The organism is Halorubrum lipolyticum DSM 21995, from assembly GCF_000337375.1.
Taxonomy (GTDB): Archaea; Halobacteriota; Halobacteria; order Halobacteriales; family Haloferacaceae; genus Halorubrum; species Halorubrum lipolyticum.
This window is the reverse complement of record NZ_AOJG01000007.1, coordinates 1-56,186: the sequence shown is the minus strand read 5'-3', so window position 1 is coordinate 56,186 and position 56,186 is coordinate 1. Positions and strand designations below refer to the sequence as shown.

General features: G+C 69.7%; 53 protein-coding genes (1 of these 53 running past the window's edge). 24 read left to right on the top strand and 29 right to left on the bottom strand.

What is annotated here, in order from left to right; translation table 11 throughout:
• Together C469_RS02535 and C469_RS02530 are read left to right on the top strand one after the other, a co-directional pair.
• Positions 1-1,669: the 3' portion of a hypothetical protein gene (locus tag C469_RS02535; protein WP_008003588.1), read on the top strand. 353 nt of this gene lie to the left of the window's left edge; 1,669 of the gene's 2,022 nt are visible here — the last part of the coding sequence; its start codon lies off the left edge, out of view; its stop codon occupies positions 1,667-1,669.
• A 76-nt stretch (positions 1,670-1,745) separates the two neighbouring features.
• Positions 1,746-2,618: a sulfatase-like hydrolase/transferase gene (locus C469_RS02530; RefSeq protein ID WP_206536626.1), complete on the top strand. Its 873-nt coding sequence runs from the start codon at positions 1,746-1,748 to the stop codon at positions 2,616-2,618.
• A gap of 13 nt (positions 2,619-2,631) precedes the next feature.
• On the opposite strand, the gene C469_RS02525 is transcribed toward C469_RS02530, so the two are convergent.
• The gene (locus tag C469_RS02525) at positions 2,632-4,026 is read right to left on the bottom strand and encodes a sulfatase (RefSeq protein WP_008003584.1); all 1,395 of its coding nucleotides are present in this window, start codon (positions 4,024-4,026) and stop codon (positions 2,632-2,634) included.
• 280 nt (positions 4,027-4,306) lie between these two features.
• On the opposite strand from C469_RS02525, the gene C469_RS02520 reads away from it, so the two are divergent.
• The 4 genes from C469_RS02520 to C469_RS17000 all read left to right on the top strand — a co-directional run bounded on the left by C469_RS02520 (position 4,307) and on the right by C469_RS17000 (position 10,597).
• Entirely contained in the window at positions 4,307-5,569 is a 1,263-nt protein-coding gene (locus C469_RS02520) for a WD40/YVTN/BNR-like repeat-containing protein (protein WP_008003582.1), read from the top strand.
• Positions 5,566-6,411: an AAC(3) family N-acetyltransferase gene (locus C469_RS02515; RefSeq protein ID WP_008003581.1), complete on the top strand. Its 846-nt coding sequence runs from the start codon at positions 5,566-5,568 to the stop codon at positions 6,409-6,411. The genes C469_RS02520 and C469_RS02515 overlap by 4 nt, the downstream gene beginning before the upstream one ends.
• 50 nt (positions 6,412-6,461) lie before the next feature.
• Entirely contained in the window at positions 6,462-7,943 is a 1,482-nt protein-coding gene (locus tag C469_RS02510) for a hypothetical protein (RefSeq protein ID WP_008003579.1), read from the top strand.
• 326 nt (positions 7,944-8,269) lie between these two features.
• Positions 8,270-10,597 (top strand): hypothetical protein, encoded by a 2,328-nt coding sequence (locus C469_RS17000; protein WP_049910940.1) that lies wholly within the window; start codon positions 8,270-8,272, stop codon positions 10,595-10,597.
• Between the two features lie 54 nt (positions 10,598-10,651).
• On the opposite strand, the gene C469_RS02500 is transcribed toward C469_RS17000, so the two are convergent.
• From C469_RS02500 to purS, 4 genes are all read right to left on the bottom strand, one after another.
• Entirely contained in the window at positions 10,652-11,614 is a 963-nt protein-coding gene (locus tag C469_RS02500; RefSeq protein ID WP_008003575.1) for a glycosyltransferase family 2 protein, read from the bottom strand.
• Between the two features lie 148 nt (positions 11,615-11,762).
• Complete coding sequence (locus C469_RS02495) at positions 11,763-13,262, bottom strand: lipopolysaccharide biosynthesis protein (protein ID WP_008003572.1); 1,500 nt, start codon at positions 13,260-13,262, stop codon at positions 11,763-11,765.
• A gap of 205 nt (positions 13,263-13,467) precedes the next feature.
• Entirely contained in the window at positions 13,468-14,145 is a 678-nt protein-coding gene (gene purQ / locus C469_RS02490) for a phosphoribosylformylglycinamidine synthase I (protein WP_008003570.1), read from the bottom strand.
• On the bottom strand, positions 14,142-14,393 hold the full coding sequence (gene purS / locus C469_RS02485; RefSeq protein ID WP_004045690.1) for a phosphoribosylformylglycinamidine synthase subunit PurS: 252 nt from the start codon (positions 14,391-14,393) through the stop codon (positions 14,142-14,144). Before purS ends, purQ begins: the two co-directional genes overlap by 4 nt.
• A gap of 180 nt (positions 14,394-14,573) precedes the next feature.
• Between purS and C469_RS02480 the strand changes: the two genes are divergently transcribed.
• Entirely contained in the window at positions 14,574-15,557 is a 984-nt protein-coding gene (locus tag C469_RS02480) for a formyltetrahydrofolate deformylase (protein ID WP_008003565.1), read from the top strand.
• A 126-nt stretch (positions 15,558-15,683) separates the two neighbouring features.
• Complete coding sequence (locus tag C469_RS02475; RefSeq protein WP_008003563.1) at positions 15,684-15,935, top strand: hypothetical protein; 252 nt, start codon at positions 15,684-15,686, stop codon at positions 15,933-15,935.
• A 575-nt stretch (positions 15,936-16,510) separates the two neighbouring features.
• On the opposite strand, the gene C469_RS02470 is transcribed toward C469_RS02475, so the two are convergent.
• On the bottom strand, positions 16,511-19,348 hold the full coding sequence (locus C469_RS02470; RefSeq protein WP_008003561.1) for an ATP-dependent helicase: 2,838 nt from the start codon (positions 19,346-19,348) through the stop codon (positions 16,511-16,513).
• 114 nt (positions 19,349-19,462) lie between these two features.
• On the opposite strand from C469_RS02470, the gene cmk reads away from it, so the two are divergent.
• Positions 19,463-20,077: a (d)CMP kinase gene (gene cmk, locus C469_RS02465; protein ID WP_008003558.1), complete on the top strand. Its 615-nt coding sequence runs from the start codon at positions 19,463-19,465 to the stop codon at positions 20,075-20,077.
• Between the two features lie 21 nt (positions 20,078-20,098).
• On the opposite strand, the gene C469_RS02460 is transcribed toward cmk, so the two are convergent.
• The 6 genes from C469_RS02460 to C469_RS02435 all read right to left on the bottom strand — a co-directional run bounded on the left by C469_RS02460 (position 20,099) and on the right by C469_RS02435 (position 27,527).
• The gene (locus tag C469_RS02460; RefSeq protein WP_008003556.1) at positions 20,099-20,455 is read right to left on the bottom strand and encodes a DsrE family protein; all 357 of its coding nucleotides are present in this window, start codon (positions 20,453-20,455) and stop codon (positions 20,099-20,101) included.
• Between the two features lie 237 nt (positions 20,456-20,692).
• Positions 20,693-22,321, bottom strand: a complete 1,629-nt coding sequence (locus C469_RS02455; RefSeq protein ID WP_008003553.1) for a hypothetical protein — start codon at positions 22,319-22,321, stop codon at positions 20,693-20,695.
• A 107-nt stretch (positions 22,322-22,428) separates the two neighbouring features.
• Entirely contained in the window at positions 22,429-23,892 is a 1,464-nt protein-coding gene (locus C469_RS02450) for a dihydrolipoyl dehydrogenase (RefSeq protein WP_049910938.1), read from the bottom strand.
• Positions 23,893-24,012: 120 nt separating this feature from the next.
• Positions 24,013-25,056 (bottom strand): YncE family protein, encoded by a 1,044-nt coding sequence (locus C469_RS02445; RefSeq protein ID WP_008003548.1) that lies wholly within the window; start codon positions 25,054-25,056, stop codon positions 24,013-24,015.
• The gene (locus C469_RS02440; protein WP_008003546.1) at positions 25,053-26,120 is read right to left on the bottom strand and encodes a sulfurtransferase; all 1,068 of its coding nucleotides are present in this window, start codon (positions 26,118-26,120) and stop codon (positions 25,053-25,055) included. The genes C469_RS02445 and C469_RS02440 overlap by 4 nt, the downstream gene beginning before the upstream one ends.
• On the bottom strand, positions 26,121-27,527 hold the full coding sequence (locus C469_RS02435; protein ID WP_008003545.1) for a twin-arginine translocation signal domain-containing protein: 1,407 nt from the start codon (positions 27,525-27,527) through the stop codon (positions 26,121-26,123).
• Positions 27,528-27,682: 155 nt separating this feature from the next.
• Between C469_RS02435 and C469_RS02430 the strand changes: the two genes are divergently transcribed.
• Entirely contained in the window at positions 27,683-28,891 is a 1,209-nt protein-coding gene (locus C469_RS02430; RefSeq protein ID WP_008003544.1) for a YeeE/YedE family protein, read from the top strand.
• A 75-nt stretch (positions 28,892-28,966) separates the two neighbouring features.
• On the opposite strand, the gene C469_RS02425 is transcribed toward C469_RS02430, so the two are convergent.
• The 4 genes from C469_RS02425 to C469_RS02410 form a co-directional block, all read right to left on the bottom strand.
• Positions 28,967-31,546: a hybrid sensor histidine kinase/response regulator gene (locus tag C469_RS02425; RefSeq protein ID WP_008003543.1), complete on the bottom strand. Its 2,580-nt coding sequence runs from the start codon at positions 31,544-31,546 to the stop codon at positions 28,967-28,969.
• Positions 31,543-31,734, bottom strand: a complete 192-nt coding sequence (locus tag C469_RS02420; protein WP_008003542.1) for a hypothetical protein — start codon at positions 31,732-31,734, stop codon at positions 31,543-31,545. The genes C469_RS02425 and C469_RS02420 overlap by 4 nt, the downstream gene beginning before the upstream one ends.
• 296 nt (positions 31,735-32,030) lie before the next feature.
• The gene (locus C469_RS02415; RefSeq protein ID WP_008003541.1) at positions 32,031-32,360 is read right to left on the bottom strand and encodes a rhodanese-like domain-containing protein; all 330 of its coding nucleotides are present in this window, start codon (positions 32,358-32,360) and stop codon (positions 32,031-32,033) included.
• Between the two features lie 2 nt (positions 32,361-32,362).
• Positions 32,363-32,662: a sulfurtransferase TusA family protein gene (locus C469_RS02410; protein ID WP_008003540.1), complete on the bottom strand. Its 300-nt coding sequence runs from the start codon at positions 32,660-32,662 to the stop codon at positions 32,363-32,365.
• A gap of 150 nt (positions 32,663-32,812) precedes the next feature.
• On the opposite strand from C469_RS02410, the gene C469_RS02405 reads away from it, so the two are divergent.
• Positions 32,813-33,832, top strand: a complete 1,020-nt coding sequence (locus C469_RS02405; RefSeq protein ID WP_008003539.1) for a PLP-dependent cysteine synthase family protein — start codon at positions 32,813-32,815, stop codon at positions 33,830-33,832.
• A 39-nt stretch (positions 33,833-33,871) separates the two neighbouring features.
• Here C469_RS02405 and C469_RS02400 read toward each other — a convergent pair whose 3' ends face one another.
• Positions 33,872-34,135, bottom strand: coding sequence for a MoaD/ThiS family protein (locus C469_RS02400; RefSeq protein WP_008003538.1), 264 nt, complete (start codon positions 34,133-34,135; stop codon positions 33,872-33,874).
• A 227-nt stretch (positions 34,136-34,362) separates the two neighbouring features.
• Between C469_RS02400 and ubaA the strand changes: the two genes are divergently transcribed.
• Positions 34,363-35,226 (top strand): SAMP-activating enzyme E1, encoded by an 864-nt coding sequence (ubaA, locus tag C469_RS02395; RefSeq protein ID WP_008003536.1) that lies wholly within the window; start codon positions 34,363-34,365, stop codon positions 35,224-35,226.
• A gap of 78 nt (positions 35,227-35,304) precedes the next feature.
• Here the strand turns inward: ubaA and C469_RS16995 are convergent, their stop codons facing one another.
• Both C469_RS16995 and C469_RS02385 read right to left on the bottom strand, forming a co-directional pair.
• Positions 35,305-35,748 (bottom strand): VOC family protein, encoded by a 444-nt coding sequence (locus C469_RS16995; protein ID WP_049910936.1) that lies wholly within the window; start codon positions 35,746-35,748, stop codon positions 35,305-35,307.
• Positions 35,749-35,879: 131 nt separating this feature from the next.
• Positions 35,880-36,305, bottom strand: coding sequence for a desampylase (locus C469_RS02385; RefSeq protein WP_008003533.1), 426 nt, complete (start codon positions 36,303-36,305; stop codon positions 35,880-35,882).
• A 127-nt stretch (positions 36,306-36,432) separates the two neighbouring features.
• Here C469_RS02385 and C469_RS02380 point away from each other — a divergent pair, with 127 nt between their 5' ends.
• Positions 36,433-36,897: a DUF302 domain-containing protein gene (locus C469_RS02380; protein WP_008003530.1), complete on the top strand. Its 465-nt coding sequence runs from the start codon at positions 36,433-36,435 to the stop codon at positions 36,895-36,897.
• 44 nt (positions 36,898-36,941) lie between these two features.
• Here C469_RS02380 and C469_RS02375 read toward each other — a convergent pair whose 3' ends face one another.
• On the bottom strand, positions 36,942-37,406 hold the full coding sequence (locus tag C469_RS02375) for an MGMT family protein (protein WP_008003528.1): 465 nt from the start codon (positions 37,404-37,406) through the stop codon (positions 36,942-36,944).
• 127 nt (positions 37,407-37,533) lie between these two features.
• Between C469_RS02375 and C469_RS17665 the strand changes: the two genes are divergently transcribed.
• The 5 genes from C469_RS17665 to C469_RS02350 all read left to right on the top strand — a co-directional run bounded on the left by C469_RS17665 (position 37,534) and on the right by C469_RS02350 (position 41,963).
• The gene (locus C469_RS17665) at positions 37,534-37,923 is read left to right on the top strand and encodes a hypothetical protein (protein WP_321163681.1); all 390 of its coding nucleotides are present in this window, start codon (positions 37,534-37,536) and stop codon (positions 37,921-37,923) included.
• Positions 37,924-38,015: 92 nt separating this feature from the next.
• Positions 38,016-38,855 carry an indole-3-glycerol phosphate synthase gene (trpC, locus tag C469_RS02365; protein WP_008003523.1) on the top strand — a complete coding sequence of 280 codons (840 nt, stop codon included), beginning with the start codon at positions 38,016-38,018 and terminating at the stop codon, positions 38,853-38,855.
• Entirely contained in the window at positions 38,852-40,183 is a 1,332-nt protein-coding gene (gene trpB, locus C469_RS02360; RefSeq protein WP_008003521.1) for a tryptophan synthase subunit beta, read from the top strand. The genes trpC and trpB overlap by 4 nt, the downstream gene beginning before the upstream one ends.
• A complete protein-coding gene (gene trpA / locus C469_RS02355; RefSeq protein ID WP_008003519.1) occupies positions 40,184-41,089 on the top strand; it encodes a tryptophan synthase subunit alpha in 906 nt (301 codons plus the stop codon). It abuts the gene before it with no gap.
• An 82-nt stretch (positions 41,090-41,171) separates the two neighbouring features.
• Positions 41,172-41,963, top strand: coding sequence for a 2-amino-3,7-dideoxy-D-threo-hept-6-ulosonate synthase (locus tag C469_RS02350; protein WP_008003517.1), 792 nt, complete (start codon positions 41,172-41,174; stop codon positions 41,961-41,963).
• A 31-nt stretch (positions 41,964-41,994) separates the two neighbouring features.
• On the opposite strand, the gene C469_RS02345 is transcribed toward C469_RS02350, so the two are convergent.
• Positions 41,995-43,650 carry an HTTM domain-containing protein gene (locus C469_RS02345; protein WP_049910935.1) on the bottom strand — a complete coding sequence of 552 codons (1,656 nt, stop codon included), beginning with the start codon at positions 43,648-43,650 and terminating at the stop codon, positions 41,995-41,997.
• A 120-nt stretch (positions 43,651-43,770) separates the two neighbouring features.
• Here C469_RS02345 and C469_RS02340 point away from each other — a divergent pair, with 120 nt between their 5' ends.
• Positions 43,771-44,943, top strand: coding sequence for a 3-dehydroquinate synthase II (locus C469_RS02340; protein WP_008003514.1), 1,173 nt, complete (start codon positions 43,771-43,773; stop codon positions 44,941-44,943).
• A gap of 130 nt (positions 44,944-45,073) precedes the next feature.
• Here the strand turns inward: C469_RS02340 and C469_RS02335 are convergent, their stop codons facing one another.
• On the bottom strand, positions 45,074-45,466 hold the full coding sequence (locus C469_RS02335) for a winged helix-turn-helix domain-containing protein (RefSeq protein ID WP_008003512.1): 393 nt from the start codon (positions 45,464-45,466) through the stop codon (positions 45,074-45,076).
• A gap of 108 nt (positions 45,467-45,574) precedes the next feature.
• On the opposite strand from C469_RS02335, the gene C469_RS02330 reads away from it, so the two are divergent.
• Positions 45,575-46,243, top strand: a complete 669-nt coding sequence (locus C469_RS02330) for a DUF7509 family protein (protein ID WP_008003509.1) — start codon at positions 45,575-45,577, stop codon at positions 46,241-46,243.
• A 61-nt stretch (positions 46,244-46,304) separates the two neighbouring features.
• Complete coding sequence (locus C469_RS02325) at positions 46,305-46,919, top strand: hypothetical protein (RefSeq protein WP_008003507.1); 615 nt, start codon at positions 46,305-46,307, stop codon at positions 46,917-46,919.
• Positions 46,920-47,068: 149 nt separating this feature from the next.
• Here C469_RS02325 and C469_RS02320 read toward each other — a convergent pair whose 3' ends face one another.
• A complete protein-coding gene (locus C469_RS02320) occupies positions 47,069-47,962 on the bottom strand; it encodes a hypothetical protein (protein ID WP_241429977.1) in 894 nt (297 codons plus the stop codon).
• A gap of 215 nt (positions 47,963-48,177) precedes the next feature.
• Positions 48,178-49,704, bottom strand: a complete 1,527-nt coding sequence (locus C469_RS02315) for a carboxypeptidase M32 (protein WP_008003503.1) — start codon at positions 49,702-49,704, stop codon at positions 48,178-48,180.
• Positions 49,705-49,866: 162 nt separating this feature from the next.
• On the opposite strand from C469_RS02315, the gene C469_RS02310 reads away from it, so the two are divergent.
• On the top strand, positions 49,867-50,913 hold the full coding sequence (locus C469_RS02310) for a threonine aldolase family protein (protein ID WP_008003501.1): 1,047 nt from the start codon (positions 49,867-49,869) through the stop codon (positions 50,911-50,913).
• A 263-nt stretch (positions 50,914-51,176) separates the two neighbouring features.
• Here the strand turns inward: C469_RS02310 and C469_RS02305 are convergent, their stop codons facing one another.
• The 3 genes from C469_RS02305 to pyrB all read right to left on the bottom strand — a co-directional run bounded on the left by C469_RS02305 (position 51,177) and on the right by pyrB (position 53,716).
• The gene (locus tag C469_RS02305) at positions 51,177-52,037 is read right to left on the bottom strand and encodes a hypothetical protein (protein ID WP_008003499.1); all 861 of its coding nucleotides are present in this window, start codon (positions 52,035-52,037) and stop codon (positions 51,177-51,179) included.
• A gap of 282 nt (positions 52,038-52,319) precedes the next feature.
• A complete protein-coding gene (gene pyrI / locus C469_RS02300; protein ID WP_008003493.1) occupies positions 52,320-52,778 on the bottom strand; it encodes an aspartate carbamoyltransferase regulatory subunit in 459 nt (152 codons plus the stop codon).
• A complete protein-coding gene (gene pyrB, locus C469_RS02295) occupies positions 52,775-53,716 on the bottom strand; it encodes an aspartate carbamoyltransferase (RefSeq protein WP_008003492.1) in 942 nt (313 codons plus the stop codon). The genes pyrI and pyrB overlap by 4 nt, the downstream gene beginning before the upstream one ends.
• A 188-nt stretch (positions 53,717-53,904) precedes the next feature.
• Between pyrB and C469_RS02290 the strand changes: the two genes are divergently transcribed.
• On the top strand, positions 53,905-54,222 hold the full coding sequence (locus C469_RS02290) for an ASCH domain-containing protein (protein ID WP_008003491.1): 318 nt from the start codon (positions 53,905-53,907) through the stop codon (positions 54,220-54,222).
• 21 nt (positions 54,223-54,243) lie between these two features.
• Here C469_RS02290 and C469_RS02285 read toward each other — a convergent pair whose 3' ends face one another.
• Positions 54,244-54,996 carry a DUF2797 domain-containing protein gene (locus C469_RS02285; protein ID WP_008003490.1) on the bottom strand — a complete coding sequence of 251 codons (753 nt, stop codon included), beginning with the start codon at positions 54,994-54,996 and terminating at the stop codon, positions 54,244-54,246.
• A gap of 108 nt (positions 54,997-55,104) precedes the next feature.
• Here C469_RS02285 and C469_RS02280 point away from each other — a divergent pair, with 108 nt between their 5' ends.
• Positions 55,105-55,503 carry a BsuPI-related putative proteinase inhibitor gene (locus C469_RS02280; RefSeq protein ID WP_008003489.1) on the top strand — a complete coding sequence of 133 codons (399 nt, stop codon included), beginning with the start codon at positions 55,105-55,107 and terminating at the stop codon, positions 55,501-55,503.
• An 11-nt stretch (positions 55,504-55,514) separates the two neighbouring features.
• Here C469_RS02280 and C469_RS02275 read toward each other — a convergent pair.
• Positions 55,515-56,186: thiamine pyrophosphate-binding protein (locus C469_RS02275; RefSeq protein ID WP_008003488.1), on the bottom strand; the 672-nt coding region annotated here is incomplete at its 5' end.

Below are 56,186 nucleotides of genomic sequence, written 5' to 3'. Positions count from 1 at the left end.
ATGGGCCGTGGACCTGCGGACGGGTCGGCTGTCGTTCGGGGACCTGTTCTACCCCGGCGGTCACGGGTCGGCGGGGCTGCTCGCCGAGGCCGCGGGGTTGGAGACGGCCCGCGCCATGCTGCTGTTCGTCGCGGTGCTCGTCGGGGTGTACGTGCTGTTCGTGCCGCTGACGGTGCGGGCGCTTGTCGACACCCCCGGAGCGGCCGTGATCGCGGCCTTCTCCGGGTTCATGCTGCTGGCGTTCAACAACGTCAGCACGCGCCTGATGTTCCACACCTACTCGCTCGGCGTGATGTTCCTACCGGTGGTGCTCTACCTGTTGGTGCGGTTCCTGCGGAGCGACCGGGAGGGGCTCTCGACGGTCGACCGGCTCGGCGGGCTGAACGGCACCCTCCTCTGCGTCTGTCTCGCGTCGCTGCTGATCCACCCGCAGGTGAACCTGAACGTCGTGATCCTGATCGGGACGATCGCCGTCGTCCACCGCTTGTACACGCGCCGGGCCCCGGACCACCCGATGGCCGCGGTCCGCCCGCTGACCGGCGTCGTCGCCGTGACGGCGGTCTGTTGGGCCGTCTGGTCGCTCGGCCACTGGCAGGTGTTCGTCGCCGGCAGCAACGTCCTCGACTCGGCGTACGGGACGGTTTTCGGCACGCAGGTGGCGGGACAGGCCGTCGCGGAGACGGGCGACTCCGCCGAGGGGGTCGGCGCCGGGCTCCCGGAGCTGTTCGCCAAGCTGTTCCTCGTCCCGGCTGTCTACTCGGCCGCCGCGCTCGGGGCCGTGGCGTACTCGTTCCTGACCCTGCGGGACGGCTCCCCGGACGGCGGGCGGTCGGTCGTGACCTACTTCGGCTACGCGGGGCTCGTGTTGGGGCCGTTCTTCCTGCTGCACTTCCTCGGCGACGTCTCGGAGTACTTCTTCAGACACCTCGGGTTCGCGGTGACGCTCGTGACGGTGATCGGGGCGGTCGGGCTCCACGCGGCGGGCGACCTCCTGCCGCGCGACTGGCGGTCGATCGCGCGCCCGATCGCCGTCGTCGTGCTCGTGGTCGCGCTCGTCGTCTCGCTCGTCGCGGTGTTCCCGTCGCCGTACATCTACCTCCCGTCCTCGCACGTCTCCGACCAGGAGGTCAACGGGTACCAAAACGCGATCGAATATCGGGACGGAGCGGTGCAGTGGAGCGGGATCCGGTCCGGACCGGGCCGGCAGTTCGACGCCCTTTCGCCCGGGGAACGACCGCCCGCCGCGAACGGGAACTCCACGTACACGGACGCGGAGCTCCGCTTGCAGCTGGACTCGCCCCCCGGCGATCTGTACTTCGGAGTGACCGCCCGGGACGTGCAACGGGAGACGATCGCCTACCGCGAGTTCCGCTACTCGCGGGCGTCCCTCGAAGCGCTCGGTTCGGAGCCCGGGCTCCACCACGTCCGGGACAACGGCGGGTTCGACCTCTACTACCTCGAGAGCGGGATAGCGACCGACGGCAATGGCAGTGAGGACGGCGAAGGCGGGGACACGGGCCTCGATAGCGGGGGCACTGAGGCGGGCGGCGGAGACGCGGAGACGGGCGGAAACGTGAGTGACGCGGCGGGAGACGCGGCCGGGATCACCGGCGTCTCGTCCGGCAGCTCGCGATTATCCGGCGCATATACATTACGTCGAGGGCGGTAGCGCCGGACACCGACTCCCCCGGCCACCACCAATGTACTCCGTCGATCAACTGACGCGGGGCGTCCGAAACCCGCGAATGGCGCTGAACGAACTCCAGCGGCACTACTACGCACGAACGACCCGGAACGCCACGGACGGCGTCGACATCCCCGCCGAGGACTGGGACGCCCTCGTCATCCTCGACGCGTGCCGATTCGACGCCTTCGAGCGGCTCAGCGACCTCCCCGGCTCCCTCTCGAAGCGGCGGTCGAAGGCGCCGACGACCGTCGAGTTCCTCCGGGCGAACCTCGCCGGCGTCGACATGACCGACACGGTGTACGTCACCGCGAACCCGCAGTTCTACCGGATCGAACACGGCGTGTACGACGTCGAGCCCATCGGCTGTCGGTTCCACGAGGTCGTCGACGTCTGGCAGGACGGATGGGACGACGAGACCGGGACCGTTCACCCGGACCGAGTCACCCGCGCCGCGCTCGAAGCGGCGGAGGAGCACCCGAACAAGCGGCTGCTGGTCCACTACATGCAGCCGCACGCTCCGTACATCGGTCCCACGGGCCGCGACAGGCTGCCGTCGCGGCAGCTGAACTTCTGGGAGTCGTACAAGCGCGGCGACCTCGACGTCGACCTCGACGTCGTCCGCCGGGCGTACGACGAGAACCTCGAGCTCGTGCTCGACGAGGTCGACGAGCTGCTCGACGGGCTCTCGGGACGGGTCGTCGTCACCGCCGACCACGGCGAGCTGCTCGGCGACCGGAGCGGACCGATCCCCTATCGGAAGTACGGCCACCTCCGCGGGCTCCACGTCCCCGAACTCGTCGAGGTTCCGTGGCTCGTGTACGAGGACGGTCCCCGGCCGCGGATCTCCGCCGAGACGTCGACGACGGAGGACGCCGAAGTCGCTGACGACGTGGTCGTCGACCGGCTGCGAGACCTCGGCTACGCGGACTGAGGTTCGGCTCGATTTATAAGTAGCCGAGGTCTTCCAGCCGACGTTCCATCTCCGATGAGAACGTCGCCTCTCCGTCGTGCCCCGCGCTCGGCTGTCCCCGCTCGCGGAGCCACTCGTCGGCGGCGTCGCTCAGTTCCGCCGCGAGCGCCGGTTCCGTCTCCCGGATGTCGGTCGTCTCGTCCCGGAGGTCGAACAGCGCGTCGCCGTCGGCGTCGCGCCGGAGTCGGTGAGACTCGGTCCGGAGGGAGGTCACCGGGCCGCGACCGTACCGGTCGCCGTCGAACGAGGGGTTGTGGGCGGCGATCGTCTCGACCTTCTTCGCGGCCCGCTCGCCGCCCCGCTGGGTGACGGCGAACGACGGCGACTCCGAGACGAGGTCGCGGCCGATCGGGACGTCGACGGCGGGTATCGATCGCCCCGAGAGCGTCGCCCACACGTCGGCGTGCTGGACGGGGCCGTTCGCCGCCGCCCGCTCGTCGAGTCCGCGGACGACGAGCGGCACGTCGGTCACGGCCGTGTGCGTCGACAGCATGTGCGCGAGCAGGTCGTCCTCGCCGAAGAACTCGCCGTGGTCGGCGGTGACGACGATCACCGGGTCGTCGAGCCGGGACGACGCGGCGTCGACGATGGACCCGGCGAGCGCGTCGACGTACGCCAGGCAGGTGTCGTACAGGACCGACAGCGCGTTCCACCGCTCCTCGTCGAACGGCACGCCCTCGGCGATGTGCTCGTGGAGGCGAGCGGAGGCGTCGAGGACTGTCTCGAGCGCGTCCGCCGGCGAGAGCGCGAGCTCGTCCGCAAACCGGTCCCGGAACCCCTTCGGCGGGCAGTACGGGTGGTGGCTGTCGCCGAGGTGGACGTACAGGAACAGCGGCCGGTCGTCGTCGGCCGCCCGGCCGATGTGACGACGGGCGATCGAGTCGTGGAGGAACCCGAGGCAGTGCTGTCGCGTGTCCGTCGTGAGGCCGGCGGAGTGGCGCCGGACGTTGAGCAGGTACCGGCACATCGTTCCGAACCCCGCCTCGCGGACGAGCGATCCCCGCTCGAGGTAGTGGAACCGTTCGAATCCGCGGTCGAGCCCGGTCGCCGGACTGAACTGCGGGTTCGCCGAGACGCCGACGGTCCGGTAGCCGGCGTCGCGGAGCTGCTCGGGAACCGTGCGCATCCCGTCGGGCAGGGCCGCCTCGGCCGACCAGACGCGGTGGTCGGACGGCGCGCGGCCCGTGAGGATCGACGCCGTGGAGGGGCGGGTCCAGATGGAGTGCGCCACGGCGTTCCCGAACCCGACCGCGTCCTCGCGGGACGCGAGGCGGGCGAGGTTCGGCGTCGTCCGCCGCTCGGACGCGCCCTCCGAGGTCCTGTCGCGGCGAACGCTTTCGAGCGTCACCCAGACGATGTCGCGGTTCACGTCTCGAGTGCGCGACTCACAATCGCATAGTTATGACCGGCGTAAGCGCGGCCCGACGGAAACCGGCGTCGCGGGAGTCGAAGCGGCGTCGGACGGCGTCGCGAGGAGTCGGACCGACGGAAGCCGGGGCCTCCCGGTTCGGACCGGGAGCGAACCGGGAGCGAACCAGGAGCGAGCCGCGGTCCGCGCATCGCCCGAAACGCCGCTCGGCGGTCGAGCTCGCGACGCGGGCGTTACCCGGAGTATTACTTATCTCTCGCGGGCGGTGGTCTCCGATCACATGAAACTCGGGGGCGCCGACGGCGACCGCGTGTACGCGACCGTCGGCCGAGCGGTCGGTCGATGTCGTCTCGACGCCTTCGAACCGCGCGGAGCGCTGCCGCGCCCCCCGGCCCGGGAGGCGTGGATGGACCGGCGGTCCGCCCGGTGGCTGCTCGGTCGCCTCACCGGACGCGTCACGAGGGCGAACGTGTGGCCGATCGCCGAGGGGCGGCTGCTCGCCACGCTCGGGAACCGGGTGTACCGCTCCGCGGACGACGGGCGGTCGTGGAGGCGCGTTCGCGACCTGCCGGACTCGTCGGGACCGATGGGGGTGTTGCCGACCTCGGTGGCCGTCCACGAGGGACGGACGTACCTCGCCGAGTACCCGCTCGGCGACGAGCCGGCGACCGTGCTCGTCAGCGACGACGGCCGGACGTGGCGCGAGTTCGCGACCCGGGACGACGTGCGCCACTTTCACGGGGTGTTCTCGGACCCGTACGGCGGGTCGCTCTGGGCGACGACGGGAGACGCGGACGGCGAGTGCGCGATCGGGACCCTCGACGGCGGCGACTTCCGCCCGGTCGGCCGCGGGAGCCAGCGCTGGCGCGCGGTCGGGCTCGCGTTCACCCCCGACGCGGTGGTGTGGGGGATGGACTGTTCGTTCGCCCCCTCGATCGAGATCCTCCGGCTCTCGCGGCGCTCGATCCCCGCCGGGGACCCGGAACCGGAGGCGGTGGGCACCGTCGACAACCCCGTCTTTTACGCCGAGACGATCGAGGACGACGGCGAGGTCTGGGCGGTGCTGTCGACGGCGTCGACGACGGGGACCGACGCCGTCGCCCCCGCCGACCGCCTCGGGAACACGGGGTCGAGACGGGTCTCCGTCGTCGCCGCGTCGAGCCGGACCGACTTCGAGCGGTGGCACGCGGTCGCCGACTTCGAGCGCGCCGACACCCTCGGAGAACGCGTCCCCGGCCTCCCGGCGTCGAACGCGTACGCGTTCCTCGCGACGCACCCCGAACGCGGGCTCCTCGTCAACCCGTTCAACACGCGGACGCGACACGGCGAGGTGATCGCGTTCGACCCCGCGACGTTCGACTCGGGAGCGGTGGTCGGCGGCTTGCGGGGGGAGGAATCGGTCGGCGACGCGCGAGACGCGGAGTCGGTCGGCGACGCGCGGGACGCGGAGTCGGTCGGCGGCGGGCCGCGAAAAGGGGTGGCCGACGGGGAGCGAGGGACGGATGGCCGGCGGGGAGCGAGGAGAAGGGGTGGGCGACGGTGAGCGGTGAGTCGGCCGCGCGCGCCGCCGTTCGGGACCCCGCGACGCAGGCGAGCCGCGCCGGCAACCTGGTCAAACACCAGCTGCTCAAGCGCGCGCACGGGCGCCGTCAGGTGGGCCGGGCGTCGCGGTCGCGGTTCGAGCGGATCCTCGACCGCCACGCCGCGGGCGAGGACGCCGTGTTCCTCCACGTCGGGCTGAGCGACCTCGCGAGCGCGTTCGACGGGAACCCGTACGAGCTGCTCCGCTCCGCGGTCGACTCCCGGTTCGAGAGCGTCCTCGCGCCGGGGTTCACCGACTACTTCAAGACCTCCGGCGTGTACCACAAGGCGTACTCGCGCCCGAAACACGGCACCTTCGGCGCGCTGTTCCTCGAAGACGCCGACTACCGCACCGACGACGCGATCAAGTCGATCCTCGTGCGGGGACCGTACCGCTTCGACGACTGCCGGCACGACGACTCGTATCACCCCGACGGCTGCTTCGCGAAGCTCGTCGACGACGACGTGCTCGTCATGAACGTCGGGGTGCCGTGGATCACCTGCTCGCACCTCCACTACCTCGAGAGCCGGTACGACGCGCCGTACGTCGCCGACGAGACGTTCGAGGGCGTGCTGTACGAGACGGAGACGCGCCACAGACGCGTCGCACAGACCTGCGGGCAGTACGCCTCGCCGTTCTACTCGTGGAACAAACCGAAGATCCACCGGGCCCTGGCGGCCGCTGACGCGATCGACGCCTACGACCTGAACGGGCTCAGGCTGTTCTTCTTCAGTCTCGGCGACGTCGCGCGCGTCGTCGGCTCGGCGCTCTCCGAGGACCCGAACTACCTCGTCACGCTCTGACCACGGGCTCAGACCCGGTAAGTGGGCGTTAACAAAGCCGCCGACTGCAGATGTCCGAACACATGGATCGCCGCTCGTTTCTGCGGGTCGCCGCTACGGGGTCCCTCCTGCTCTCCGGCTGTCTCGGTCGCGCATCGACTGACGACGATTCAGGCCAGCCGGAAACGGGGAGCTCGGACGACGGCTCCGACGCCGACGGCGGCGAGCCGTTCCCGCTGACCAGACACGGGATCGAGTTCGATCGGGGCCTCGACGCCGTCGAGGACATCGGGCTGGACCCCGGCGGTACCGTCACCAACGACCTCATCGCCGGGATCGACGACGGGACACTCCTCCGGTTCCCCGCCGGACGGTTCCGGTGGGACCCCGGCGCGCGCGTCGAGAACTGCGACCGGATCGGCTTCCTCGGATCGCCGCTCGGCACGGCGATCGAGGTACCGACCGGCGCGAACGACCAGCTCCTCCGGATCGAGGACGCGGCCGAGATCACCTTCGAGAACTTCACCGTGGACCAGACGAACGACGGCGCCGTCGGGACGTTTCTCCTCTGGGCGCGCGACGCCCTCCACGTCGAGAACGTGCGGTTCCGCGGGCGGGCCAACCGCGAGGACGGCATCGAGCCGTCGGCGTTCAACATCAAGCTCTTAGAGCCCGACGGCGTCGGGACCGTCCGCAACTGGGTCGACCGGGAGGGGTCAGGGTGGGCCAGCTACAACGGGTCGAGCGGGCGGATCGGCGCGCTCGTGCGGGACGGACACCGGGGGACGCTTCGGTTCGTCGACTGCGACCTCCGCGAGTTCGGCAACAACGCGCTCTACGCGAGTCGCTGTCAGGGGGACGTGCAGGTGTCAGACAGCTACTTCGAGAACAACAACGTCGCCTCGGTCCGGATCGGCGGCGAGGGGAGCTTCGTCGAGAACACCCGGATCGTCGTCAGCGAGGACCGGTACGAGGGCCCCCGCGAGAACGAGGACGAGGCGTTCCACATGCGCGGGGTCCTCGTCGAGGACAGCCACGCGGACCTCGGACAGAAGACCGCCGGCGCCGCGGTCCGGGACTGCGAGTTCCGCTTCGAGGAGAACCCGACGGGCGCGCCGGCCATCGAGGTGTGGTCGAACGGCCGCTCCCTGTCGGTCGAGGACACGAGCATCCGGTACGACGCGACGGGGCCCTCGGTGATCAGGCGGGAGAACTACGGGTCGAAAGGCCGCCACCCGCCGGGGGAACCCCCCCGCTGGCTGCGGCTCGACGGCGTCGAGGTCGACGGCGACGGCGAGACCCGTCGCGTCGTGGACCTGCGGGACGCCGACGGGTCGCGGATCCGAGACTGCTGTCTGCGACTCCCCCGCTCGGAGGGGAACGGCATCAACGTGGTCCGGTCCGCGGACGTGGTCATCGAGGACACCGCCATCGACGTCGCGGGGACCGCCGTGATCGAGCGGGAGTCGGATCCCGCCGTCGACCTCCGAACCGACTGCGACGGGGAGGGGGTCGACGACGAGTCGGACTCGGCGTCCGACCGATCCAGCTGATCCCCGGAAAGAGAACGATACGGGTGCGTTAACGAATCAGTACGGGTGCGTTAACGGAGCAATACGGGTGTATTAACGGGAAGTGTGGCGGATGCATTAACGAACGTACGTAGTAATAACGGACCGATATTAGCGCGTTAACAAGCCAATACACCGCGTTAAGGGCAAACTAATCAGATTAACACTGTCGTAACGGCATCGGCGATCTGAGCGTCAATCAGCCGGAATTTCACGAGCGTTCCGGTATCCGTTCAGGTATTTCATTATTCTTCTCACATATAAGAAACAAAACACTTAACAGGGTTATGAGCATCTTAACGGTTGCAATGGCACACAAGCTGGGTAGCGACCCGGGGTCACCCCGGGGTAAACCGGAGAGCGACAGCGATAGCGAGGACGAACGAGACGTGGACCGCGGGAACGACCCGGATTCGTCGAGGTTCGGCCGGCGGACGTACCTGAAAGCGGGCGCCGCGGCGGCGACCGTGGCGGGGCTCGGGACGGGGCTCGGGACCGCGGCGGCCGCGGCCGAGCGCGAGGGGATCGCGTTCGAGCGCGTCGTCGACGCCGTCGACGACCTCGGCATGGACCCGACCGGAGGCCAATCGGTCACCGATCAGATCGCCGACGTACCGGCGAACACGCTGGTCCAGTTCCCGGACGGCGACTACCTGATCGACGAGCGGCTCGACCTCCCGCGGCTCGGGAACGTCGGGTTCGAGGCGATCGGCGACGCGACGATCGTCGGCGCCGCGGGGTTCACGAACACGTCTTGGAACGTCCGAGACAGCGCTGCCGTCTACTACGCCGGATTCACCCACGACCAGTCGGACGGGGCCGTCGGCCACTTCTGGCGGGTCAGCGACCGGATCGAGATCCACGACATCGACGTCGTCGGGCGCGGCGGCGACTGGGGCGTCGAGATGTCCCCGTCGATCACCGACTCCGACGGCGTCGCGCGGATCGTCAACTACACGAACAAGAAGGGCTCCTCGTGGGCGAGCTACTCCGGGTCCGGCGGTCGGATGGGGTTCTACCTCGGTCCGGACCACAGCGGCACGGCGAAGTTCGTCGACTGCGACCTCCGCGAGTACGGGAACAACGCGCTGTACACGAGCCGGTGCCCGGGGAACGTGCAGGTGTTCGACAGCTACTTCGAGAACAACAACGTCGCCTCGGTCCGCATCGGCGGCGAGGGAAGCTTCGTCGAGAACACCCGGATCGTCGTCAGCGAGGACCGCTACACCGGCCCGCGGCGCGACGAGGACAAGGCGTTCAACATGCGCGGCGTGCTGCTCGAGGAGAACCACAAGAATCACGGACAGAAGGCGGCCGGCGCGGCGGTTCGGGGCTGTGAGATCCTCGTCGAGGAGAACCCCACATGGGCGCCGGCGATCATGTCGTGGTCGAACGGTCGCTCGATCGAGGTGACCGACACGACCATCACCTACGAGAACACCGGCGGCTACGTGATCTGCAAGGAGGACTACAGCAACAAGGCGAGCCACCCGGCGGGCGAGGACCCGCGCTGGCTCCGGATGGACAACGTCACCATCACCGGGTCGGGCGACGTGCCGGTCGTCGTCGAGGTCGAGGACGCCGACGGCACGGAGATCCGGAACTGCTCGATCCACATGACCGACAACGACGCGGACGGGATCCGTCTCATGAACTCGGACGACTGCGTCGTCGCGGACACGAACGTGGTCGTTCCCGGAAGCGCGACCGACTTCCAGAACTCGCAGGTCGAGACCCGGAACGTCACCCACGAGGTGCCCGAGGACGACGGGTCCACCGACGACGGAACGAGCGATGACGGAACGAGCGATGACGGAACGAGCGACGACGGGTCCACCGACGACGGAACCTCCGACGGCGACACGGACGGCGGGTTCCGCTACGACGAGGCCGAGGGGGTCCACACGGACCTCCCCAAGGAGCTCGTCATCGAACAGGTCGAGTCCGGCGCGCGCGTGAGCTACGAGGTCGAGGTCGACGGCGCGCTCGAGGCCGGCGAGTGGGAGTACCCCCCGACGGTCGACGGGACGACCGCGACCGGCGGCATGGGGCCCTCTTACGGGCTCGATAATCTCTACTACGACGGCGAGGTGACGCGGTTCGAGGGCGAGAACCTCGATCTGGTCCGCGTGTTCGTCGCCGACGCGCAGACGCGAACGATCGTCCGCGAGGTCGATCCCCTGTCGTTCCCAGCGGGCGACGGGTCTACCGACGACGGGTCTACCGACGACGGGTCTACCGACGACGGCTCCACCGACGACGGATCCACCGACGACGGATCCACCGACGACGGATCCACCGACGACGGATCCACCGACGACGGCTCTACCGACGACGGCTCTACCGACGACGGCTCTACCGACGACGACACCGCGCTCGACAGCGTCGTCGCCTTCGACGGCTCGCGCTCGGACGAGATCTGCTCCTACCGGTTCTCGGTCACCGGCGAGGTCGTCGCCGACCAAGAGAGCGACGCCGGGGAGACCGGCGACTGGGACCGTATCGAGGACACCGTCGGGGACGGCGCCGTGGTCGGCGTCGTCCACACGGGCGTCGACACCTACCGCTTCTCCGGGGACCTCGTCGACCTCGAACTCCGGGGATCGGCGGCCGTGACGTTCGACGACCAGGCGTAGGCGGGTCCGCCGCCACGCTCGGTCGGAGGCACGAGCGGAGCGCGTCGGCCTCGGTCAGCGGCGATACCTGACTGACGCCCGTTTGAGGAACTTCGCGGGGCGGTACGTGAACTCGCCGCCGGCGGCCACCAGGAGGTAGAGGTACCCGGAGCGCGCTCGGGGGGCCGCGCGGATCGCCCTCGCGGCGAAGCGGACGGCGTCGCGGTGGTAGCCGTTCGCGAGCGCGGCGTCGGCGAGCTTCACCGAGAGGTTGGCGACGAACCGCCGCTCGGTCCCGGGGCCGTACGTCGCGGCGCGTTCGCGGTGTTTCTCCAGCATGAGCGGGTAGCTCACGTCTCGCTTGCCCTCGAAGTCGTCGCTGATCTGGTCGTGGGCTTCCATCCGGCGGACCACGAGCGGCTCGCGGACGGGAGCGATCCGATACCGGCTCGCTATCCGGATCACCCAGTCGCGGTCCTGCCAGCTGGGGAGGCGCTCGTCCGGGCGCCCGACGGCGTCGATCGTGTCGGCGCGCGCCATCAGCGTGGAGAACGGCCCGACCCCCGCCCCGCGGAGGATCGCCTCGGCGGCGTCGCCGGCGGTCCCGGGCGTCTTCAACTCCGTCGTTCGACCCTCGCCGTTCACGTACTCTTGGCCCGTGTAGACGAGCCCGAGGGCCTCGTCGTCGCCGAACCGCTCGACCTGCCGTTCGACCTTGGGCGGGCGCCACCGGTCGTCGTCGTCGAGGAACGCGACGAACTCCCCGGCGGCGGCGTCGATCCCGGTGTTCCGAGCGGCGTTCGCGCCCCGGTTCGACTCGTGGCGGCGGCACGTGACCGCGAGCGCCCCGGTGTCGATCCGGTCGAGCGTCCGGGCCGCGGGCGTCGGCGAGCAGTCGTCGACGACGACGAGCTCGATCGGGTCGTACGTCTGCTCGCGGACGCTCTCGACCGCCTCGCGGAGGTACTCGGGGCGGTCGTACGTCGGTAACACGACGCTCACCAGCGGTCGCTCCTCGTCGTCCGCGTCGCGGTCCATCGTCGACGACAACGGCGACGGCGTATATTGTTATCCGGTGGTTGTCCGCCCGTGTCGGAGACGTCGGCTCCGTCGAGGCCGCGCGGTTCGCGGGGGACGCGCGGTTCGCGAGGGACGCGCAGTTCGCGAGGGACGCGGTTCGGAACCGTCACCCTAACGCGCCGAGCATCGAGCGGAGGTTCCGCTGGATCCCCCATCCCAACTGCCGGTCAAGCACGTAGCTGACGGCGAGGTAAATCGCGGCGCCCGCGGGGACGGTGAGGGCGAGCTCGACGACCGGCGAGAGGTCGGTCAGGCGCTGGGCGTAGCGGAGGAGCCCGAACATGGTGCCGGCGGCGATCAGCGGGTACGCCCACTCGCGGTAGAACGCCCTCGCGCGGACGGCCGTGACCCTCGAGATGACGTAGACGTCGAGCGGGATCATCGGGAACACGTACACCAACACGACGGTGAGCGCCGTCCCCTCGATGCCGAACCGGGCGGTCAGCGGCCAGATGAGGGCGGCGATACAGACGACTCGGACGGCGCCGAGTTTCGCATTGAGGTCCGGGCGGTCGATGGCCTTGAACACCGAGCCGAAGTTCCGGGTGATCGAGTGAAACATCCCGAAGAGCGCGAGCAGCTGCATCGCCGCGATCATCGGCGTCCAGTCGCTGCCGAGCACGACCGGGACGAAGCTCGGCGCGACGGCCGCGATGCCGAACGCCATGGGGATGGTCAGGAACGCGGTGACCCGCGTCGTCGCCAACAGCGCGCGCCGCATCTCGTCGGGGTCGTCTTGGAGCTTCGCGTACGCGGGGAAGCTCACGCTGGCGATGATCTCAGACACCTCCGAGGAGGGGGTGTCGGCGAGCCGGTAGGCGTACTGGTAGAACCCGAGGGAGGTCGCGGAGAGGAACCACCCGACGAAGGCGTCGTCGCCCTCGCTGTAGATGAAGTAGACCATCGACGAGGCGGTGATCCACTTCCCGTAATCGATCAGTTCCTTGGCGGCGCCGACGTCGAACGACGGCCAGGGTCGGTAGTCGTGGATGACGTACGAGAGCAGCGACCGGAACGCGTCCGCGGCGACGAACGCGAACACGAGCGCCCACACGGTCGGCGAGTACAGCGCGTAGCCGACGCCGACGAAGAACTGGACGAACCCCCCGCTGACCTGATAGAGGAACTCCTTGTGGAACTCCAGGTCCTTCTTGAAGTAGACGATTCCGGGGTTCCGGAGCCCGACGAGCAGCGGGCCGAGTCCGATCACGCGGATCAGCGGCGTCGCCCGCGGCTCCGAGAAGAACGAGGCGATGACCGGCGCGAGCAGGAAGAGGATCCCGGCGATGAGCAGGCCCCGAGCCGCCTCGAGACACCACGTCGTGTCGAGGTAGTCGTCGACGTCCTCCGTCTTCCGCTGGATGAGCGCCGCGTTGAGCCCGACCTTGGTGAAGTTCCGGGTCGCGCTCACCGAGAGCAGCGCGAGGCCCATGAGCCCGAAGTCACGCGGCGCGAGCAGTCGGGCGAGCACGATCAGCATCAGGATCTGCATGAGCCGGCTCGCCGCCTTGATCCCGCCGACCCAGATCCCGCTTTTGATCGTGCGGTCGAAGACCGACCCGGTCGGCACGATTCGGTCGAGGAGCGCCCGAAGCCGGTCCCTCATAGAGGACCTGTCGTTCCGTTCGCGGTGCCGTCGTTCATCTCTCTGTCGCACCGGTTAGCCGCAGTCTCGCAATGTAAGAGGGAAAATAACCGGCGGATGGAGGTGCATACCGGCCCGACGAGACGGACAGTTCGGCGGAGACGCAGAGCCGAGCGAGGCGACTCGCCGGTGGTTCGGTCGGAGCGGGGCGACTCGACGGACCCGCCTACGCGAACGCCTCGAGGATCCCCGCGCCGTCCGTGCTCCGGCCGAGGTCGGGGAGCGTGGCGCGCTCGGGGTGCGGCATCAGCACGGCGACCGAGTCGCGCTCGCCGAGGACGCCGGCGACGTTGTCGGTCGAGCCGTTGGGGTTGGCCGCGTCGGTGACCTCGCCGTCGGCGTCGCAGTAGCGGAAGAGCACGCGGTCGTCGGCGACGAGGTCGGCGTGGGCCGCCTCGCCGATCTCGAAGCGCCCCTCGCCGTGCGCGATGGGGACCTCGATCACGTCGCCCGCGTCGTAGGCGGCGGTCCAGGGCGTGTCCGCGCGCTCGACGCGCAGGTGGACGGGCTCACACTGGAAGCGCGCGGAGGCGTTGGTGGTGAACGCGCCGGGGGTGAGCCCGGACTCGGAGCCGATCTGGGCGCCGTTGCAGACGCCGATGACGGGGACGCCGTCGGCGGCGGCCTCGCGGACCTCGGCCATGATCGGGGCGCGGGCGGCCATCGCGCCGGCGCGGAGGTAGTCGCCGTAGGAGAAGCCGCCGGGGAGCACGATCCCGTCGGTGTCGGCGGGAAGGCCGTCCTCGTGCCAGACGCGCTCGGCGTCGATCCCGAGGTGCGCCAGCGCGCGCACCGCGTCGCGGTCGCAGTTCGAGCCGCCGAACTGAACCACTGAGACCGTCATCGCTCCGCGACCGCGACCTCGTAGTCGTGGATCGTCGGGTTCGCGAGCAGCCGCTCGGCCATCTCGTCGGCGCGGTCGGCCGCCTCGTCGGCGTCGGCGGCGTCGAGGTCGACCTCGAACCGGTCGGCCGACCGGAGGTCCGACAGCTCGAACCCGAGGCGCTCGAGGGCCTGCTGGGTCGTCTCGGCCTCCGGGTCGAGGACGCCCCGCTTCAGGCGGACCGTCACCGTCGCGGTGTATGCCGTCATATCCGGTAGTGCGGAGTCGTGTGTAAAAACCGTTTTGGAACGTCTTTTATATCCACGTTCGTGGATATATCTCGGTCGATCGTGCGGGCGGCAGGGTCGGCACGGAGCGAAAGGGGCAAACCCTTCCACGTTCTCGATGGGGTGTATGCAGCCGCTCGAACCATCGGAGGTGATCGTCGCATGACCCGCGAACTGACCGAGATCACGGTCGTCGGAGGAGACAAGACCGGACTCATCGCGCGGGTCACCTCCCTGTTGTTCGAGCGGGGAATCAACATCGAGGACCTCGACCAGGCGGTCCGCGAGGGCGTCTTCCGGATGACGACCCGCGTGGACGCCTCGGAGCTGGAGACCTCCCGGGGCGAGCTCCGTCGGGCGCTCGCCGAGCTCGGCCGCGAGCTCGACGTGGACATCCAGGTCCGCTTCCCGAGCGACCGCGACGCGCGCCGGATCGCGCTGCTCGTCACCAAGGAGACCCACGCGCCCGAGGCGCTGCTGGAGGCGGAGGCCAACGGCGACCTCGCCGACGACGGCGAGGAGGCCGAGATCCCGGTGGTGATCGGGAACCGCGGCGACCTCCGGTCGCTCGCGGAGCGGTACGACAAGCCCTTCTACGACGTGGGCGACGGCAACGGCAACACCGACGAGGAGCGCCTGCTCGACCTGCTGGCCGAGTACGACGTGGACCTGATCGCGCTGGCCCGCTACATGCGCATCCTCTCGCCGGAGGTCGTCTTCCGCTACGAGGGCCGGATCATCAACGTCCACCCCTCCCTCCTACCGGCGTTCCCCGGCGCGGAGGCGTACCGGCAGGCGAAGGACGCCGGCGTCCGCATCGCGGGCGTCACCGCCCACTACGTCACGACCGACCTCGACCAGGGGCCGGTCATCGCCCAGCGCGCCTTCGACATCCCCGCGGGCGCCGACGTCGCCGAGATCAAGCGGCGCGGGCAGCCCCTCGAGGCCGACGTGCTGCTCGACGCGGTCCGGCTCCACCTCGCCGACGCGATCGCGATCCACCGCGGCACGGTCCACGTGCGCGAGGACGCCGACGTCGACGCCCAACTCGGGCTCAGCGAGGCCGCGATCGACGCCAACCCGGACGAACCGGTCGACGGCGAGCCGCTGTCGCGGTCGGGGACGCCGACCGCCGAGAGCGACTGAGCCGGGTCGGTTCGGTCGGTTCGGTCGGTTCGATGACGTTGGTCGGTTCGGTCGGTTCGATCGGTACGGCCGTCCCCGACCGCCAGCGCCGGCCTTTTTAAGCGCCCGCGAGACGTATCACCGGCTATGGAGTCGCACGGGCCCGTCCGGCGGTTCGCCGCCGACGCCAGCGCGGTCGTGCGCAGCGACGAGCGGCTGATCCTCCTCTTCTTACTGCTGCTGTCGGTCGTCGCGCTCGCCGTGTTCCTCCACTACACCGTGTCGCTCTTGGACGCGCTCCCGGACGCGATTCCCCCGGAACTGGCGCGGCCGGAGGGCTCGACGCTGTCGGGATTTCCCTCTTTAGATACCGCTTTGAGTGACGCGCTCGGTCGCTGAAACGGGCTTCTCGATCGAGAGCGAGAGTACGTGAATCGGGTTGTCTGAGTGGTCATTTATAAAGGAACGAGTAGCGTTGCCGGCGGCTATTTATAAAGGATCGACGGCCCAGCGGTGACGACTTCCAAAGCCCCAGCCGCTCGGCTAGACGCAGCTGCCACCTCCCAGAACACTTCCAAAGCTCCAGCCCCTTTGAGTCCCGCCCCGCACGGCACCGCACAGCACCTCACGCCTCCCCAGCCTCGCGGTTCGCGCTCTCCGAGCGCTCACCGCGTCCCTCGNCCTTTGAGTCCCACCCGCCCCGCACAGCACCGCGCCTCACACCTCCCCAGCCTCGCGGTTCGCGCTCTCCGAGCGCTCACCGCGTCCCTCGCACCGTCGTCGCCGGCGGCTGCCAGAGGGACCTCCGGTCCCTCGCGGTTCGCGCCCAAGGGGCGCTCACCGGGGCGCGCAGGGCGAGAGCGAAGCTCTCGCTTGCAGCCGGCGCGTAGCGCCGGCGACGCCACCGCACTGCCGTGTTCATTTATAAACGATCGTCGCAGTAGGCGGAGGTTATTTATAAAGGACCAGCAGCGCTAGGGTCCTTGCGAGTCGTCGATCGCGGTCTGTACCCGCTCGTGGAACTCCCGAAGCGTCGCCGACTCGTCGCCGGCGAGCACCGCGTCGGAGTCGACGAGCGTCGCGAGCCCGAACGCGAGCGGGGTCGGCGAGTCGACCGTTCGGTCGACGACTGCGAGGTCGCCGGCGTCGATCCGCTCGGCCGCCGCGCGGATCCGGGGGGCGTCGAGCCGGTCGTCCAGCAGTTCGCGGTACGTCTCCTCGATCACCGCGAAGTCGTCGAGCCCCGCCGCGAGCGAGAGCAGCGTCTCGGCGGACACCTGCTGTTCGGCGGCCGACTTCTCGTGTCCCTTGTACCGCTTGAGAATCATGAGCGAGCGCGTCGCGTTGATCCGGAAGTAGCGCTGGAGGAGGTCGGTCCCCCCCAGCGCGGCCCGGAGGTCGTCGCGGACCGTCTCGGGGTCCAACTCGCGGAGGATCCCCGCCACGTCGACCTTGCGGTTCAGCGGGAGCGCGAGGCTGAACCCGCGGTCGGCGACCGCGACCGTCGGCTCGGCGTCGGTGCGGGCCGCGCACTCGGCGGCGACCAGCCGCGAGAGCCCCTCGTTGAACCGCCGGCCGTGCGTCGCGTGGACGTGGAACCGGCGCTTGTACGCGTCGCGGTCGAGCACCTCCTCGACGGCGAGCCGCGAGGGCGTCGACACGCTCTCGACGCCCGCGTACGCGACCTGCTCGTCGTACGTGCGGGTGATCGCTCGCACCGAGTTGCCGTCGATCGGGAGCTCCCGGAGCCACGCGCGGACCGCGGGCGGGCCGCCGCGCTCCAGCCGGTCGAGGAGGTCGGCCTGAAACGCGAGCACCTCCGCCGCGAGGTCGGCCGACAGCGGGAGTCGCTCGGCGTACCACGTGGGGACGGTCGGCCGCTCGTCGGTCCGGTCGACGTACACCTTCGAGCCGCGGCGGTAGCGGAACGCGAACCGCTCGCCGCCCAGCGCGAACACGTCGCCCGGCGCGAGGGTGTCGAGGAACCCCTCGTCGAGCGTCCCGGCCGGCTCGCCGTCGCGGGTGACCACGTCGCAGCCGAACGAGTCGGGGATCGTCCCGACGTTCGTCATGTAGATGACCCGCGCGAGCCGTCCGCGCTTCCCGACGAGCGTCTCGCCGACCGGGTGCTCCTCGTGGTGGTGTTCACCGTCCGGCGGGTCGTTCGCGTCGCGCCACACCTTCGGGTAGACGTTCCGCTCCGCCAGCCCCTCGTAGTCGCCGGTGAGATAGCGCATCAGTCGCTCGTACTCGTCGTCTCCGAACGCGCGGTAGGGGTGCGCGCGCCGGAGGACCTCGCGGACCTCCCGGTCGGGGCGGACTCGGTTGATCGCCATCCCGTAGACGTGTTGGGCGGCCACGTCCGCGGCGCCCTCGGGGATCGACACGCCGTCGACGAACCCCGCCTCGGCGCGCGCGAGCATCGCCGCGCACTCGACGAGCTCGTCGCGGTCGAGCGCGAACACGCGCCCCTCGACGGTCTCGCCGGGGCTGTGGCCCGCCCGCCCGACCCGCTGGAGCAGCGCCGCGACCGACTTCGGCGACCCGATCTGCACGACCAGGTCGAGGTGGGGCATGTCGATGCCGAGTTCGAGGCTCGTCGAGGTGGTTACTACATCTAGGGTGCCCGCCTTCAGCCCCTCCTCGATCCGGGCGCGCTGGGTCTCGCCGAGGCTCCCGTGATGACAGCCCGAGTCCGACTCGTCGTAGTCGAACCGCTCGCGAAGCTCTCGCAGGGTGCGCTCGGCGCCCGACCGCGAGTTGGCGAACACCAGCGTGTTCTCGTGGTCCCCGATGAGCTCGTGGAGCGCGTCGTAAAAGCGGTCGGTGACGACCGACTCGTCCGTGTGGATGAGGTCCGCGGCCGGCGTCCGGAGTTGCAGATCGAACTCCCGACCGAACCGGGCGTCGACGACCTCGCAGTCGCGGGGAGCGAACCCCTCGGCGTCGCCGACCGCGCCGGCGACGCGCTCGCGACCGACGAGGAAGTCGGCGACCTCGTCGAGCGGCTCGACCGTCGCGGAGCAGCCGATCCGGGTCGGAGAGCCGTCGGCCATCTCGGTCAGTCGCTCCAGCGACGCCGAGAGGTGGGTCCCGCGCTTGTTCCCCGCCAGCGCGTGGATCTCGTCGACGACGACGTACTCGACGGTGCGGAGCTTCTCCCTGAACCGCGGGGCGTTGAGCAGGATCGCGAGCGTCTCCGGCGTGGTGTTGAGCACGTGCGGCGTCTCCTCTAGCATCGCCCGCCGGTCCGCCTCGCTCGTGTCGCCGTGGCGGATCGCCTGTCGGACGCCGGGGTCGGGAGCGACGCCTTCGTCCGTCGCTTCTCCCGTTTTCATCTCCGCCGCGATCCCGTCGAGCGGCGCTTCCAGGTTGCGCTCGATGTCGTTCGCGAGCGACTTCAGCGGGGAGACGTACAGGCAGTAGACGGAGTTTTCTAACTCGCCGGCCCGCTCGCGCGCGAAGAGGTCGTCGAGCACCGCGGTGAAGGCGGCGAGCGTCTTCCCGCTGCCCGTCGGCGCGGCGACGAGGCAGTTCTCCCCGTCGTCGACGCGGGGGATCGCCCCGCGCTGCGGCGGCGTGAACAGGCCGCCGTTCTCGCCGACGTACGCCGCGAACTGCGAGACCCACCAGCGGCGGACCGGCGGCGAGAGCCGTGCGAGCACGTCGGCGTCGGGGAGCGGGACCGTCTCCGGATCGAACTCGACGGCGGGCGCGTCTTTTCCCGCGAGCGCCTCGCGGAGGAGCGTTCGCGCCGACGGCTCGGCCGCGTCGTCGCCCGCGCCCGAGTCGCCGCCCGTGAGTTCGCTCACGGTCCCTTGCTGGGCGCGACGCCGGAAAGCGGTTACGTCGGGATCGGCCCGTCGTCCGTCCGCGTTCGCGCGAACCGGCCCGTTTATCCGAGGTCCGCCCGTGGCGCCGCACGTATGAGTGGAACCTCGGGGACGGCGGAACGGGAGATCGACCGGAACCTCTTCGTCACCGTCTCGGGGCCGCCGGGCTGCGGCGCGACGACGCTGGTGGAGGGGATCGCGGCCGCGCTCGACTGCGGCTACGTCTCCGGCGGCGAGCTGTTCCGCGAGATCGCCGCCGAGCGCGACATGAGCCTCTCGCAGCTGATCGCGAAGACGGGCGAGTCCGAGGAGATCGACCGCGCGCTCGACAGGCGGCTCCGCCGGATCGCCGAGAAGTGGGGAGCCGCGAACAAGGCGTTCGTCCTCGAGTCGCGGCTCGCCGGCTGGATCGCCGGCAACCGCGCCGACATCCGGATATGGCTCGACGCGCCCGACGAGGTGCGCGCCGACCGGACCCTCGACCGCGAGGAGATGACCTCCGAGATGCAGGTCCGCGAGGTGATCGAAGAGCAGCGCTACCAGTCGTACTACGGGATCGACCTGTCCGACCGCTCCATCTACGACCTCGCGATCAACACCGGGCGCTGGGACCCCGAGGCGACGCTCGACCTCGCGCTCACGGCGATCGAGGGGTACGACATCGAGTCCGACGAGGGGGCGTTCGACACGCCCGACTTCGAGATCTAGTCGGGGCGGCCGCGGGCCGAGTTAGAACGTGATGATCTCGTAGTCGTCGTCGACGAGCGAGCGGATGCTCGGGTGCCCGTCGTACTCGTCGAGCGTGACGAGCCCGGCGTCGGCGACGGCGTCCTCGACGCCGAACGCGCCGGAACAGAAGTCACAGACCGCGGCGTCGTCGCGGACCGCCTGATACAGCTCGTGGTAGTCGCTCTCCTCGTCTTCGAGCTCCGGGATCCACTGCGTCCCGGCGCCGTCGAAGATGAGTTCGAGCTCGTCGTCGTCGTTCTCGGCGAACTCCTTGGCGGCCTCTAAGGCGTTCGCGAGGCGGCCGTAGTCGGAGTGCGATTCGTTGCCGGCGAGAATCACGATTGCTGCTTTTGCCATCGCGTTCATTTATAAATGCCACACCGTCAAAAGCCACCCGCGGGTGTGTGTTCGGCGCGCCGACTCGACAGGTGATAGCGTGGAACGGACGGGGGAGCGTCACGGACAGTCGTCCGCGTCAAACGAGCGCGAGGCCGCCGGCGTGCGCCGTCAGGAACCGGCGACGGGAGAGAGTCGGTGGCCGGGCCATGCGTCCGGTTCGGCGGCGGAGTCGCAATACGTCTTCGGCCGCTTCGGTTACGATCCGCCCGACCCGCCCGAACCGTCTGGCCCGACCGACCCGGCGATCGCGTTCCTGAGGGCGCGCTGCGCCCGGTAGAGGGTGTACGCGACGGAGACGCCGACCAGGACGACGGCCGCCCCAGCGGCGGCGAGCGCCGGCCCGGACGCGGGGGGCTTCAGGTCGTCGTCGGTCCCGCAGTTCCCGCAGCCGTCGTCGCCGCAGTTCCCGCAGCCGGGGGCGTCCGAGTCGTCGGTCGCGGCTCGGTCGGGCGAGTCGGCGGCGGCGGTCGCCGCTTGTCCCGGCGGGTCGGCGGTTTCGTCGACCGAGTCGACGCCGCCCGCGTGGGGCGCGTCGAGCGGGTCGCCCGTGCGCTCTCCGGCGGCGTCGCCCGTGCGCTCTCCGGCAGCCCCGTCGTCGAACTCGTCGAACAGGTGCGGCGCGTGCGAGCGGAGCGCCTCCAGCCCCGCTTCGATCTCCTCGCGGTCCTCGTGGCCGACCGCGAACTCGGACAGGTCGTCGACCATGGCCCGCGCGCGCTCCGAGTGGTCCGTCTCCACGTAGCTGCGGGCGGCGTCGAACATCGCCCGGGCGAGCCAGTGCGCGAAGACGGGGTTGTCGTACCGCCCTTCGAGCGCCTCGAGGCGTTCGAGCTTCGCCTCCCCCGCCTCCACGTCGCCGTCGAAGAACGAGGCCCGCGCCGAGAAGAACGTCGCGACCGCGGCCCACGTCGCGCTCGACGGGGTCGAGAGCCGCTCGTGGTGGTCGGCCGTCTCGCTCGCCCAGTGTTCGACCCGGGCCACGTCGGCCGCCTCGAAGCTCGCGCGAGCGGCGTTCGCCGTCGCGACCGGGAGCCAGCGGAGGATCGACTCCTCCTGTGCCGGGTACCGGTCGGCGAGCGCCTCGATCCGGCCGATCCGCCCCTCGATCGCCTCCACGTCGGTGCGCTCGGCGTCCGCGTTCGTGCGCCCGGCGAGGACGCCGGCCAGCCCCGCGGCGACCTCACCGTCCGGGTGGGCTCGGAACAGCTCCTCGGCGCGGGCGACGCGGTCGCGTCCCGCGTCGCTTTCGAGGGGGGCGTCGGTCGCGTCGTCGCGTTCGTCGAGGTACAGCTCCGCGCGGGCGTACGCCCGGAGCAGCGAGGCGGCGATGTCCGGCTCCGGATGCGCGTCGTACACCGCTTCGAGCCGGTCCAGCAGCGGTCCGACCCGGTCGCGGCGGTCCGCCTTCCCGTTCGCGTGGATCGTCTCGGCCGTCGCGCGGGCCAGCGGCGCCGCGACCGACGCCTCGGGGCGGCGGCCGTACAGCTCCTCGATCCGTTCCCGGTACTCCTCGATCCGGTCGGGGTCGATCGCGGTCTCGTAGAGGTCGTCGCGGCCTCGCACGCTCGTCGCGTTCGCGAGGGCGTTGGCGAGGTGGACGTCGACGTCGCCGTCGTCCCCGGCGCGGCGCAGCCGGTCCAGCCGCGCGATCATCTCGGCCTCCGCGTCGAACTCGCCCCGGTCGCCGTACGCGTCGGCGAGCGCGACGAGGGCGTCGGTCAGCCGCGCCCGGTCGTCCGCGTCCATCTCGGTCGGCGCCGTCGCGTCGAACGCCTCGACGCGCCGTTCGAGCTCGCCGACGGAGCGGGTGTCGCTGGATACCATGTTACTGGTTCGAGGTTGGGGCGGACGGACGTAAACGCTCGCCTTCGAACGCTCTCGCCGCCCGTCGTCGGGACGAGACCGACGGACGCCTCGGGGGCGGCGACCGCTCAGTGCTGATGCCCGTGGCCGTGTCCGCCGCCGCCCCGCGAGAACTGCCCCGAGAAGGCCCGGTCGACGACCTCGGAGAGCGCGGGATGGACGTGGACCGCGTCGCGGATGTCTTGGACGGTCCCCGAGCCCGCCGTCATCGCGACGACGACCTCCTCGATCAGGTTCGACGCCTCGGGCCCGACGATGTGACAGCCCTCGATGTTGCCGTCGAGGTCGATGAGGACCTTCACGAACCCGTCGGCGCGCATCGCGCTCCCGCGGGCCGTCTCGTCGTACGCGTAGGTGCGGGTGGCGTAGTCGGCGTCGGCCGCCCGGAGGTCCTGCTCGCGCGCGCCGACGCCGGCGACCTCGGGGGAGGCGAACACCGCGAACGGCATCGCCGAGTAGTCGACCGGCTCCGGCTCGTCGCCGAGCAGGTTCCGGATGACCGCCTTCGCCTCGTGGTTCGCGCTGTGTTTCAGCAGGTACTCGCCGACCACGTCGCCGAGCGCCCACACGCCCTCGGCGTCCGTCCGGAGGTACTCGTCGGTCTCGACGAACCCGCGCTCGTCCGTCTCCACGCCGGTCGCGTCGAGGTTCAGCGCGTCCGTGTTCGGCCGGCGGCCCGCGGCGACCAGGAGCGCGTCGCCCGTGACGGTCACGTCCTCGGCCTCCTCGGGGGCGCCGACTGCCTCGCCGCCCGCTCGGACCGCGTCGGCCTCGGGGTACGGTCGCGCCTCGACCGTCACCTCGCCGTCGGCCTCGTCGGCCGCGACGGCCTCGTAGCCGGCGTACACGTCGAACCGGTCGGCGTAGCGGTCGGTGAACGCCTCGCCGACCTCCTCGTCCGCCTCGGGGGGGAGGCGCTCGCGTCGACCGACGATCGTCACGTCGCTGCCGAACGTCCCGAAGAAGTGGCCCAGCTCGGCCGCGATGTACCCGCCGCCGACGATCACCAGGTGGTCCGGCGGCGATTCGAGGCGCAGCGCCTCCGTGCTCGTGAGGTAGTCCACGTCCTCGATCCCGTCGATCGGCGGGACCGAGGGCCGGGTGCCGGTGGCGACGAGGGCGGTGTCGGCCCGCAGCGTCGCGCCCTCGTCGCCGCCGTCGACGATCTCGACCGTGCGGTCGTCGACGAACCGTCCGGTCCCCGAGAACAGGTCGTGGCTGTCGGAGGACTCGAGCCCCCGGCGGATCGACTCGGAGCTACCCGAGACGTCGTCGTTGACCTTGCGGACGATCTCCGTGAAGTCGACCCCGTTCACCTCGGCGTCGATCTCGAAGGCGCCCGCGCCCTCGATCGTCTCCATCACGTCTGCGTGGTAGAGGAGTTGTTTCGAGGGGATACAGCCGCGGTTGAGACACGTGCCGCCGAGCCGCCCCTCCTCGACGACCGCGACCGAGTTCCCTCGCCCGGCCATCGCGTTCGCGACGTCCAGTCCCGATCCCGACCCGATAACGAGAAAGTCGAACTCCTGCATGTCCCGGGTGACGCGTCCCGCCGTCATCAACCTCCGTACTGACGGGCGAGACGCACGACCGCGCGGGAGCGGCGGAACCCGTCGTCCGCCTCTGGCGGCGGGGAGCGCCGTCGGTGACGCTCAGACCACGACCGAGCCGAACGGGTACGCCGGCGAGTCCGCCGTCCAGACGGGTCCCGACTCGACGTCGACGAGGGACACGCTGTCGTCGTCGTAGTGCGAGACGGCGACTCGCCCCTCGCCCGCGGGGGTCGCGACCAGCCCGGGCGCCGGCGTCTCGACGACCGCGCCGTCGAGCGAGCGGAGTCGGGGGGCGCCCGCGTCGAGCACCCACCGCTCACCGGCGACTTCGAGAACGTCGACCGGTCGGGAGAACCCCTCGCGGACCGCGATCGGCTCCAGATTTCGGTCGAACTCGTGGACGACGCCGTCGCCGCGGCCGGGGACAAACACCCGGTCAGCGGTCGCGACGAGGTCGTACGGGTCGGCGCCGACCGCGGCCTCGCCGCGGACCGGTGCGGCGGAGGCGGCGTCTCCCGCGACGTCACCGCCGGGATCGAAGGCGACCACGCGGGCGCCGCGCTGGTCGACGGCGTACCCGCGGCCCCCGTCCGGCGAGAGCGCGACGCCCTGTACCCTGGCGTCCGGCCCGGCGTCGATCGCGCCGATCCGCTCGCGTGTCTCGGTGTCGACGACGTCGACGACGCCCTCGCGGCGGCTCCCGGCGTAGAGCCGGTCGGCGCCCGGGGCGACCGCGAGCTCGTGCGGCTCCGCGCCGACCGCGACGCGGTCGACGAGCGTCAGGGCCTCGGGGTCGACGACGGCGAGGGCGTCCCCGGCGGAACAGGAGACGTACAGCTCGCCGTTCGCGGTCGCGAAGTGCGACGGTCCCAACACGCCGGTCTCGACTCTGGTCACCTCGCCGCTCGGGCCGACCGCGGTGATCGACCGCTCGCCCATGGTCGCCACGACGGTCCGCCCGCGACACGTCGTCGCGTGGACCGGGTGGCTCCCGACCGGAATCTCGCCGAGTCGCTCCCCCGTCTCGAGCGCGAACAGCGCGAGGAGGTCGTCGCCCTCGCAGGGGACCGCGAGGACGCGGTCGGCGGGGGAGGGGGCGTCGCCCTGCCCGGCGCGGGTCGGTGCGTCGTCGCCCCCGGTCATCCCGTACAGGAGAAGTCGCCGCCGCCGTCGCCGCCGCCGACGCTCCCCTCGGTCTCGACCACGACGTTCGTCGCCGTCTCGACCGGGTAGCGTCCGCGGTCGCCGTCGACGTTCGCCCACTCGCCGAAGCCGCCGTCGTACAGCCGCACGTCCTCGAAGCCGATCGCCTTCAGCGTCAGCCACGTCGAGGTCGGGTCCACGTTGTCGTCGCCGTAGACGACGACGGTCTCGTCGCGGTCCAACTCGGCCTCCACCTCGTAGAGCCTGACGAGCCGGCCGGGATCGGTCATCCGCCGACCCGAGACGTTGCCGACCCAGTGCACGTCCACCGCGCCCGGGAGGTGACCGTGCCGGTCGTGGTCGTCGTTCAGGGCGTCGGAGCCCGCGGCGGCGAGGTACGCCTCCGGAACGCGGGTGTCCACGAGCCCCGGGCCGTCCCCGTTGAACGTCCCGACGCGCTCGGCGAGCCACTCGCGGTCGACCCACGTCGAGGGCGCGGGGTCCGGGTCGTAGTCGGTCGCCGCGACGCGGTCGCGAGAGCCGGTTCCGAGGCGGCCGTTCCACCCCGACACGCCGCCGTTGAGGACGTTGACGGCCCCCTCGTGTCCAACGGCGGCGAGGGCGAACGCGACCCGCGTGACGCGGGAGCCGACGCTCGCGCCGTAGACGAGCACGTCGTCGTCCGGGGCCACGCCGATCTCGCCGAACGCGGCCGCGATCGCGTCGGCGTCGGGGACGGCGCCCCCGTCGGTCGACTCGCGGGCCGCGATCGCGTCGAACGGGACGTGACGGGCGCCGTAGATCCGCTCTCTGCGGAACTGCTCCGCGCCGCGGGCGTCGAGGACGACCACGTCGTCGCGGTTGTCGGCGAGCCAGCCCGGACCGACGAAGTGCGCGACGTTACCCGACACCTCGTACTGCGCCGACACGCTGGCGGGGGTCGAGACCGCCAGGCAGCCGGCCGTGCTCGCCGCGCCCGCGACGGTCGCCCCCGCGGCGGCGCGGAGGAGCCCCCGGCGAGTCTCGGTATTGGCGTCGTCGTCGTGCGAACGCTTCCCCGTCATCTACCCGCAGTAGCAGTGGTCGTCCATGCACCACGACGCCTCCATCTCGCCGAACGCGATCCCGAGCGAGGCGAGCGACGCCTGCACGCTCGACACCGCGTCGTCCTCGGGGCGCACGGTGCCGGCGACGGCGCCGGTCGGCGCCTGATTGACGTCGACCGTGGCGACCACCTCGCGGCTCGCGTGTTCGATCACCGCGACCTGGTTCGCGTCCTGCACGGGGACGTACAGCTTCTCGCGGTTCGGCCCCCACGCGCCCGAGATGCTGCTGCCGCCGACGTCGAGCGTCGTCTCGTACTCGTTCGATTCGAGGTCGATCACGCCGACGCCCTCGCCGGGGACGAAGAGGTACGCCGCGGTGTTGTCAGGGGCGACCTCGCTCGTGATCGGCGCGCCCGGGAGCCCGTCGTCACCGGTGATCTTCGCGATCTCCGCCGGGTTCTCCGGGTCGGAGATGTCCCAGACGCTCTCGGAGCCCACGCGGGGCACCTCGGGCTCGCCGCCGAGCGTCCCCTCGCCGTTCTCCACGAGGAGGAGCTCGCCGTCGAAGGAGGCGGTACACATGAACGGGAGGACGTTTCCCTCGGTGATCGGCTCGCCCGCGTCGACCCGGTTCACCACCTCGAACGGGTCGACGCTCACCACGCGGATCGCCTCGTCGGCGACGTCGACGACGAACGCGTAATCGCCGTTCGGCCCGAGCGTCATGTCGCAGGGGCCGACGTAGCCGGTCTCGATCTCCGCGGTCACCTCCCCGAAGGTGTCGCTGTCGCGGTCGGCGTCGACGCGGAAGAGCGCGTGGCTCTCGTCGCCCTCGGGGTCCATCCCCGTCGTCCCGCCGGAGGCGATGAGCAGGTGATCGCCGTCGGGGGTCACGTTCGGGTAGTTCGGTCCGTAGCCGGTCTCGACGTACGCGACCTCCTCTAAGGTGCGCTGGTCGAACGCGCGGACGCCGCCGGAGACGTTGAGCCAGAGCACGTCGTGGTCGTCGTCGATCCCGGTTGAGTACTGGTTCGCCGGGAAGGAGGCGGTCGTGTCGATGTACGCCGAGGTGACGAGCTCGTCCGACGCGGCGTCGATGACGCTCACCGTCCGGTCGCCGTTGTTGAACACGAACATCGTCGGGACGGGGTCGTCGCCCCCGTCGTCTCCCCCGCCGGAACAGCCGGCGAGGGCCGCGGTCGCGCCGACCGCGCCGGAGCCCTTCAGGAGGCGCCGCCGGTCGATCCCCTCCGCGAAGGGGTTCAGACGGTCGTCGTTCGCCAGGTCGCTTCCCTTCGCGGGGCGCGCGGTCGCGTTCCCCTCCGATGGAGTCGGCTCCGCGGTCCCCCTTGGAGTCGGCTCCGCGGTCCCCTCCGAGGGCCGCGAAGCCGCGTCGGTCGTTCCGCAGCCGCAGTCGTCGCTCATACCCGCACGACGCGTCACACGGCTAAAGGACCCCCGGACCCACCGTTCGTTGCCCCGTGTGCCGCGTAGCGGCGAGTGTTGCGTCTTCCTCCGACTCGAGGGAGCCGTTACCGTCTCCAGCGACGCTTTACGTGCGGGCAGGGTGTGTTCCGGTAATGCTGCTGTCTCCCGCCGCCTACGTCGGTGTCTCCATCGCGGTCGGACTGTCGTTCGGGGTCCTGCTACAGAAGGCTCGGTTCTGCTTCGTCAGCGCCTTCCGCGACTTCGTCGCGTTCAAAGACACCCGGGTGCTGAAGGGACTGCTCGTCGGCATCGCGGTGATGACCGTGTTCTGGAGCGTGCAGGCCACGTTCGGCTACTTCCGCGGCTTCTGGACGCCCGCGTGGGGGCTCGGGTCGCTGTTCGGCGGCTTCGTCTTCGGGCTCGGGATGACCCTGGCCGGCGGCTGCGCCTCCGGGACGCTCTACCGCGCCGGACAGGGCTACCTCCAGTTCTGGCTCGTCCTCCTCTTCATGTTCGTCGGCTACGTCCTCTTCGCGTTCGCGTTCCCCGTCGCCGAGACCTACTACTTCGCGACGCTGAACCCGTTCGAGGGGCGGACGCTGTACCTCTCGCTCCCGTTCTCGCCCGCGGTGACGGGGGCCGGCGCCGTCGCGCTCGGCACCCTCGCGTACGCGTTCGTGAAGGGGAAGAGCCGGCTCCCGGACGACCCCTCCGGTGGAGCCGGCGTCGGGGCCGACACCCGCGCGCAGGCGGCGATCGGCGCCTCCCGAACGCTCTCGGCCGTCTCGGTGGGGCTGCGCGGCATCGCCGACGGCACCGTGGAGTACGTCCGCGGGATCCGCGACGACGACCGGCCGCTGACGGTCCGGCTCCGCGACTCGTGGGACGCGCGGACGGCCGGCGTCGCGATGGCGCTCGTAGCGAGCCTCTGGTTCTACGTGCACGGCCACTGGGCGATCACCGGCAGCGAGGCGCGCTGGGCCGGCTACCTGCTCGCACAGACGGGGTACGACGTCGCGAGCGTCGACTACTGGGGCTCGATCCTCTTCCGCGACGGCAACATCTCGCTGACCATCGACATGGTGATGATCGCGTCGCTCGTCGTCGGCTCGTTCATCGCCGCGTACGCCTCCGGCGACTTCCGGATCCGGAAGCCGAAGCTGAACCGCGTCCCGAACTACGCGGTCGGCGGGCTCCTGATGGGCGTCGGCTCGCGGCTCGCGGCCGGCTGCAACATCGCGAACCTCTTCTCCGGCGTCGCGCTGCTCTCCGTGCATTCGTTCTTGGCCGGCGCGGGGATCATCGTCGGCGTCTACGTGATGACCCACTACATGTACCGCGAGGTCGGCTGCGCGATCTGAGGCGCGGACGACGAGGCGAACCGGGCTCACGCGGAAACGGACCGCTTCGCTGGCTCTCGACCGGGGTGACAGAACTCAGGCCCGGTCGACGCCGGTGAACTCGAACCTCGTTCCGCCGCCTGTTCCATCCGTCACCGCGACGTGCCAGCCGTGGGCTTCGGCGATCTGTTCGACGATCGTGAGGCCGAACCCGGTGCCGTCTGCGGACGTGGAGTACCCGGCCGCGAACACGTCGTCGCGCTCCCCGGCCGGAATGCCGTCGCCGTCGTCCTCGACGAAGAAGCCGCCCGGCAGAGAGCCGACCGTCACCGTCACGTCCCCCTCGCCGTCGCCGTGTTCGATCGCGTTTCGGAACAGGTTCTCGAACGCCTGCTGGAGCCGAGACCTGTCGGCGAGGATGCTACCGTTCCCGTCTTCCACCGCGACCGCGAGGGTCGCCCGTTCGTGGGTCGTCCCCGTTATCGCCCACGCGTCGGTCGCCGTCGCTCGCAGATCGACGGCCGCTACCTCACCGACGTCGCGGCCGGTCCGCGCGAGCCACAGCACGTTCTGGATGATTTGTTCCGCCCGTTTGAGCGCCGTTCCGATCGGATCGAGGTGAACGCTTTCACACTCCTCTCGGGCCAGTTCCAGTCGTCCCTCGGCCACCTGGAGCGGGTTGCGCAGGTCGTGAGAGACGACGCTCGCGAACTCCTCGAGGCGCGCGTTCTGCCGTTCCAAGTTCTGTTGGGAGGACTTGTGATCCGTAATATCCTGTACCGCCCCTCGGAGCGTCACGACCGCGCCGTCGCGCACGGTCGGGACGCCCTGAATCCGAAGCCACCGGGTCTCGCCGTCGGGACGGCGGAACCGAGCTTCGACATCGAACGACTCGCCCGTCTCCAGCGCCGCCTCGACCGCTTTCTCCACGGCGGGCCGGTCCTCCTCGTGGTAGACGTCGAGCGCCTCGTCCAACGGGGGTACCTCCCCGTCGCGGTCGAGGATCTCGAAGAGGTTGTCGCTCCAGAACACCTCCGTCGTGTTCACGTCGATCTCCCAGCTGCCGACGTCGGCGATCTGCTCGGCTCGCTCCATCAGTTCGAGCACCCGCTCGAGGTCCGCCTGGTAGCGGGTTCGTTCGGTGATGTCCTGTGCGATCGTCATCCCGGCGAGGACGGCGCCGTCATCGTCGGTGATCGGGACCGCGTGGACGATCCACTCGCGGCCCTCGTAGGAGAGTTCGACGGAGCCGGGCGTGCCGTCGAGCGCGGCTCGGAAGCGCTCTTCGAGCGTCGCGCCGACCGCCGGCCCCCAGACGTCGGCGGGGCGGTTCCCCTCCACCTCGGCCGCGGTGACTGGGAGCGTTCGGAACCCCTGTCCCGCCGCGAGCGTGTACGTCAGGTCGCGGTCGAACATGGTGACGATGCCGTTCGGGAAGTGCTCGGCGAGCGCGCGGTAGCGTCGCTCCGACTCCGCGAGCCGGCGTTCCTTCTCCCTGCGCTCGGTGACGTCGCGGTCCGAGACGACGATGTCGGTGACGACGCCGTCCGCGTCCGTCACCGGTCGGAACACCCCCTCCACGGTTCGGTGCCCGTCCTCGCCGGTGATCTCCGCCTCGAACGGGACGTACTCGCCGTCGGCGGCGGCGGCGATCCAGCCGTCGATGTCGCGTTTGAGCGCCGGGTCGTCGCCGAACCACGGCGTCTCCCGGAACGGCGTCCCCCGGACGTCGTCGAGCGTCGTGTCGATGTACTCCATCGCGGTCCGGTTGATTTCCCGGACGGTCCCGTCGGGTTCGAGGACCGCGACGAGGATGTTCGGGTCCTCGAACATCGCCTCGTACCTGCGCTGCGTGTGGAGAAGCTCCGCCTCCCGGTCTTTCGGCTCGGAGATGTCCCGGGTGAAGCCGCCGACGTGGGTCACCCGCCCGGCCGCGTCCGTGATCGGGTCGGCCTTGATCCAGACCCACCGGGCCTCCCCGTGGTCGCCGACGATCCGGGCCTCGATGTCGACGCTCTCCCCGTCGGTGAGCCGCGCCATCGCGTCCTCGAAACGGGGCCTGTCGTCCGGATGCGTCACGTCGAGGAACGCCGTCGGATTCTCCTTGAGGAGCGCCCTGGGCTGTCCGAAGATCTCTTCGTAGGACTTGGTGAGGAACAGCACCTCGTCCCAGTTCCGGGTGAAAAGCCAGAGGACGTCGTTCGCGCGGTCGGCGAGCGCCGAGAACAGGTGTTGGACCTCGTCCATCTTCGCCTGCGCCCGCACGCGTTCGACGACCGTGACGATCCGGTTCGCGAGCACGGCGTAGTGGTCAGTGCCCGGCTCCTTCTGAAGGTAGTCGGTCGCGCCGGCGGTGAGCGCCTTGCTGGCGACCTCTTCCGACCCCTTGCCCGTGTAGAGGACGAACGGGAGCGTCGGCCGGGAGGATCGGAGGGTCTCGAGGAACTCGACGCCGTTCTCCCCGGGCATGTCGTAATCGGAGACGACACAGTCGAAGTCCTCCGCGGCGAGTCGGTCCAGCGCATCGTGGGCGCTCGCCTCGGTCTCGACGCGGAGGCGGTCGTTCGCCTTTCGCAGAAACGCCGCGACCAGCTCGCCGAAGTCCGGCTCGTCGTCGACGTGGAGGACGCGTATCTCGTCGGTGAGCCGCTGCGGCACCGGGATCGAGTCCGTCATTCGCGCTCCGGGTCGGCGGGCGGCGCCGCGGGCGAGACCCTGAGAGAGTTCCCCTCGATCGTTACCTGAATCGTCTCGTCGGCCTCGAAGGGGAACTGCGAGTCCGAGACGACCGCGGCCGGCAGCGTGAGAGACAGCGTGTTCGCGTCGGCGGAGGCGAATACTCGGCTGGGTTTGGTGAGTGTCATCGTGGATCTGGTTTGTGGGCGACCGACCGTCGTCGGGGTCCGCTGGCCGACGTCACGGTCGATCGTCGAGGGAGATACCGCACGACAGAATCGGCCGTCGAATTACCCGCTGATATGCGTCGTATCGTACGGAGGCGACTACTGAGTAAATACCCGTCGGCGGCGTGGGCCGTAATCGCCACGGTCCATGGCGGGACCGGGCCGGCGTCGCGGGCGCTTCCGAGACCGAAACGCCGCCGATAAGCGAACGGAAGAGTGTACGCGACCGAAAACGAGCCGCCGAAAATACGCCGTTTCTACGCGTCCGCGCCTGTCTCCAGATCGAAGTCCCACTCCTCGTAGCCGCCGGCCATGCTGGCGACGAGCACGTCCTCTTCGACGCCCTCGTAGCTGCTGATCAGCATCGCGGCCTGCTTCGACGACTGGCCGACCGGGCAGGCGCAGACGACGTCGGTGTCGTCCCAGTCGATGTCGGGGACCTGCGAGGGGAGGTCGCCGAGCGGGACGTTGATCGCGCCCGGGATGTGTCCCTGCTCGTACTGCGCGGGCGGTCGGGTGTCGATGACGCGGATGTTGCCCTGCTGAACGCGCTCGTTGACTTCCTCGGGGGTGAGTTCCTCGACCATGATTACTCCTTCCGCAGGAAGATGCGGTAGCGACCGTCGCCCGACTTCCACACCTTCGCGGTCGCGTCGTCGCCGACCGCCTTCGGCACGTTCTCCGTGCTCGGGACGTGGTCCGTCTTCTGGACCAGCACGTCGCCGGGCGAGAGCCCCGCGACCGCCTTCTTCGCCTCGACCTGCGGGTACGGACAGACCTCGCCGGTCATGTCCTGCACTTCGGTCGCGTCTTCCAAGAGCGCCTCGGCGGTCTCGTCGTCGAGCTCGTCGGGCATCTCGACGACGTCGTCCCACGATGGTTGACTCATGCGGACGGGTACGGCCGTGACGGGGTAACGGCTTTCGTGACCGGCAGGGTTCTCCCGTATCTCTGACGGGCGATCGTCGCGCACAACCGCGACAGCCGTCGAGAACGCCGTTTCCGCCGGACTCTTATCGGGGAGCGATCTACGGGGCCTATGAGCGAGTACGTCGTCGACGAGTCGACGATCTTCGAGACGCCCCTCGTGGAGCTCGACCTCGACCTCGAGGCCGACGCGGACGTGTACGCCAAAGCCGAGTGGTTCAACCTCTGCGACGCCCCGCACGGCGGCGGGTCGATCAAGTCGCGGATCGCGAAGGGGATGCTGGACGGCGCCGAGGAGCGCGGCGCCCTCGAGCCCGGCGTCACCGTGATCGAGCCGACCTCCGGCAACACGGGCAGCGAGGTCGCGCGGCTCGCGAGCGCTCGCGGGTACGACGTGGAGATCGTCATGCCGGACAACGCCGCTGGCGGGAAGGTCGACGCCGTCCGCGACGCCGGCGCGGAGATCCGCTTCGTCGACGCCAACCTCGGCTACGACGCCGTCATCGAGCGCTGCGAGGAGGTCATCGCCGCCGACCCCGAGGCGTACTTCCGCCCGAACCAGTACGAGAACCCCGACAACCCCGGCACCCACGAGCGCACGACCGCCCGGGAGATCTACGAGGCGACCGACGGCGAGGTGACCCACTTCGTCGCGGGCGTCGGGACGGGCGGGACGATCACCGGGACCGGCCGCGGGCTGACCGACCTGAGCGACGGCGCGGTGGAGGTCGTCGGCTTCGAGCCCGACGAGCGGCTCCACGCCATCGACGGCCTGAAATACCTCAAGACGGGCGACCACTACCACCCCGACACGTACGACGAGTCGGTCCTCGACCGGACGGAGTACGTCACCACCTCGGACGCCTACGATCAGGCGCGGGCGCTCCGCGAGCGCTACCTCGACGACCCCGTGCCGATCGCGGACCCCGGCCAGCACGACGAAGAGACGGTCCGGGAACACCTCCGGGTCGACGACCAGTTCGTCGTGGGCACGTCCGCCGGCGGGGGCGCGGCGGTGGTCGCGAACCTCGACGCCGCCGGCGAACTCGCTGACGACGACGTGGTCGTGTTCATGCTGTGCGACCGCGGGGACAAGTACGCGGACATCCCGCTCTGGGAAGAATACTTATAAAGAAACGGACCGCGAAAAATCGGCGAGAAAACGGTCGCCTTACCGGCCGCCGCTGGCGGCGGGAATGACCCGGACCTGCGCGTCCTCGGGCACCTCGGCGTCGATACCGTCAACGGGCGTTCCCTCGACGTAGACGTTGATGAACTCCTTGATCTCGCCGTCTTCGATCACGCTGTCCCGGAGCTCCGAGCCGTGTTCGTCCGCGTGGTTGTCGAACAGCTCGCGAACGGTGTCGCCCGCGACCTCGACCTCGGAGGTCGAGGAGCCGCCGACCAGCACCGCCGGTAGTTTGATCGTTGCCATACGTCGGGTTCGCGGTCCACCTCAAAAAGGAGTCCGTCGACGGCAAGCACCACCCCCGTCTAACACGCGTCACGGGTGGATCGATCGGGGTCGGGCGGGGATCCCGTCGGCCAGGCGACGGCGGTCGGGGCACCCGGCCGGTCGTGCGTCGCGATCGCACCTCCGAGAAGGCGGCAGTACCTCCGGTTGGCGCCCGGCTTATGCGTTCCCGGCGCGAAGGGACGTCAATGAGCGATCTCGACCTCGATCCCACCCAGCTCGACCGGTACTCCAGACACATCATCATGGACGACGTGGGGCCCGACGGGCAGAAGGCCCTGCTCGACGCCGAGGTGCTCGTGCTCGGCGCGGGCGGGCTCGGCGCGCCGATCATCCAGTACCTCGCGGCCGCCGGCGTGGGCACGCTCGGCGTCGCCGACGACGACGAGGTCGAGCTGTCGAACCTCCAGCGCCAGGTCATCCACGGGAACGACGACGTGGGGCACAAGAAGGTCGACTCCGCCGCCGACTTCGTCGAACAGCTCAACCCCGACATCGACGTGCGGAAACACGAGCTCCGCGTCCGCCCCGACAACATCGAGGAGCTCATCGACGGCTACGACTTCGTCGTCGACGGGACGGACAACTTCGCCACGCGGTACCTCGTCAACGACGCCTGCACGCTCGCCGGCATCCCCTTCTCGCACGGCTCCATCTTCAAGTTCGAGGGACAGGTGACGACGTTCGCGGGCGACGACGACTCCCCGTGTTACCGCTGTCTGTTCCCCGAGGCGCCGCCGGCCGGGATGGTCCCGAACTGCGCGACCGCCGGCGTCCTCGGCGTCCTCCCCGGGACCGTCGGCTGCCTGCAGGCGACGGAGACGGTCAAACACATTATCGGCGAGGGCGAGTCGCTCGACGGCTCGATGCTGTTCTTCGACGCGCTCGACATGGAGTTCGACAAGGTGGAGATCCCCAAGCGCGACGACTGCCCCGTCTGCGGCGACGACCCCGCCATCGAGTCGGTCCACGACGTGGAGTACACCGCCTCCTGCGCCATCGACGTCGGCGGCGACGACGAGGCCGAGCCGGAGATCGAAGCGAGTGACTGAGCGGACGAAAGGCGGTCGGTGGTCGGCGAGCGTGGGCGACGGGGACGCGCTTGGTTGCGGAGCGGTTCTCTGACGGTCTCAGCCGAGACGGGTCGCAACTTCGTCGTAGTCGTTCGTCGTGAGTTCCAACCAGTTCCCGTCGGGATCCGTGAAATATATCGAGTATGATAGCTCGTGATCGACCACGTCGTCGGGAGTGACGGGGTCGCCGTCGCGGTCGGTCAGCTCCAGCGTTTCGAGTCGGTCAATAAACGAGAGGAACCCGTCGACATCCGTTTGAAAGGCGATCCGATGTGGGCTCACCTCCTGTCCGCGCACTGCCGACTCACGTTCGAACAGCGCCAATTTGGTGGTCTCGTCGACGGACAGCATCAGCGGTCCCACTTCAGTCTGCCACCACTCCTCGAACGTCGTCTCCGGCGTGACCCCCAGCACTCGCTCGTACCAGCTCGCAGCGTCGTCCCAGTCGGTGACGTACAGTTCCACGTGATCCACCCCTGTGATGATGCTATCCTGTGTCACGGTTTGCGCTACAGGTCGGACCGTTACAAAGCTACTGGCCGACCGCGGGACGGGTCTGGAGGGCGGCCCAATCTCGTAATTGGTCGGACGCGCACTCGCCGAGTCCTTTCGGCCGGGGGCTAGTGGAGCTCTCAGCGCTCGCTCCGCACCGAGACGGTCTCCTGCTCGAACCCGTCGTCGTCGCGCCAGCGCCACGAGCCGACGAACGGGTAGCCGTCGAGCGCGCAGATGACGTACGAGTGGTCCGGCCACGTCGCCCGCGCCGCGTCCGTCTCGCTCGGGTGGGTCGGCCCGGTCGGGTGCGAGTGGTAGAACCCGACCACGTCGAGCCCGTCGCCCTCGATCGTCTCGATGAGCTCGAACTGCTCCTCGGGGTCGATCAGGTACCGGATCTGGGGCGTCTCGGCCACGTTCTCGGCCTGATACGCCTCGGTGACGACGCTCGGCTCCCCGTCGTCGCCGTGGGTGCCGGCGAGGACGCCGCAGATCTCGGCCTCGCCGCCGCCGTACGCGTGGTACACGATGTCGTCGTACACGGCCCGTGAGAGTTCGATCATGGGTTGAGTGAGGCGGGTGCGCCCGATAAGTCCGTCCCGTCCGGCAAGCGACGCGGACCGTCCGAGGTAGCGGCAGGGGTTGGGCGGCGCGGAGCCTTTTTGTCGGCGCCCCTCCGGAAACGGCCGTATGAGCGACACAGCGGCCGAATCGTCCGCGCCGACCGCCGACGAGGCGCTCCACACGACCCTCGACGTGCCCTTCGACGACGCGGTCCCGTTCGTGCAGATCGAACACGAGCTCGCCGACTTCGAGACGGTCCGCGTCACCCGGCTCGACGAGATGATCGAGGGGATGCTCGGCCACGACGACGTGGAGCGGACGGCCCTGATCGTCGTCTGCCACCCGGAGATCGCGCACGACGCGCTCTCGATCGACCCGACGCTCGCGGGGATGTTACCGTGCACGACGCTCGTGTACGAGCGCGAGGGCGACGACCTCGTCCACGTCCACCACGTGTCGGCGGCGAAGGCGATCCGGGACCTCGGCTGCGCGCCGGGCGGCTGCGACGACGCCGTCGAGGAGCTGGTCGAGAAGACCGGCGAGCTGATGACCGTCGTCTGGGAGAACATCGAGAAGCACGGTCGGGCGTAGCGGGTCGGCGACCGTCAGAACCGACCGCGATCCCCGCCGTTGAACTACAGCCCTTCGGCGCGCCGTAGTTCCGCCCGGACCTCCCCGGGCGTGGCGTACGGTCCGCCCTGCACGCGGTGGTCCGGAAAGAGGATCGGGATCGGGTTCTCGCGGAGCGCGCCGGTCACCAGCTCCAGATCCCCCGGGTCGTCGGCGTCGAGCGCGGCCAGCCGCGTCAGGCGGCTGACCGAGACCTCCTCGCCGTAGGGGATCGTCCCGAGCGCTTCGAGGACCGCCCGGCGGTCGGTCGGCACCGTGAGCCCGGTCGCGACGTCCTCGAACGCGTCGCGCTCGCCGCCGAGGAACGCCTCGATCCGGTCGAGCAGGTCGTGGTCCGCGCTCGCGTCCGCCGGCGCCGTCTCCGGGAACGACACCGAGATGACGCGCCCCCCGGCGAAGCCGACCTCGACCGCCCGTCCGATCTCGTCGAACTCGCGGGCGAAGACGCCCGACGCTCCCGTCGTGTCCATACCCACGATCCGTGACCGCGACGGTTAAACACACGGACGTCGCCGACCGGGCGGCGCTCCTGCTAGCCGTGTGGGACCGACACACGTCCTAGAAACATTTATTGCCGGTTTTTGAGAATGCTAACATATGACAAGTACGGAAGGGAGATACGTCGTTGTCAGGGTGAAAAACGACCACGACGCGATGACGGTCGTGGATCCCGCCCGGAACAGCACGTTCCACGTGGTCGAGTGCGACGACGAACGCCTCGACCGGCTGATCGACTCGGTCGACCGCGGCGAGGAGGTCAGCCTCGAGCTTCGGCGAGTCGGCCGCCGCGGGAACGCGTGGTGCGTGACGGGCGCCGGGGGGACCGGAGCGGAATCGGGTCGCTCCGGCACCGGTACCGGGGGAGGTACGGATCAAAGAGAGACGGACGGAAACGCGCCCGTCGGAGGCGGAGCCGAGAGCGTTCGGTCCGGAGACGGGAACCCGTCGAGCGAAGGCGAAGAGGCGGACCCGGTCGTCGGCCACTGAGCGGTCTCGGACCGACGGTGGATGATTCAGCCGGCCTGAGCGCCGCCGTGCCCGCAAGTCTTATGAACAGATACGTGCATTAGTGTACACTAATGGAGGATCAATCCGAGCTGGCCCCCGCGGTCAGATCGATCCTGTCGGCGGCCCGCGACCGGGCGTCCGAGGGCCGATCGGGCGGGGTCGCCGTCGAGCCGCGCGACCTGCGGGCGGCGTTCGACCGCGCCGAGGCGGACGGGCGCGTGCCCGTGATCGCCGAGGTGAAGCCCACGAGCCCGACGACCGAAGGCACCCGCGAGGACGACCCGGTCGCGCTCGCGGAGGGGATGGTCGCCGGCGGCGCGGCCGCGCTGAGCGTGCTCACCGAGCCGGAGCACTTCGGCGGGAGCACCGACACCCTCGAACGCGTGCGCGAGGCGGTCGACGTGCCCGTTCTCCGGAAGGACTTCCTCGTCGCCGAGTCGCAGCTCGACGCCGTCGAGAGCGACGTGGTCCTGCTGATCGCTCGCTTCGTCGGCGACGATCTCCCCGACCTGCTGGCCGCCGCGCGCGACCGCGGCTTTCAGGTCCTCGTCGAGGTCCACGACCGCGAGGAGCTCGAGCGCGCGCTCGACGCGGGCGCGACGACGATAGGGGTGAACAACCGCGACCTCGCCGAGCTCGTCGTCGACCTCGGAACCTTCGAGTCCGTGGCGCCCGAAGTCCCCGACGACGTGACGCTGATCGCCGAGAGCGGGATCGGATCGCCGGCCGACGTTCGGCGGATGCGCGCGGCGGGTGCCGACGCCCTCCTCGTCGGAAGCGCGATCATGGACGGCGACGTGGCGGCGAACACGCGCGAGCTGGTGCGGACAGAGGCCGGCGAGGGCGCGGACGACGAGAGCGACGCGGACGACGAGAGCGACACCCGAGACACCACGGAGACACCCACATGAGCGAGACGGAACCCACGACGAGCGAGGCGACGAGCGCGACAGACGGAGCCGACGCGGCGACGCCGTCGCGGCGACCCGGTCGCGAGCGCGGCCGCGACGACGGGAAGTTCGGTCGCTACGGCGGTCAGTACGTCCCCGAGGCGCTGATGCCCGCGATCGAGGAGCTGACGGACGCCTACCGGCGCTACGTGCTCGGCAACGAGGACGGCTTCATGGACGAGTTCCGCGAGCGGCTGGCCGACTTCGGCGGCCGACCGACGCCGCTCCAGCGCGCCGACCGGCTCTCCGAGCGGTACGACCTCGAGGTGTACCTCAAGCGCGAGGACCTCCTCCACGGCGGCGCGCACAAGCTGAACAACGCCCTCGGGCAGGTGCTCCTGGCGAAGTACATGGGCAAAGAGCGGATCGTGGCGGAGACGGGCGCCGGCCAGCACGGCACCGCGACCGCGATGGCGGCCGCGCACCTCGACATGCCCTGCGAGATCTACATGGGCGAGCGCGACATCAACCGCCAGCGCCCGAACGTCTTCCGGATGAAGCTCAACGGCGCCGAGGTGAACCCCGTCACTGCGGGCCGAGGCACGCTGAAGGAGGCCATCTCGGAGACGATGCGCGACTGGGCGACGACCGTCGAGAACACCCACTACGTCATCGGCTCGGTCGTCGGCCCGCACCCCTTCCCGGTGATGGTCCGGGACTTCCAGGCGGTCATCTCCGAGGAGGCGCGCGAGCAGTCGATCGAGAAGGCCGGCGGCCTCCCGACCGACGTGGTCGCCTGCGCGGGCGGCGGCTCGAACACGATGGGCGCGTTCGCGGGGTTCGTCGACGACGAGGCAGTCGCCCTGCACGCGGTCGAAGCCGGCGGCTCGACGCTCGAGGTCGACGAGGAGGCGGGCGTCGCCCCGAACTCGGCGTCGCTGTACGCGGGCGACGAGGGCGTGCTCCACGGCGCGCGGACGAAGCTCCTGCAGGACTCCGACGGCCAGATCATGGAGAGCCACTCGATCTCGTCCGGGCTCGACTACGCCGGCGTCGGCCCCGAGCTCGCGTACCTCGTCGACGAGGGGCGCGTGAACCCGGTCGCCGTCGACGACGACGCGGCCTTGGAGGGGTTTCACCGGCTCTCGCGCACGGAGGGGATCATCCCCGCCTTAGAGACGGCCCACGCCTTCGGCTTCCTCGAGGAGCACCACGAGGAGCTGGGCGAGCGCGTCGTCGTGAACGTCTCCGGGCGCGGCGACAAGGACCTCGACGCCGCCATCGAGGAGACGGACAAACGGGACATCGCCGAGGCGCCCGACATGTCGATGTTCACGGGGGGGATCTGAATGGCGAGAGTCCCGGAAACGGGCAACTCGGAGGCCATCGCGGCCGCCTTCGCCGACGGCCCCGCCTACATCCCGTACCTCGCCGTCGGCGACCCGGACGAGGAGTCCTCGAAGGCGTACGTCGAGGCGCTCGACCGCGGCGGCGCCGACGTGATCGAACTCGGGCTCCCCTTCTCCGAGCCGATCGCGGAGGGGTCGACCATTCAGGGTGCCTTAGTCCGCGCGCTCGACGCCGGGATGACGCCGGACCGGTTCTTCGCGTTCGCGGAGGAGGTGGAGGTCGAGGCGCCCTTGGTTTGCATGACGTACTACAACCTCATTTATCAGTACGGCTCCGGCGAGGCGCGGAGCGCCTCGGACGCGAGCGGTGAAACCGCGAGCACCGGTCCCCGCCCCTTCGTCGAGCGCGCCGCCGCGGCCGGCATCCAGGGGCTCGTCGTCCCCGACCTCCCGGCGGAGGAGGCCGACCCGCTCCGGGAGGCGTGCGACGAGTTCGGGCTCGACCTCGTCTTCATCGTCGCGCCGACCACGGTCGACGACCGGCTCGATCGGATCATGAGTCAGGTGTCGGGGTACGTCTACGTGCAGGCGCGGCTCGGGACCACCGGCGCGCGCAGCGACGTGTCCGACCAGACCACGGAGAGCCTGGACCGGCTCCGCGAGTACGACGTGCCGAAGGCCGTCGGGTTCGGGATCTCGGCGGGCGAGCACGCGGAGCGCATCGTCGCCGGCGGCGCCGACGGGATCATCGTCGGCTCGGCGCTCGTCGACATCGTCGCCGAGGGCGTCGAGGACGACCTGTCGACCGCCGAGGTCGCCGACCGGCTGGAGGCGCTCTCGCGCGAGCTGAAGGCGGGCGCGGAGCGGGGCTACGCCGCGCGCGTCGAGGCGGCGGAGTCGCGGTGACCGCGACTTCGAGCCAATACGTCCCCGAACGAAACCCACTTACCTCCGATTGCCACACTCTCACACAACGACCGACACCATCATGACAGCAGGACTCTCGGCACGACTCGAGCGCATCTCCACGAACGACCGATACCTCGTCGTCCCCATGGACCACGGGCTCACGATGGGCGCCGTCGACGGCCTCGTCGACATCGAGTCGACGATCGACGGCGTGACGCGCGGCGGCGCGGACGCGGTGCTCACCCAGAAGGGGATCGCGCCGCGCGTCCACGAGAACAAGAACGGCGCGGGCTACATCGTCCACGTCAACGGGTCGACGACGATCGGCCCCGACGAGAGCGACAAGCGCGTCACCGCCACCGCCGAGGACGCGGTGCGCGCGGGCGCCGACGCGGTCTCGTTCCACATCAACGTCGGCTCCGACCACGAGCCGGAGCAGATCGAGGAGCTCGCGGAGCTGACCGCCGACGCCTCGCGCCTCGGGCTCCCCGTCCTCGCGATGGCGTACGCGCGCGGGCCGGGCGTCGACGAGACCGACCCCGAGGCGCTCGGGCACGCGGTCCGGCTCGCCGAGGAGCTCGGCGCCGACGTGGTGAAGACCGGCTACTCCGGCGACGGCGACTCGTTCGAACGCGTCACGGAGTCGACCCGGCTCCCGGTCGTCATCGCCGGCGGCTCGAAGGGGACCGACCGCGACACCGTCGAGATGGTACGCGGCGCGATGGACGGAAACGCCGCGGGGGTATCGATGGGACGGTCGATCTTCCAGCACGAGGACCCCGAGGGGATCGCTCGCGCGGTGTCGGCGGTCGTCCACGACGACGCCGAGGTCGACGAGGCGCTCGCCGCGGGCGGGTTCGTCGAGGCGTAACGGCTCGTCCCACCCGACTCGGACGTTCGGGTCAGCAGGCGACGCGCGTCCGCTCTTCCGCCTCCGGCTCACCCACGGGCCCGTTCGGCCCGACCGGCTGTTCGACGTGGAAGACGGTCACGGAGGCCACGCTGCGGTCCGAACGCTCGCAGACGTACGCCGCCAGCGGCCGATACTGCGACTCCCCGGCGTTCTTCATTCTGAATCCGAACTGATGCCAGAGGGTCGTCGGATACGTCTCCGCCGCGTCCGGCGGTCGGTCGTACGTGGCGGCCCGTCCGTCGCGCACGTCGATCGCGTCGCCCGATTCGAGCGTCCCTCGGAGGACGTACCAGCCGGAGGCGTCCGGCGGGTTCGGCGCGAAGAACGACCAGCTCACCTCCGACAGCTCGCCGCCCGACTCCGACGCCGGGAGGTCGACGAGCCCGACTCCCGCGGCCTGCCACCACACGAGCGCGAGGAAGAAGCCCACGAGCAGCAGGGTCGCTCCCGCTCGGACCCCGCGGCGAGCCCGCGACGGGGTCGGAGACGCGGACTCAGTCGCGAGTTCGCCGTCACCTCGGTCGGGCCCGGTCGCGAGTTCGCCGTCACCTCGGTCGGGCCCGGTCGCGCTTCCGCCGTCGCTTCGGTACGTGGGATCCGCCTCCGCGCGGTGAGAGGGGCCGCGGAGCGTCGGCGTGGCGGCCTCGACGAGGGTCCAGACTCCGGGCGGGAGAAACAGGAGGAGGACCGCGATCATGACGAACGGGAACACGCCGAGCCGCATCGTCGCGGCCATTCCGAGGTGTGCGGAGACGAACGCGAGGGCGCCTGCGGCTCTGAGCCGCCCGGTGGCGACGACCAGCAGAACGGACGCCGACAGGAGCGCGATCCAGAGCCAGTTGATCGCCTCGAGAACCACGGTGTGTTCCGAGACGAACGGCCCCAGTCGTACGACGAACTCCTCCAACTGGAAGATCTGCGGGACCGCGCCGCCCGACATCCACGTGTCACTCCGGTATTTGGAGACCGCGTTCGCCGTGTAGATCGACACGAGCGTCAGGAGCGTGACGGCCGTTCCGACCGAACAGAGCCGCGGGTCCGCGCCGCCGTCCGGCTCGTCGGCCTCGCTCCCCTCGGCGTCGCTCCGATCGGTATCGTCGGCTTCTCGCTCGGCGTCGCCCCGATCGGTATCGCCGCCCCGGCGGCCCGCGCCGAGCGACCAGCGAGCGTCGAGCGGGAGAGAGAGACTTAAAAGGAGGAGCACGACCAGAATCGTGTTCCCGCCGTTGAGCACGTACGGGTTCCGAGCGTACAGCGACGCGAGCAGGACGAGAGAGACGCCCGTCGCCGCCCGCGTTCGGTAGCCGACGAGCAGGCAGACGGCGGCGCACGCCGCGATCGCGAGCAGTCCCGTTTGTACCCGCGCCGACCCGGACAGCGCGTGGATCGAGACGGTCTCTAACAGCGGATACGCCTCGGCGAGCGTCGAGCGCGGGAGGACGCCGTCGTCCGTGTAGAACGCGCTCACGCCCGGAAGCCGGTAGACCAGCAGGTCCCAGAGGAGGACGAGCGCCACCGCGATCCGGAACGCGCCGAGCGCTCGCGGGTCGACCCCGAGAAACGGTGCGGCGCGGTCGCGAAGCGACTCGCGCACTCCGGCGTATCGAGATCCCGCTTTCGAGAGCCGCTGGCGTGGTGGCGTCATTCGGTGGTGTGAGTCGAACGATGTGATCTCAGTAATAAGTGCTTTGTCGTCTCCGCGCCGGCGCCCGCAACGCACGACCCTTCCGCAGTTTTCAAGCCCGCCCGCCGTGAGGTTCCGACAATGACACGCACGGTCTGGGTGAAGGCCGACGGGGACGTCGGCGACTGGGAGGCGCGCAAGCGACGGATCACGGCCGCCATCGAGGCCGGCGCGGACTGGGTGCTCGTCGACGAGGCCGACGTGGGCCGCGTCCGCGACCTGGGCGACATCTCGGTCGCCGCGTTCCGCTCGGAGGCGGACGTGATCGACGACACCGAGAACGGTCCGGAGGCCGACGCCTACTTCGTCGGGAAAGGCGGCGAGGGCGACGGCACGATCGACATGCCCGAGGACCTGTCGGGGTCCGCGGACCTCACGACGGTCCGCCGGCGCGACGACCGCGCGCAGGGCGTGTACGTCCGAGTGCTCGGCACGGCGTACGAGCGCTTCGCCGAGGAGGCGGCGAACGACGCCGACTTCACGATCGTCGTCGGCGAGGACTGGTCGATCATCCCGCTCGAGAACCTGATCGCGCGGGTCGGCGAGGAGACGCACCTCGTCGCGGGCGCGACCACCGCCGCCGAGGCGAAGACCGCCTTCGAGACGCTGGAGATCGGCGCCGACGGCGTCCTCCTCGACGCCGACTCCCCCGACGATATCCGCGGCGCGGTCGAGGCCCGCGACGCGGCCGACCGAGAGACGCTGGACCTCCGGCACGCCGAGGTGACCGCGGTCGAGCGCACGGGCATGGCCGACCGCGTCTGTATCGACACGGGGTCGCTGATGGACGACGACGAGGGAATGTTAGTCGGCTCGATGTCGCGCGGGCTGTTCTTCGTCCACGCCGAGACCGCGGAGTCGCCCTACGTCGAGTCGCGCCCGTTCCGCGTGAACGCGGGCGCCGTCCACGCCTACGTCCGCAACGCCGAGGGAGGCACGAACTACCTCGCGGAGCTGTCGAGCGGCGACGAGGTGCAGGTCGTCGACACCGCCGGTCACACCCGGGAGGCGATCGTCGGACGCGTGAAGATCGAGAAGCGGCCGATGTTCCGGCTTCAGGCCGAAGTCGAGACGGAGGAGGGCGTCGACCTCGTCGAGACCCTGATCCAGAACGCCGAGACGGTGAAGGTCGCGACCGCGGACGGGAAGAAGGCCGTCACCGACCTCGAGGAGGGCGACGAGGCGCTCGTCTACTACGAGGACGTGGCGCGGCACTTCGGCGAGGCGGTCGAGGAGAGCATCATCGAGAAGTGAGTGGCTGACCGAAGGGAAGCCACTACTGACGAACGGGCCGAAGGCCCGTGAGTAGCGAGACCTCACTTCGTTCGGTCTCGTAGGCGAGCGGCGCGGCCGCGGATCACGTTCTCGCGGGATGCGGACGTGATCACGAGTACGCGTCGTCGAACTCGCGCTCGCGGCGCATCAACTCCTCGACGCCGTGTTCGAGGATCCCGCGTCCCATTCCGGTCGGCCGGTAATACGTGTAAAACCCCTGACTGTCGGCGGTCCGTCGCTGACGCTTCTCCGCGAGCCCCACGTCGACCAGCTCACCCAGGTGGTAGTGGAAGTTGGGAGGGTCGGCGTCGACGACTCGTTTCAGGTCGGTCGCGCTCAGCTCGTCGTTCGCGACGAGCGTTCGGAGGATACGGAACCGCGTCGGATGCCCGATCGCCTGCTGCATCGCGAGGTACTCGTCGAGCGTCAGCCCGCTCTCCTCCGGGAGCGGCGGCTCGGGACGGCGAACGTCTCTCGAAGAGCGACGATCTGTTTCACCCATACGCGTTCTCATGCGATCCGTGATTCGCAACCCTCTTAATCGTTCTCTAGTAGAATACCTTTGATAAACCCGGTATTTATATACTGCCCGTCCGACACGACGACAGAGATGCGGGATCGAATCGTCGACGCGCTTCCCCGGTCAGACGGGGAATCAGAGTCGCTCTCACCTGTTCGCCGCGATCGGTTCCTCGTCTATCTGATGGGTCCGTATCGGACCTTCGACGTCGACGCGATGGTGCCGGCTGGCGCCGATACGAAAGCCGAGGTCCCCTCGTTCGCAACGTGGAACCAGGACAGCGGTGAGTACGCGGAGGACGATGTGTTGCGGCTCCTCCAAGAGACTCGAGATTGCCTTCGCGAACGGGGGTTCAACGCATTTCTCGCTATCGACGTCGGTATCGATCTGGAGGAGATGGACGCGGCGACACAGAGCATCGCGTTCGCGCGAGCGAGCAACGTGACCGTCTTCATCGCCCCGCAGGTGGGCGACAACCTCGGGGTGGGAATCGAAATCGGAAGCGTGTTCGAAGATCTGTTAGCCACCGAGGAGATGGATCGACCTGCGGCCCGGGCGACGCCGCCGGAGCGAGCGCGTCGAATGATGGTCGCGACCGAACCGTCCGTGCGGAGCGCGATGCTCGGGTCGGTTCACGCTCGGTGGGACGCCAGCGTGCGAACGTTCTCCGATGCGGCCGACTGCTGCCGTCTCTGTGCACAGTTCAGCACGCACATTCTGAACGAGGAACGGTACGGTTCGCTTCCGAAGAAAGACTGATCTCGGTTCGGTGATTGCAGCGATCCCAATTTTTATCAGAAAATTCATCGATCACCGTTCCATGGCTGTCAGTCACGAGACCAGTCGCGTCGCGGAGGAAAACGTCGTCGAACGCGTTCAACACCTCGCAGCGGCCGCGAACCCGGCGTTCGCGGCCGGGAGCCTCCTCGTTCCGCTGGCGTTCCTCGCCGCGAGCCTCCTGCTCTCGAGCACGGAGCTGCTCTTCTACACGCACGTCGCCGCGGGCGCGGTGTGGTTCGGGTTCGCGCTGATCTTCCCGGCGATCATCGGTCCGACGCTCGGGGGGCTCGACGCGGAGGCGTCCGCCGCGGTGAACACCGCGCTCATTCCGAAGGCGGTCTTCTTCCTCGTCGGCTTCTCGCTGACGACGGTGCTTTCGGGGACGGCGCTCCTGACGCCCGACCTCGGGCTCGGGTACGGGTTCGCGAGCCGGTGGTCGTCGGTCGCGCTCGGCGTCGGCTGGGGGCTGTTCGCGTTCGGACTCGCGGTCCCGCACCGGCTGCAACTGAGCGCGTACTACGAGACGCTGTCACCGAACCCGGACGCCTCGCGGCTCGAAGCGATCGAGAAGAAGAACCTCGTCGTCGGGCTGTTCGAGGCGGCCGTCATGCTCGGGCTCATCGTGTTGATGACCGGGTTCCGGCTGGGGATTTAACGAGGCTGTTGGCGTCGCCGTTTAACAACGCGTCCTCGCAGCATTGCGGACAACAGAGCGCGTGTCTCGCAGAATCGTTCTCCAGCGCTGATCGACGGGATCGACGAGCCGAGTCAGGAGGGGATGAGTCGTCAGGATTCGGCGTCGAGTCAGGCGGAGCGCTCTTCGAACTCCTCCATCACGACGGCGTAGCCGCCGTCGCCGAGATCACGCACCGTGTAGGTCGTCGGGTAGTACCCGTCCTTCGGGTAGACGTCGGGCTGAGCGATGTCCTGTTTCTCGACGCCGTCGAGGTGGTTCTGGAAGTAGTCCACCGTGATCATCGGTTCGACGTAGTTGTTCTCGTACTCACCGTCGCCGTCCACGTCGGCGGCGCCCCAGATGAGGGTCTCTTGCCACTCTTCGCCGTCGAACTCGGGGGCGTCTGTAGGGGCGAGATGGGCGCCCATCTTCGGAACGATCGCACCGTCTTCGATCAACCGATACCCGTCCGGGATTTTTTCATCTGGTAATCCCTCCTCGATGAACCCCGGTTTTATGTCGCCGATCAGTTCTGGTTTATAAAAGTGGAAGTGAATATCGAAGTGAGGACGTTCGTAAACCCCTTCCGGAGAGTGGCCCTGCGGATTCCATCCGCAGCCGGCGTACGTGATCGGTTCCGGCGTATTATCAGGGAAGGCAAGGTTGAACGGTTTTGCCCAGTATTCTCCCCCCTTAATTGGAGTTCCCAGGGGATCGTCGTCTTCGAGTTCTTCCTCAGAGGGTAGATTTTCAAAGGTTCCGTCGGCAAAGTGAACGCCGACGCCCTTCGGTTTGCCCGAGGGAGTGACCGAGGAGAACGTCGATATCTCGCCGTTGCCGATCTCGATCGAATCGCCCCACTCGGTGATGCCCGTCGGCGGGAAGCCACCGCCACGGCCCTCGCCCGAATTGGACCCAGTTCCGTTACCCGGGGCTGCCGTGGTAGTTCCACTGAGTGCGATACCTCCGAGAGCGACCGTTCCGATGCCCTTCAGCAAGGAGCGACGAGAATCGTCTTGCATTCACCCAGACAACGACAGGTAGACATATTGAAACTTAAGAATGTACAGAGTATTGACTGGTTCATAATGTTAATCAAGTGTAATATTTATGAGAGCGCCAAACGACTTATTTAACAGTTATTTGAGGAAACTAATTTAGTATTTCACTAATCAGTCCCGTGGTATTCCGCGACTCGATCGTACCGGTGAGTGGCATGTGACAGCGCCGGACCGACTCAGATCCCGTACAGATCGCCGTACTTCTCTTCGACGTAATCAGTGAAGGCGTCCGCCGAGAAGTCGTCGCCGGTCGCCCGCTTCACCAGTTCGTTCGTCTCGTAGCGCGAGCCGTGCCGGTGGACGTTCTCGCCGAGCCACTCGCGGAGGTCGTCGAACTCGCCCGCGGCGATCTTGTCGTCGAGGTCGTCGATCTCGCTCTCGGCGGCTTCGAACAGCTGGGCGGCCATGACGGAGCCGAGCGAGTAGGTGGGGAAGTAGCCGAAGTTGCCGTGGCTCCAGTGGATGTCCTGCAGACAGCCCTCGGCGTCGGTGTCGGGCCGGATCCCGAGGTACTCCTCGTACTTGTCGTTCCAGACCTCCGGCACGTCCTCGACCGCGAGGTCGCCGCGGACCAGGTCGCGCTCGATCTCGAACCGGACGACGATGTGGAGGTGGTAGGTGAGCTCGTCGGCTTCGACCCGGATGAGGTTGTCCTCGTGGACCTGATTGAACGCCTGGTAGGCGTCCTCGACGGTGGCGTCGTCGGTCTGGGGGAAGTGCTCTTTGAACGTGGGTAAGAAGAGCTCCCAGAACGCCCGGCTCCGACCGACGTGGTTCTCCCAGAGGCGCGACTGCGACTCGTGGACCGACAGATCTCGCGACTCGCCGAGCGGGGTCCCGAACTGCTCCCGCGGGAGCCCGAGGTTGTACTGCGCGTGGCCGAACTCGTGGACCGTCGAGCCGATCGCGCCGAGCGGGTCGGACTCGTCGAACCGGGTGGTCACCCGGCAGTCGAACTGGTTGCCCGCGGTGAACGGGTGCGAGGAGACGTCGAGCCGGCCGCGGTCGAAGTCGTAGCCGACCAGTTCCAGGGTCTCTCGCGCGAGCGCCTCCTGCTCGTCCTCGGGGAACCTCCCCTTGAAGGTGTCGACGGCGAGGTCGGCGTCGGACTCGCGGATCGCGTCGATCATGGGGACGAGCGTCTCGCGGAGCTCCTCGAGGATCGCCTCCGCGCGCTCCATCGAGAGACACGGCTCGTAGTCCTCGAAGAGGACCTCGTAGGGGTCCCGGTCGGGGTCGATGTGCTCGGCGTACTCGCGTTTCAGCTCGACGTGCTTCTCCAGGTGGGGGGCGAACGTCTCGAAGTCGTCCTCGGCCTTCGCCTCCTCCCACGCCTGCAGCGCCTCCGTGCCCGTCTCCGAGATCTCCTCGACGAGCTCGACGGGGACGGCGTCGGCGCGCTCGTACTCGCGACGGACCTCGCGGACGACCGCCGCCCGCTCGTCGGTGAGGTCGGCGTCGGCGAGCTCGTCGAGCAGGTCGCCCGTCTCCTCGTCGGTGACCATGTCGTGGCGGATCGACGAGAGCGTCGAGAGCTGCTTCGACCGGGCGGGGGTGCCGCCTTCGGGCATCATCACCTGCTGGTCCCACCCGAGCACGCCGGCGGCGCTCCCGACCGCGTTCCAGCGTCGAACGCGGTCCAGGAGGGCCTCGTACGCCTCGGGGGCGTCGGCTTCATCGTCGGTCGCGGCTTCCGTTGCCATACCCCGCAGATCGGTCGCTTCGGTTAAGAAGGGACCGGACGCGGAACCCGCTGCGGTCTCGCGGCGTGACGCCCGGCGCGCGGGTTTCCGGCGGCGCGGAGCCGGGCGAACCCGCCCCGAGCGCGACCTATTTCCCCCCGGCCGGCGAACCGCCGGCAACGAATGGACACCGACGAGGACACCATCGACCTGCGATCCGACACCGTCACGACGCCCTCCGAGGCGATGCGCGAGGCCGCCCGCGACGCCGAAGTCGGCGACGACGTGTACCGCGACGACCCAACCGTCAACGAGTTGGAGCGCCGCGCCGCCGAGGCGGTCGGCACCGAGGCCGCGCTCTACGTCCCCTCCGGGACGATGGCGAACCAGATCGCCGTCCACGTCCACACCGAGCCCGGACAGGAGCTCATCTTGGAGCGCGAGTCGCACATCTACCGGTGGGAGCTGGCGGGCGCCGCGAAGCTCTCCGGCACCCAGACCCGGACGCTCGACGCCGGCGAGCGCTGCGTCCCGACGCCCGAGGCGGTCCGCGAGGGGCTCGTCGACGAGGACCTCCACCGCCCCGGTACCGGGCTCCTCGCGCTCGAGAACACCCACAACTACCGCGGCGGGACGGCGATCCCGGTCGACCGCATTTCCGCGGCCGCCGAGGTCGCCCGCGACGCGGGCGTGCCGGTCCACCTCGACGGCGCGCGCGTGTTCAACGCCGCCGTCGCGCTCGGCGTCGACGCGAGCGAGATCGTCGATCCCGTCGACAGCGTCACGTTCTGTCTCTCCAAGGGGCTCGGCGCGCCCGTCGGCTCGATCCTCGCCGGCGACGAGGCGTTCGTCGAGGCGGCCCGGCGCGTCCGCAAGCTGTTCGGCGGCGGGATGCGGCAGGCCGGGATGATCGCCGCGCCGGGCCTCCTCGCGCTGGAGAACGTCGACCGGCTCGCCGACGACCACGCCAACGCCGAGCGGCTCGCCGCCGGCCTCGACGCGCTCGACGGGGTCCGCGCGCCCGAGCCCGACACGAACATCGTCGTCGCGCACACCGAAGACGCCGGCATCGCGGCGGCAGACCTCGTGACGGCCTGTAAGGACGCCGGCGTCGGCTGCGTGGAGTTCGACGACTACGCGACGCGGTTCACCACGCACCTCGACGTCGACGGCGACGACGTGGACGCCGCGATCGATCGGATCGGAGACGTGGTCGCGGAACTGGCGTAGTCGCGGGTTTATAAGCGCCTCTGCGATTATTTATAAGTGGCTTTGGAGAATCGACCGACGAGCCGACGGCTCAGTGTTGTAGGGCGACCGCCGCTACGGTGCGGACGTTGAAAGGTGACCGCCCCACGCGAACGCGAGACGACCAGTTGTGTCGCACACCGGCGGCCGGTCGAGTAGGTGTCGGCCGCTCCGGTACTTAAACCCTCGTTCACGCGGCCCCGCTCGCGTCGGTCGGGTCGACGGAGTGACTCCGCCGACCGGAGTCAGTCGGGCCGGTGGACCTCGCCCTCGCGCTCGTCCGCGTCCTTCCGGCGCAGCGCGGCGGCCGCGTTGCTGGCGTCGTAGCCGAAGAACACGTCCTTCGCGTACGTCTCGGCGACCTCCGTGGCGTGGATCAGGTCGTCGACGTCGACCTCCACCGCGTACAGCTCCAGCGAGAACGGGGTCTCCGGGGGCGCGCCGTGCAGGTCGTAGTCGCCGCCGAGGCGCGAGCGGAACCCGCGGGCGATGGTCTCCAGCCAGTAGGTCGTGGCGTACTCGGTGTCGTACAGCGGGACCACGAACTCGTCGACGTGCTCCGCGAGCCGGTCGAGGTCGAGGCCGGCCCGCGCCCGCAGGTGGCCGGGGTAGGGGTCGGGATACAGCGTCAGCAACACCCGACCGGGGACCCGCTCGGCGGCGTCGGCGACGAACTTGGTGATCACGTCCGCGCGCCAGTCGGTCCGGTCCTCGCGGTCGCTCTCGGCGAACAGCCGCTCGCAGCGGTCGCAGCGACAGAACCCCTCGCGCGGGAACCCCACGTCGTCGAGGCGCACGTCGTCGTTCTCGGCGGCGCAGTCCTCGATGATCTCCAGTAACCCCTCGCGGTACTCCGGGTGGGTCGGGCAGATGTACGCCCAGTCGAAGTAGTCGCGGTCGCGGGTCGCCGGCTCGCCGCGCTCGTCGACCGGGACGAGGTCGGGGTCCTCGCTCGCGGCGGCGTTGTCGCCGAAACACGACACCATGTTCACGGCGTTCGGGAGGGGCGCGGCCGCCCGCCCCGTGACGTCTTTCACCTCGTAGAAGCCGAGGTCGAACGGCTCCATCTCGACCTCGTCGGCGTTGCGCGTGACGACCCCGTACATGAGCGACGCTACGGGACTGACGGGTAAAAACGGCGGGCATCCGCCCGCGGGGGGTCGTCAAACGGTTCGGCGGAGGTCGTCGAACGATTCGACGGAGGGTCGCGCGGCGGTCCGGGTACTAGACTTCGACCGGCTCCTTGTCGCCGGCGAACAGGAAGTACGCGAGTGCGACCAGCGACAGGACCAGGACGAGCTTCAGTTTCTTGCTCATACTTGACGTGTCGGGCGGCGGGCGCTAAAATCTACCGGAGCCGTCGCCGATCGCTCGCGGGACCGCCCCCGTCACACGTCGATGTGGTCGGCGATGTCGGCGCGGAGGATCGTCGAGCAGTAGTCGCAGCGGACGCCGTCGGCGACCACGTCGAACCGGGTGTCGACCGGCTCGTTGGCGTTCGTGATACAGTTGCGGTTCGGACACGAGAGCACACCGGTCACGCTGTCGGGGCGGGTGACGCGGTTCTTCTCGACCACCTCGAAGTCGCGGACGATGTTGATCGTCGCCTCGGGCGCGATGAGCGAGAGCACGTCGACCTCGGACTGCGAGAGCTCCCGCTCCTCCACTTTCACGATGTCCTTGCGCCCGAGCCGGTCCGAGGGGACGTTCATCCCCACCGAGACGCCGAACCCCTCCGAGCCGTCGATGCCGAGGATCGCGAGCACGTTGAGCGCCTGCCCGCCCTCGACGTGGTCGATCACGGTGCCGTCGCGGATCTTCGAGACGCGGAGCTCGTGCTCGCTCATCGGTCCACCTCCACGCCCTCGGCGGCCTCGGCGTTCTCCAGGAGGGTGTCGAGCAGCGCCATCCGGACCGGGATCCCGTTGTGCGCCTGCTCGAAGTACGTCGCGTGGTCGGTCTCGTCGACGTCGGGCGCGATCTCGTCGACGCGCGGGAGCGGGTGCATCACGGTGAGGTCGTCGGAGGCGGCCTCGAGCGTCTCGGCGTCGATCTGGTACTCGCCCGCGACGCGGTGATACTCGTTCTCGTCCGGGAACCGCTCCTTCTGGATCCGGGTGACGTACAGCACGTCGAGCTCGTCGAGCACGTCCTCCAAGTCGGTGTGTTCGCGCACCTGCGCGCCGGTCTCGTGGAGGTCGAACCGGACCGACCGCGGGAGACGCAGCGACTCCGGGCTGATGAAGTGCTGGTTGGCGTCGAACTCCGTGAGCGCCGCCGCGAGCGAGTGCACGGTGCGGCCGTACTTCAGGTCGCCCATGATCCCGATCGTGAGGTCGTCGAGGCCGTGGTTCTCGCGGATCGTGTGGAGGTCGAGGAGGGTCTGTGAGGGGTGTTGTCCGGCGCCGTCGCCCGCGTTGACGACCGGCACGGAGACGTGTTCGGCGGCCAGCGTCGCGGCGCCCTCGCTGGGGTGGCGGAGCACCAATGCGTCCGCGTAGCCCTCGATGACGCGGACGGTGTCGGAGAGCGACTCCCCCTTCGAGACGGACGAGGAGTCCACGTCGCCCATGCCGATCGTGTCGATCCCGAGGCGTTTGGCCGCGCTGTCGAAGCTCATCCGGGTGCGCGTGCTCGGCTCGAAGAAACAGAGCGCGAGCACGCGCCCGGCGTGCCGGCCCGCGTAGGCGGCGGGGTCGTCGGCGACCTCGCGGGCCCGGTCGAGCACCGCCTCGATGTCATCCCGCGAGAGCTGCGTCGCGGTGATGAGGTGGTCCTGACGCATTGTCGAAGCAGGGGGTCGGCAGTATCTTGAATCCCTCGGCTCGGCCGCCGACGAGGGTGTTCACGTCCGTGGATACGTTCGCGGTCGGCGGCTTCGAGATTCGCAGAACGCGAGACGCGTCGGCACGGTCCACGTCTACTCGGGCCACCGACAGCGCTTATAAACCGATCCGCGCCCAACGGGGAGACATGTCCGAGAACGACCCGGCCGACCTGCTCCCGAACGACCGCGTGAAGCAGGCAGCGCTCGACGGCGACGTGACCCAGCTCCACCGCGGGAACCGGTACGGCGAGGCGGGCGACACCTTCGAGATCGACGGCGTGACCTTCGAGCTCACCGAGGTGACCGAGCGCACCCTCGGCGACATGACCGACGAGGACGCGAAGCGCGAGGGGTCGCCGTCGCTGGAGGCGTACAAGGAGCGGATGGTGCGCGCGCACGGCGGCAGCTTCGACTGGGACGACGACGCCGACGTGGTGCGACACCGGTTCCGGCGGGCGGAGTGACGGTCGTCGGTCCCCCGGAAGTCACCCGCCGAAGGCGCCCAGACTCGACTGCAGCTCGCGGTCCGGCACCTCCTCGGTGAGCTCGTACCCCACCAGCTCTCTGGCGTCGACCGCGTACGTCGACCCGCCGCGGTCGAGCACGAGCACGCGCCCCTTCCAGCCCCGGACCGTCCCGGCCGCCATCGTCTCCGCGACGGGCCGGTCGGCGAGGTCGAGACCGTAATCGAACGCGAACCGCTCGATCGGGTCGAACCCCCCGACGAGCGCCTCCCACGCCGCCGCGTCCACGTCGCGGCCGAACCCCGAGAGCTTCGTCGGGACGCGCACCCGGTCGACGAGGTCGTCGCGCTCGGCGAGTTCGGCCTCGACCTCCCGCGCGATCCGCCCGTCCGGGTACGTCCGGATGTGGGCCGCGCGATCGGCCCCCTGCTCGCGGAGACGAGTCTCCAGCCGCCACAGGCGCGTGACGCCCACCTTCAACACGTCGGGCGCGAACGCCGCGAGGTACACCGCGTGCTCCTCGCGGCAGTCCATCTCGTCTTTTAAACACGTCCCCGTACAGCGGGCACAGACCCAGACGTGTCGGTGCGCGTCGCAGTAGGGAGCCTCGGCGGCGTCGCAGGCGATATGGTCGCCGTCGTGGACGGTCCCGGCGCAGCGGCGGTCGCCGAGTCCGAAGGCGAGCTCCGTGCCGGGGGTCGCCTCGACGAACTCGACCGCGCCGCCGCTGGCGACCGTGAACCCCTCGCCCGACTCGTAGCCGACGACCTGCACGCGATTCCGTACGGGAAGCCGGGACTTAGGCGCGTCGTCGGAACGGGCGGGGGGCGGGCACTCCCGTCGCCACGTGTTTTTAAGACGACAGCCGTGCGATACGACGGCATGATCGACGCCGCGCTCGCGATCGACACCGAGGGCGCCAGCGGCGACGGGGACGACGGTGCCGACGGCGGAATCGACCTCTCCTTGACGGTCCGGAACGCCGGGGAGAGCCCCGAAACCCTGCGGTTCCGGACCGGGCAGCGCGCCGACTTCGCGGCCTACCGGGCCGACGGTGAGGGCGAAACTGACGAGGGGGACGGCGAGGCCGACCCCGTCTGGCGGTACGGCGCCGGCCGGATGTTCACGCAGGTGCTCGGGAGTGAGACGCTGAAACCGGGCGAAACGGCCACCTACGAGGCGACGTGGGGAGACCCGCCGCCGGGCCGGTACCGGATCCTCGGGGAGGTGACCGCGGAGGAGGGCGACCTGACCGCGACGGCGACCGCCGAGGTCGACTGAGCGGCGTCCGGCTATTCCGATCCGTCGCCGTGGACCGCGCGCTCGACCGCCGCTTCGAGGCGCTCGCGGGTCCGGTGGCTCGGCTCGGCCTCCGTCCGCACCTCGATCAGGTGCGAGCCGTCCGCGTCCCTCGCTCGCGCGTACGCCTCCGCGAGGTCGTCGGCGACGCCCGCGGTCGACGCCCCTGCGTCCGGACGCGCGTCGACCCGGGCGTACGCCAGCCCGTGGAGGTCGGCCAGCGGCTCGAACTCGATGCCGTGCGGCGTTTTGAACGCCTCCGTGAACTCCGGCTCGAACGACTCGATCGGGAGCGCGTGGAAGATCCCGCCGCCGTCGTTGTTGACCAGCACGACGGTCGCGTCCACGTCGCAGCGGTCGAGCGCGAGCAGGCCGTTGCCGTCGTGGTACAGCGCCAGATCGCCGACGACGAGGGTGAGGTCGTCGGTCGTCGCGGAGCCGGCGCCGAGCGCGCTGGAGACGATTCCGTCGATGCCGCTCACCCCGCGGTTGCCGAGGGCGGTGACGCTCGTCGTCGTCGGGCCGACGAAGCGGTCGAGGTCGCGCACGGGCATCGAGTTGGAGACGAACAGCGTCGCGGGGTCGGGGAGCCCGTCGGCGACGACCCGGAGCGCGTCGCCCTCGTGGAAGGGGAGGGGCTGTCTCTTATACACATCTCTGATGGC

Excerpts from the sequence above, each read along its gene's own strand:
- C469_RS02410 (WP_008003540.1), bottom strand. The coding sequence starts at position 32,662 with ATGAGTCAACCATCGTGGGACGACGTCGTCGAGATGCCCGACGAGCTC.
- C469_RS02440 (WP_008003546.1), bottom strand. The coding sequence starts at position 26,120 with ATGACGGGGAAGCGTTCGCACGACGACGACGCCAATACCGAGACTCGC.
- C469_RS02510 (WP_008003579.1), top strand. The coding sequence starts at position 6,462 with ATGTCCGAACACATGGATCGCCGCTCGTTTCTGCGGGTCGCCGCTACG.
- ubaA (WP_008003536.1), top strand. The coding sequence starts at position 34,363 with ATGAGCGATCTCGACCTCGATCCCACCCAGCTCGACCGGTACTCCAGA.
- C469_RS02330 (WP_008003509.1), top strand. The coding sequence starts at position 45,575 with ATGCGGGATCGAATCGTCGACGCGCTTCCCCGGTCAGACGGGGAATCA.
- purS (WP_004045690.1), bottom strand. The coding sequence starts at position 14,393 with ATGACGGCATACACCGCGACGGTGACGGTCCGCCTGAAGCGGGGCGTC.
- C469_RS02520 (WP_008003582.1), top strand. The coding sequence starts at position 4,307 with ATGAAACTCGGGGGCGCCGACGGCGACCGCGTGTACGCGACCGTCGGC.
- C469_RS02455 (WP_008003553.1), bottom strand. The coding sequence starts at position 22,321 with ATGGTATCCAGCGACACCCGCTCCGTCGGCGAGCTCGAACGGCGCGTC.
- pyrB (WP_008003492.1), bottom strand. The coding sequence starts at position 53,716 with ATGCGTCAGGACCACCTCATCACCGCGACGCAGCTCTCGCGGGATGAC.
- C469_RS02480 (WP_008003565.1), top strand. The coding sequence starts at position 14,574 with ATGACCCGCGAACTGACCGAGATCACGGTCGTCGGAGGAGACAAGACC.
- C469_RS02310 (WP_008003501.1), top strand. The coding sequence starts at position 49,867 with ATGGACACCGACGAGGACACCATCGACCTGCGATCCGACACCGTCACG.
- C469_RS02350 (WP_008003517.1), top strand. The coding sequence starts at position 41,172 with ATGACAGCAGGACTCTCGGCACGACTCGAGCGCATCTCCACGAACGAC.
- C469_RS02380 (WP_008003530.1), top strand. The coding sequence starts at position 36,433 with ATGAGCGACACAGCGGCCGAATCGTCCGCGCCGACCGCCGACGAGGCG.
- C469_RS02385 (WP_008003533.1), bottom strand. The coding sequence starts at position 36,305 with ATGATCGAACTCTCACGGGCCGTGTACGACGACATCGTGTACCACGCG.
- C469_RS02420 (WP_008003542.1), bottom strand. The coding sequence starts at position 31,734 with ATGACACTCACCAAACCCAGCCGAGTATTCGCCTCCGCCGACGCGAAC.
- C469_RS02435 (WP_008003545.1), bottom strand. The coding sequence starts at position 27,527 with ATGAGCGACGACTGCGGCTGCGGAACGACCGACGCGGCTTCGCGGCCC.
- C469_RS02305 (WP_008003499.1), bottom strand. The coding sequence starts at position 52,037 with ATGTACGGGGTCGTCACGCGCAACGCCGACGAGGTCGAGATGGAGCCG.
- trpB (WP_008003521.1), top strand. The coding sequence starts at position 38,852 with ATGAGCGAGACGGAACCCACGACGAGCGAGGCGACGAGCGCGACAGAC.
- pyrI (WP_008003493.1), bottom strand. The coding sequence starts at position 52,778 with ATGAGCGAGCACGAGCTCCGCGTCTCGAAGATCCGCGACGGCACCGTG.
- C469_RS02375 (WP_008003528.1), bottom strand. The coding sequence starts at position 37,406 with ATGGACACGACGGGAGCGTCGGGCGTCTTCGCCCGCGAGTTCGACGAG.
- C469_RS02450 (WP_049910938.1), bottom strand. The coding sequence starts at position 23,892 with ATGCAGGAGTTCGACTTTCTCGTTATCGGGTCGGGATCGGGACTGGAC.
- trpC (WP_008003523.1), top strand. The coding sequence starts at position 38,016 with ATGGAGGATCAATCCGAGCTGGCCCCCGCGGTCAGATCGATCCTGTCG.
- C469_RS02495 (WP_008003572.1), bottom strand. The coding sequence starts at position 13,262 with ATGAGGGACCGGCTTCGGGCGCTCCTCGACCGAATCGTGCCGACCGGG.
- C469_RS02445 (WP_008003548.1), bottom strand. The coding sequence starts at position 25,056 with ATGACCGGGGGCGACGACGCACCGACCCGCGCCGGGCAGGGCGACGCC.
- C469_RS02430 (WP_008003544.1), top strand. The coding sequence starts at position 27,683 with ATGCTGCTGTCTCCCGCCGCCTACGTCGGTGTCTCCATCGCGGTCGGA.
- C469_RS02280 (WP_008003489.1), top strand. The coding sequence starts at position 55,105 with ATGATCGACGCCGCGCTCGCGATCGACACCGAGGGCGCCAGCGGCGAC.
- trpA (WP_008003519.1), top strand. The coding sequence starts at position 40,184 with ATGGCGAGAGTCCCGGAAACGGGCAACTCGGAGGCCATCGCGGCCGCC.
- C469_RS02320 (WP_241429977.1), bottom strand. The coding sequence starts at position 47,962 with ATGCAAGACGATTCTCGTCGCTCCTTGCTGAAGGGCATCGGAACGGTC.
- C469_RS02335 (WP_008003512.1), bottom strand. The coding sequence starts at position 45,466 with ATGGGTGAAACAGATCGTCGCTCTTCGAGAGACGTTCGCCGTCCCGAG.
- C469_RS02425 (WP_008003543.1), bottom strand. The coding sequence starts at position 31,546 with ATGACGGACTCGATCCCGGTGCCGCAGCGGCTCACCGACGAGATACGC.
- C469_RS17665 (WP_321163681.1), top strand. The coding sequence starts at position 37,534 with ATGACAAGTACGGAAGGGAGATACGTCGTTGTCAGGGTGAAAAACGAC.
- purQ (WP_008003570.1), bottom strand. The coding sequence starts at position 14,145 with ATGACGGTCTCAGTGGTTCAGTTCGGCGGCTCGAACTGCGACCGCGAC.
- C469_RS02290 (WP_008003491.1), top strand. The coding sequence starts at position 53,905 with ATGTCCGAGAACGACCCGGCCGACCTGCTCCCGAACGACCGCGTGAAG.
- C469_RS02405 (WP_008003539.1), top strand. The coding sequence starts at position 32,813 with ATGAGCGAGTACGTCGTCGACGAGTCGACGATCTTCGAGACGCCCCTC.
- C469_RS02400 (WP_008003538.1), bottom strand. The coding sequence starts at position 34,135 with ATGGCAACGATCAAACTACCGGCGGTGCTGGTCGGCGGCTCCTCGACC.
- C469_RS02500 (WP_008003575.1), bottom strand. The coding sequence starts at position 11,614 with ATGGACCGCGACGCGGACGACGAGGAGCGACCGCTGGTGAGCGTCGTG.
- C469_RS17000 (WP_049910940.1), top strand. The coding sequence starts at position 8,270 with ATGGCACACAAGCTGGGTAGCGACCCGGGGTCACCCCGGGGTAAACCG.
- C469_RS02460 (WP_008003556.1), bottom strand. The coding sequence starts at position 20,455 with ATGGCAAAAGCAGCAATCGTGATTCTCGCCGGCAACGAATCGCACTCC.
- cmk (WP_008003558.1), top strand. The coding sequence starts at position 19,463 with ATGAGTGGAACCTCGGGGACGGCGGAACGGGAGATCGACCGGAACCTC.
- C469_RS02325 (WP_008003507.1), top strand. The coding sequence starts at position 46,305 with ATGGCTGTCAGTCACGAGACCAGTCGCGTCGCGGAGGAAAACGTCGTC.
- C469_RS02475 (WP_008003563.1), top strand. The coding sequence starts at position 15,684 with ATGGAGTCGCACGGGCCCGTCCGGCGGTTCGCCGCCGACGCCAGCGCG.
- C469_RS02345 (WP_049910935.1), bottom strand. The coding sequence starts at position 43,650 with ATGACGCCACCACGCCAGCGGCTCTCGAAAGCGGGATCTCGATACGCC.
- C469_RS02315 (WP_008003503.1), bottom strand. The coding sequence starts at position 49,704 with ATGGCAACGGAAGCCGCGACCGACGATGAAGCCGACGCCCCCGAGGCG.
- C469_RS02340 (WP_008003514.1), top strand. The coding sequence starts at position 43,771 with ATGACACGCACGGTCTGGGTGAAGGCCGACGGGGACGTCGGCGACTGG.
- C469_RS02530 (WP_206536626.1), top strand. The coding sequence starts at position 1,746 with ATGGCGCTGAACGAACTCCAGCGGCACTACTACGCACGAACGACCCGG.
- C469_RS02415 (WP_008003541.1), bottom strand. The coding sequence starts at position 32,360 with ATGGTCGAGGAACTCACCCCCGAGGAAGTCAACGAGCGCGTTCAGCAG.